This is a genomic window from uncultured Oscillibacter sp., from assembly GCF_910584465.1.
Taxonomy (GTDB): Bacteria; Bacillota; Clostridia; order Oscillospirales; family Oscillospiraceae; genus Oscillibacter.
In genome coordinates this window covers 1-53782 of the sequence record NZ_CAJUBK010000006.1, presented here as the reverse complement: position 1 = coordinate 53782, position 53782 = coordinate 1, and the positions used below count along the sequence as shown (strand labels likewise).

Here is a 53782-nt window from a genome sequence, read left to right as displayed (position 1 = left end):
TCCCAAGTTCTACTACCGGACCCGGCACTTCACCGCCGTCTCCGGCCTGCTGTACCGCATGAAGCAGAACGCCGTGGGCCTTGCCAGCATCTGCATCCTGTCCACCATGGTGCTGGTGACGATCTCCACCACCATCGCCATGAACATCGGCCTGGAGGATTCCCTGAACGAGATGTTCCCCTACGACATCGAGTTCATCCAGGACCTGGAGCGCCAGCCGGGAGACCCCATGGAGCACATGGCGGAGGTCCACGCCGCCGCCGAGGCGTCCGGGGGCTACACCCAGTCCCGGTACTACACCCGCTATTGGTGCTACTGCGGCGTCCGGGGCAGCGAGATCTCCCTGAACCTGGACCAGGACTGTCTGCGCACGGAGGTACAGGTGGTGACGGCGGAGGACTACGGCCGCCTCACCGGGAACGATGTCATCCTGGCCCCGGACGAGGTCCTGGCCTATGCCCGGGGCCTGGGGGAGTTCCCGGCCGACTTCACCATCTCCGCCTTTTTCTCCGATGTGCCCGCAGGCGCCCTGGCGGCAGATGACAACAGAGCTGCGCTGTCCTTCCACGTCCGGGAGGAGATCGCGGAGACCATCCGCCACGCCGTCAACACCCTGCTGGGCAAGGAGGACTCGGAGCTGTTCCTGGTGGTGGCCGACAAGGAGACGGCGGAAACGATCATGGACCTGGATACCTCCCGCAGCGCCCGGCAGTTCCGGGTGCAGATGGACCTGGCCGGGAAGGACTACGGCGAAAAGCTGGCCCAGACGGAGCAGCTGGTCCTGGACCTGAGCCGGCGGGACGACGGCGTGGGCTTCACCAGCAAGCAGGAACAGGCCCAGGAGTATTACGCCATGTACGGCGGCTTCCTCTTCCTGGGGGTCTTCCTGGGGATCTTGTTCCTGCTGGCCACGGTGCTCATCATCTATTATAAGCAGATCTCCGAGGGCTACGAGGACCAGCGGCGCTACCTCATCCTCCGCCAGGTGGGCATGAGCGGCAGGGAGGTCAACGCCTCCATCCACAGCCAGATCCTGCTGGTGTTCTTCCTGCCCCTGGGAGCGGCGGCGGTCCATGTGTTCATGGCCTTCCCCATGCTCTCGAAGATGCTGGAGCTGTTCAACATCTATGACGTCAAGCTCTTCGTCCTCTGCACCTTGGGGACCCTGGCGGTCTTCTGCCTGATCTACGCCCTGGTCTTCCTGATGACGGCCCGGGCCTACAGCCGGATCGTCGGGGGGACGGAGCGGGACTGAGCCCCCCTCTTTTCAGGCCCCGCCGGAAGCCGCGCGCCCCGGCGGGGCCTGTTTCCCTGCCCGTATCCCCGGCCGCTGGCCGCCGTCCGGCCGGCCGTTCCCCGCTTCCTGCGCCGGTCTTTCCTGCGCCGGCATGGCCGCGGGGGATCCCCTGCCGGGGGGAGGCCCCGCCGCCCGGCCTCCGGCGTGGATGCAGATCCTTGGATCCTTACGGACCTGTAAGGTTTTGGACATGGTCTGGACATATCCTTGTGGTACGATCCTTATCACAGGATGGCCCCCGGAAAAATAACGAACGGCAACAAAACTGTATCCCTTTTGTAACGCCCTTTCCCCGGCGAAGGAGTATCCTGACAGGCAAAGGGACGCCCGGCCCGAAAAACTGCGGCCGGGGGCTTGACAAACTGTATCAACTGTATTATTATTGCTAATACGATAGTACAATGACACAGGAGGGAAATTTTTCAGATCCCTGAAGAATCTCCCGCTCCCATCCCGTAATATATGCAGACGAGAGAAACGAGGCCGAGTATGAAGATCTTGATCACATCTGATTGGTATATCCCCGCGGTGAACGGCGTGGTCACCTCCGTGAAGAACCTCCGGCGGGAGCTGGAGGCCCGGGGCCACGAGGTCCGGGTGCTGACCCTGTCCCAGGACCGCCATTCCTATGAGAAGGACGGCGTGACCTGCGTGGGCTCCGTGGCGGCGGGCCTGATCTACCCCGGCGCCCGGCTGCGGACCGCCCTGGCGGGCGGGCTCATCCGGGAGCTGGTGGGATGGGGCCCCGACGTGGTCCATTCCCAGTGCGAGTTCTCCACCTTCTTCCTGGCCCGGCGCATCGCCGAGGAGCTGGAGATCCCCCTGGTCCACACGTACCACACGGTCTATGAGGACTACACCCATTACTTCTCCCCCAGCGTCCACTTCGGCAGGAAGGCCGCCGCCGTCTTCACCCGCTGGGCGGCCTCCCACACGGACTGCCTGATCGCCCCCACGGCCAAGGTGCGGATGCTCCTCCAGGGCTACGGCGTGCAGAAGCCCGTCTTCGTGGTGCCCTCCGGCATCGACCTCAGGCACTTCCGGAGCGAGCCGGATCCCCTGCGGAGCGCGGTGCTCCGGGCCAGCCTGGACATCCCCCAGGACCGGACCGTCCTGGTCTTCGTTGGGCGCCTGGCCGAGGAGAAGCGGGTGGATGAGCTCCTCCGCTTCCGGGCGGACATGGGCCCCGGCGGCGTGACCCTCCTGCTGGTGGGCGACGGGCCGGACCGCGGGCGCCTGGAGGGCGTCGCGGCGGGCCTGGGCCTGGCGGCCCCGGACGTGGTCTTCGCGGGCATGGTCCCGGCGGAGCAGGTGGCGGACTGGTATCAGCTGGGCGATCTGTTCGTCAGCGCCTCCACCAGCGAGACCCAGGGCCTGACCTATGCCGAGGCCCTGGCGGCGGGGGTGCCGGTGCTGTGCCGGGCGGATCCCTGCCTGCTGGGCGTGGTCCGGGACGGCGAGAACGGCTGGCAGTACCGCAGTGAGGCGGACTTCCGGCAGAAGCTGGACACCTTCCTGGCCCAGCCCCATCACCGGGAGGCCATGGCCCGCTCCGCCCGGGAGACCGGGGAGGAATACTCTGCCCAGCGCTTCGCGGAGCGGGTGGAGGCCATCTACTTAGGACAGATCGAACGGAACGCATCGCGGAGGATACCGGCATGAACCAGACCATCGTCCCCATCGAGAAAAAGGCCCTGCAGATCGTGTCCGCCGCGGGCTTCGTGGTGTGCGTCGCGGTGGCGGTCTGGGGCTGGCAGACAGGGGTCCTGACCTCGCAGGAGAAGCTCCAGGAGCTGGTCGGCAAATGGGGCCCCGCCGGGGCCCTGCTCTTCACCGTCTTCCAGGCGGTGCAGGTGGTGGTCCCGGTCCTGCCGGGCGGCCTGGGGTGCCTGGTGGGCGTGATCTTGTTCGGCCCGCTGTGGGGCTTCGCCTACAATTACACCGGCATCTGCGTCGGCTCCCTGCTGGCCTTCGCCGTGTCCCGGAGCTGCGGGAGGCCCCTCCTGCACCTGCTCTTCTCGGAGAAGACCATCCAGAAGTACGACCACTGGACCGCGGAGCGGCACCGCTTTGCCCGGCTCTTCGCCCTGGCGATCTTCCTGCCGGTGGCGCCGGACGATTTCCTCTGCTATCTGGCGGGGACCACGGACATGAGCTGGCGGCAGTACACCACCATCATCCTCCTGGGCAAGCCCTTTGCCATCGCCCTGTACAGCCTGGGCCTGACGGCGGTCTGGCAGACGATCGTCCATTAAAAAATTTACCGTCATAGATCGACGGTCTTCGTGGGACCCTACTTTTGAAAAAGGCGTCAAAAAAAGCGGACGGCAGTCCGCTTGGTCAAGTGCGCCTCAGACCGGGGAAGATCGCTTCAAAAAAGGCGGACAGACCGTCCGCTTCGATTCGTGCGCCCAAAATGAGGGGCCATGGGATCCGGACCGGGACCGCCACGGCGTCCATGCCGCGGCGCCGGGAGAGGAGCCCGGTCCTTCCCCGGGGGCCGGATCGAAAAAACAGGCGGGCCGCAGGCCGGAAAAGCGCGGCGTCACAGCGGGCTGGGACCACTGCGGCAAGGAGGGAGCATGTCCATCTACATTTACGGCGGCGGAGAGAAGATCGTGGGCAAAAGCGGCGTGGGACAGGCCATCCGCCACCAGAGGGAGTGCCTGCGGCGCTCCGGCGTGTCCACCACGGACCACTGGACGAAGGACGCGGCCGCCGTCCATGTGAATACGGTCCTGCCGGACTCCGTGCTCGCCGCCCTGGGGGCCAAGCTCCGGCGGCGGAAGGTGGTCTGGTACGGCCACTCCACCATGGAGGACTTCCGCTCCTCCTTCAAGGGCTCGGACGCCCTGGCCCCGCTGTTCCGGCGGTGGATCACCTTCTGCTACGGCCTGGGGGACGTGGTGCTGACGCCCACGGAGTACTCCCGGAAGCTCATCGAGAGCTATGGATTGAAAAAACCGGTGTACAGCATCTCCAACGGCGTGGACACCGGGTTCTTCCGGCCCGACCCCGCCGCCCGCGCCGCCCTCCGGGCCCGGTACGGACTGGCGGAGGGGGAGAAGGTGGTGGTCTCCGTGGGACACATGATCGCCCGGAAGGGGATCGTGGAGTTCCTGGAGCTGGCCCGGCGGGTCTCGGGGGCGCGGTTCATCTGGTTCGGCTGGACGGACCCGAAGCTCATCCCCCGGGAGATCGCCCAGGCGGTCCGGGACGCGCCCGCCAATGTGATCTTCCCCGGCTACGTGGGCCGGGAGGAGCTGCGGGAGGCGTATCAGGGAGCGGACGTGTTCGCCTTCCTCAGCCGCGAGGAGACGGAGGGCATCGTGGTGCTGGAGGCCCTGGCCTGCGGCGTGCCCACGGTCCTGCGGGACATCCCGGTCTACGACGGCTGGCTGGAGGATGGGGAGAACGTATACAAAACGTCGGATAACGACGGATTTCAACGGATCGTTGAGGGACTGCTGGACGGATCTTTGCCGGACCTCACGGAAGCCGGGCGGGCCGTGGCGGAGTCCCGGAGCCTGGAGCAGGTGGGGAAGCGCCTGAAGGAGATCTATCTGGAGGAGCGGGTCCTCCCGCCCCTGCCGCAGGCCCTGCCCCGGAAGCTGCTGTTCTCGAAGGACGCGAGGCTCTGACCGGGCGCGGGGACCGGACGGCGGCGCAGGAGATCCAACGCCGGGAGGGGGAGGCCCCTCCCGGCGTTCCCTTCGTCTGGCATGGGAGCGGACGGGGATCCCCCTCATACAGCCGGCGCGGAGGCCGGCCGCGGCCCGGCAGGGCCTGCGCGCGGACCATGGGCCCGGACACGAGGCCGGGAAGGGGGCGTTCGCTCCTTTCCGGTCTCGCGGACTACAGCCGTTCGCTCTTGTCCCCGGCGTACCACATGTTGTAGGTCTGCCGGTATACCTTGGCGGTGCCCTCGGTGTGGCAGACCATCCGCACCCGGCGGGGCAGCTCATGCTCCGCCAGGAAGTCCATGATGGCCTTCAGCGCCACGCAGGCCGCCTGGGCCAGGGGGTAGCCGTAGACCCCGGTGGAGATCGAGGGGAAGTCCACGCTCTCGATGCCGTGCGCCTCCGCCAGCGTGAGGCAGGAGCGGTAGCAGGAGGCCAGCAGCGCCGCCTCCCCGTGGCCTCCGCCCCGCCAGATGGGGCCGGGGGTGTGGAGCACGTACTTCGCCGGGAGGCGGAAGCCCTCCGTCAGCTTGGCCTGCCCGGTCTCGCAGCCGTGGAGCGTCCGGCACCGGGCCAAAAGCTCCGGTCCGGCGGCGGCATGGATGGCCCCGTCCACGCCGCTGCCGCCCAGGAGGGTGGTGTTGGCGGCGTTGACGATGGCCTGGGCGTCGGATCGGGTGATGTCTCCGACGATGATGGAAAAGCGGTCCATAGGCGGATCCTCCGTATTCATGATCTCACTTCCTATCGTATCGTGGGATCTTGGCGGACGCAAGGAAAATTTTCCGGCCGATCGAAAATTTCCACTTGACTTTGCCGCAGCGTCAGCCCTTATACTTCCTTTTGTCAGGAGGGATGTCTATGGAATACACCGTGAAAGCCCTGGCGGAGCTGGCCGGGGTCACGCCCCGGACGCTCCGCTGGTACGACCGGCAGGGCCTCCTAAAACCCGGGAGGACCACGGAGGCGGGCTACCGCCTCTACGGGCCCGAAGAAGTGGACCGGCTCCAGACCATCCGGTTCTACCGGGAGCTGGGCCTGGGCCTCGCCTCCATCCGGGAGCTGATGGACGCTCCGGGGTTCGACCGCCTGGCGGCGCTGCAGAGCCACCTGGCGGAGTTGGAGTCCCGACGGGAGCGGCTGGACGCCCTGATCCTGACGGTGCGGAAGACCATCGAAGAGGCAGAAGGAGGGACGCGTATGTCCGATAAAGAGAAGTTCGAGGCGTTCAAGCGCCGGGCCGTAGAGGCCAACGAGGCGAAGTACGGCAGAGAGGTCCGGGAACGGTACGGCAGTCAGGAGGCGGACCGGAGCAATGAGAAGTTCCTCTCCCTGACGGAGGAGGAGCACGCGCGATGGGAGGCCCTGGAGGAGGAGATCCTGACGGCCCTCTCCGCCGCCGTCCGGGCGGGGGAGGCCCCGGCGGGGCCGGAGGGCCGGCGGATCGCGGGACTGCACCGCCGCTGGCTGTCCTATACCTGGGAGACGTATACGCCCCAGGCCCACCGGGGGCTGGGAGAGCTGTACACGGCGGATGAACGGTTCACCGCCTACTATGACCGGGAGGTCCCCGGCTGCGCCGCGTTCCTGCGGGACGCCATCCGGGCCTACACGGACTGAGCCAAAGGGCCCGCCGAAAGGCGGGCCCTCCGCTTGCCGAAAAAAGAGGCGGGCCGATCCGATGGGAAGGAAGGCCATGTGCGGGAGACCCAGGAGGGGCCTCCTGCACCGCTTGGATCATAAGTTTTCAGAACGGTTGCAGCGTTCTGAAAACTTGCTCAGCCTGTCGAAAAAACGTTTTCGACAGGCTGAGCGCCCGCCGAAAGGCGGGCCCTGAAAATTTTCCCCGCCGCTCAAACTTTCCGCCCCGCTCCTCCGTCTATACTACAGACGCTGCCCAGTGCCCAGGCGCCGGACCGGGGCGGCGCGATCCGTGAAAGGAAGGGACATCGATGTGACGAAGGAAGAGACCTTGATCCAATACCTGGTGGAGGACCAGGCCAGGTCCTACCGTCTGGCCTATAGCATCCTGCATGATCGGGAGGAGGCCCTGGACGCAGTGCAGACCGCCGTCTGCCGCGCCCTGGAGCGGCAGGACAGCCTCCGGGACCCGGGGGCCGTGAAGACCTGGTTCGGCCGCATTTTGACCAACGTTTGCAGAGATGCCCTCCGCCGGCGGGGCCGGGTGGTCCCCTTCCCGGAGGACGGGGAGGAGCCGGGCCGGGAGGACCCGGAACCGCCCGACGAGTCCCTGGCCCGGCGGGTGGACGCCCTGCCCCCGGAGGTGGGGACGGTCATCCGGCTGCGGTTTTATGAGGAACTGACCCTGAGGGAGATCGGCGAGGTCACCGGGCAGAATTTGAGCACAGTGAAGAGCCGCCTGTACGCGGGATTGAAAAAGCTCCGCGTCGCCATGGAAGGAGAACGATGATGAACGACTTCAAGCATGCCAAAGAGGCTTATGACGCCACCCCCATCCCCGCCGAACTGTCGGAGCGGGTCCAGGCGGGGATCCGGGAGGGCCGGGCCCGCTATCGGGCCCGCCGGGGCCGGGCGGCCCGCCGGTGGATGACCGCCGCCGCCTGCTTCGTCCTGACGCTGGCGGGACTGAACCTGTCCCCGACGCTGGCGAGAGCCGCCGCCGAGGTCCCCGTCCTCGGCGGGCTGTTCCGGGTGCTGACCTTCGCCGACTACGATAAGAGCGAGGGCGGTATCCACTACGATGTCTCCGTCCCCCAGGTGGAGGCGGAGGGCGGGCTGGCCCAGCGGGTCAACGCCGCCATCCAGGAGAAGGTGGACGCCCACCTGGCCCGCGCCCGGCAGGATTGGGCGGACTATCAGGAGGCGTTCTTCGCCACCGGCGGCACCGAGGAGGAATGGGGCGGCCGGGAGATGGACGTCTTCGTGGACTACGAGATCAAGAGCCAGTCGGAGACCCGAGTGTCCTTCGTCGTGACCCTGGCCGAGGGCTGGGTGACCTCCATGGAGGAGCAGTACTACTACAACCTGGATCTTTCGGAGGACCGGGACCTGACGCTCCGGGACCTCCTGGGAGAGGACTGGGTGGACGTGTGCAACGCCGCTATCCGGGAAAAGATCGGCGAGAGCGTGGACGAGGAGGGCTTCACCTTCTTCTTCGCGCCGGAGGAAGGCGGCTTCACCACCGTGGACGAGACCACGGGCTTCTATGTCCGGGACGACGGGACGGTCGTGGTGTGCTTCCCCAGGTACAGCATCGCCGCCGGAGCGGCGGGGATCCCGGAGTTCCCCATCATCTGACGAAAAGAGGCCGTCCCGATAAGGGACGGCCTTTTGAGATCCCTCCCGGCGGAGGGTATCATCCCCGCCCATCCCGGACAAGCTAAGCAGGAGGTGATGGGATGGACTCTATTTGGACGAAAACAGCGCAGCTGCCGGAGTTCGAGCCCCTGACCGGGGACCTGAGGACCGGCGTCCTCATCGTGGGCGGCGGGATGGCGGGGCTGCTCTGCGCCTATTGGCTGGCCCAGGCGGGAGTGGACTACGCCCTGGTGGAGGCGGACCGGATCTGCAGAGGCACGACGAAAAACACCACGGCCAAGATCACCAGCCAGCACGGCCTGATCTATGCCAGGCTCCTGCGGGAGTTCGGCGCGGAGAAGGCCCGGCTCTACCTGGAGGCGAACCAGGCGGCGCTGGAGCGCTACCGGACCCTGTGCCGGGGCATCGACTGCGATTTCGAGGAGCGGGACGCCTACGTCTATTCGCTGACGGACCGCCGGAAGCTGGACCGGGAGCTGGAGGCGTTGTCCCGCCTGGGCTTCCCGGCGGAGCTGGTACCGGACCCGCCCCTGCCGTTCCCCACGGCGGGCGCGGTGAAGTTCCCGGACCAGGCCCAGTTCCACCCCCTGAAGTTCGCCGCCGCCATCGCCAAGGGCCTCCGCATCTTCGAGCACACCAAGGTCCTGGAGCTGGGCCCCGGCAAGGCCGTCACCAACGGCGGGACGGTCACGGCGGACAAGATCGTCATCGCCACCCATTTCCCCCTGCTGAACAAGCACGGCGGCTATTTCCTCAAGCTCTACCAGAGCCGTTCCTACGTCCTGGCCCTGGAGGGCGCCCCGGCGGCGGGGGGCATGTACGTGGACGAGAGCGGCCGGGGCCTTTCCCTCCGGGACTATGGGGGGTATCTCCTCTTGGGCGGCGGCGGACACCGGACCGGGAAGCCGGGGGGCGGCTGGCTGGAGCTGGAGGGGACCGTCCAGGCCCTTTGGCCCCAGGCCCGGACCGCCGCCCGCTGGGCGGCCCAGGACTGCATGAGCCTGGACGGCGTGCCCTACGTGGGGCGGTACTCCCGGCGCACGCCGGACCTCTATGCCGTCTCGGGGGCCAACAAGTGGGGGATGACCGGCTCCATGGCGGCGGCGTCGCTGCTGACGGACCTGATCTTGGGAAGGGAGGATCCCTATGAGGACTTGTTCTGTCCCTCCCGGACGGTCCTCCGGCCCCAGCTGGCGGTGAACCTGCTGGAGTCCACCCTGGGACTGCTGACGCCCACGGCGCCCCGGTGCCCGCACATGGGCTGCGCGCTGAAGTACGACGCACAGGAGCACAGCTGGGACTGCCCCTGCCACGGCTCCCGCTTCGGGGAGGACGGGAGGCTGATCGAGGGCCCGGCCACGGATGACAAGCGGATGTAGGGACAGGCCCGGGCGGGGCGGACAGGACGCCTTTCGCGTGGGGGGGACCTCCCTCTGTGCGGACGGGGCCGCCTGGGCCCGGCTTTGAGGACTGGGAAGACGCATCCCAAAAACAGTGAGCTCCCCGCCGGGACGGGGAGGGGAAGGACGGCAACTATGACAGTAGATCCCAGGAAAGCGGCCATCATCGGCTGCGGACAGGTAGGCGCGTCGATCGCCTTCCGCTTTTTGCAGCAGGGGCTTTTCTCCCGTCTGGTGCTGCTGGACGCGAAGCGGGAGAAAGCGGAAGGGGAGGCCATGGACCTGCGGGACGGCCTGCCTTACGGCGCGGCGATGGAGATCGCCGCCGGAGGCTACGACGATATCGCGGACAGCGCCTTGGTGGTCATCACCGCCGGGGCGAACCAGAAGCCGGGGGAGACCCGGCTGGACCTGATCGGGAAGAACACGGCGATCTTGCGTTCGGTGATGCGGGAGATCGGGGCGCGGGAATTCGGCGGCGTGCTGCTGGTGGTGTCGAACCCGGTGGACGTGCTGACCTATGCGGCATGGAAGCTGTCGGGGTATCCCCGGGAGCGGGTGATCGGCTCCGGCACGGTGCTGGACACAGGGCGGCTGAAGCAGCTCCTGGGCGCGGAGCTGAAGGTGGACAGCCGGAACGTCCACACGTTCATCATCGGGGAGCACGGGGACAGCGAGCTGGCGGTCTGGAGCGAGGCCAATGTGTCGGGGCTGGACCTGGAGGATTTCAGCTGTGCGCGAGGCCGGTGCCTCGGAGCGGAGGACCGGGAGCGGCTGTACAAGGAGGTCCGGGACAGCGCCTATCAGATCATCCAGCGGAAAGGGGCCACGTACTACGGCATCGCCATGGCGGTGGGCCGGATCGCGGAGGCGATCGTGAAGGACGAGCACGCGGTGCTGCCGGTGTCGGCGGTGCTGGAGGGGGAGTACGGGCTGGAGGGCCTGGCACTGAGCGTGCCGTCCATCGTCAGCCGGGAGGGGCTCCAGGAGATCTTGGAGATGCCCCTGAGCGAGGACGAGCGGAAAGCGCTGGGGGCCTCGGCGGAGCAGATGCGGGAGGCGATCGATACACTGGAGCTGTGAGGGTGTGGGGACGCCGGCCGGGGGACGGCCGGCGTCTTCGCCCCGCTGTCTATTTGGCGGAGGCGTTGGCTTTAGCGGCCGGGCCGTCCTGGAGCCCCTCCCGGAGCTTCTCCAGCGCCCGTTTCTCGATGCGGGACACATAGCTCCGGGAGATGCCGAAGGAGACGGCGATCTCCCGCTGGGTCAGGGGCATAGTGCCGCCCAGGCCGTAGCGGAGGCGGACGATCTCGGCCTCCCGTGAGGTGAGGCGCTCCCGGACCAGCTTGTGGAGCCGCAGGGCATTGTCCCGGTCGTGGAGGTCCTCCAGCATCGTGTCGTCCACCCCGACGATGTCCATGAGCTGGAGGGCGTTGCCGTCCTTGTCGGTGTCGATGGAGTCGGAGAGGGAGACCTCCCCCTGGAGCTTCTTCTGGCCCCGGAAGTACATGAGGATCTCATTTTCGATGCACCGGGCGGCATAAGTGGCAAGGCGGGCGCCCTTCGCGGGGTCGAAGCTGGAGATGCCCTTGATGAGCCCGATGGTGCCGATGGAGATCAGGTCCTCCTGGTCCCCGTTCTGGGTGTAGTATTTCTTGATGATATGCGCCACCAGCCGCAGGTTCCGTTCGATGAGCACCTGCCGGGCCTCCGGGTCCCCTTGGGCGTACTTCTCCAGCCACTCCCGCTCCTCGGCGGCGGTCAGGGGCTTGGGGAAAGACCCGCCCCCGGAGAGGCGCAGGGAGAACAGCAGGGTATTGGCGAACATCAACAGTGCGGCAGACAGCATGAGACCTCCTCGCCGGGGCGCGGGGCCCCGGCCGCCGCTTTCCCGGCTGGCGGCGGACCGGATTCGGAGGCGGGGGAGCCCGGCCTCTCCCTCCAGCCTATGAAGGCCGGGGAAGTCCCTATGCGGCCTTTGCGTTTGCCGGGGAAGTGTGGTATACTGTCCCAAACGACGAGGGGAGGCGGCGGCATGGGCTGGACGGTCTACATCCTCCGCTGCGGGGACGGGAGCCTTTACACCGGCTGCACCAACGACCTGCCCCGGCGGCTGGGCGCGCACCAGAGCGGCCGGGGGGCCAAGTACACCCGGAGCCGCCCTCCGGTGGAGCTGGTCTACCGGGAGGCGGCGGCGGATAAGTCCGCCGCCCTCCGGCGGGAGGCCGCGATCAAGCGCCTGGACCGCCGGAAAAAGCTGGCGCTGATCGAGGGAGGGGTGCCGGATGGAGATCCGGGAGCTCAGGGAGACGGATGACCGCCTGGCCGTCAGCCGCATCTGCGAGGAGAGCTGGAGATATGCTTACAGGGGCATCGTCCCCCGATCTTACCTGGACGGCATCCCCGCCGGACTCTGGGCGGCGGACCTGGACCAGGGAGGACGGCGGAGCCTGGTGCTGGAGGAGGACTGCCGGGCCCGGCGCTCCTATGAAAAAGTCGGGTCCGCCCCCACTGGGGATCTGACGGGCCACGAGATCGGCGGGAAGCCCCTCCGGGGATCGCTGTACTGCCGCCGTGCCGGATAACGAGGACGCCCCGGGGCTGCCTGATCCCCGGGGCGTCCCCCTATCCTAAAGAGGTGTGTCTGGAGAGCGTTTTTATAACGGGAGGGTCATCCCTCCGCGCCTCTGTGCCCGTGACAGCCGCCGCAGGCGGCGCAGTCGCCGTCACAGTGCCCGCCCCGCTTATGGCTCCGCCACAGGGACCGGACGGCCAGCGACACGATGACGGCCAGGGCCAGGATCACAACGGCATTGCCGATCAGCTCGTTCATCGGGGCCTCCTCACGACCGCATGGCGGCCACGGAGGTCAGGCGGCGGTGCTCCGCCTCGCCCTGCTGGCCCTTGCGGGCCAGCAGGTACACCATGCCCGCCAGCAGGGCCAGCGCCGCGGCGGTGCCCAGTCCGAAGCTGGCCTCGCCGGTGACCAGCCCGCCCAGCTGGAACACGATCAGGGACACCGCGTAGGCGAAGCCGCACATGTAACCGATCGCCGCGGCGGTCCATTTGGCGTTGTTCATCTCCCGCTTGATGGCGCCCATGGCGGCGAAGCAGGGGGCGCAGAGGAGGTTGAAGATTATGAAGCTGTACGCGGCCATGGCGCCGAAGTCCGCGCTCACGGCGGCGTAGATGCCGCTGGCGTCCTCCATCAGGTCCGCCTCCCCGGTGTAGTGGTAGGCCACGCCGAAGAAGTTGACCACCTCCTCCTTGGCAATCAGGCCGGTGAAGGTGGCGGTAGCGGCCTTCCAGGCCATATCGCCCACCCAGCCCAGCGGGGCGAAGAGGATGGCGGCGCCGCTGCCGATGGCAGCCAGCAGGGAGTCGTTGTTATCCTCCACGGCCTGGAGCGCCCCGTCCACGACGCCGTAGCCCATGAGGGCCCAGAGGACGATGGAGCTCAGGAGGATGACGGTCCCCGCCCGCTTGATGAAGGACCATCCCCGCTCCCAGGTGGCCCGGAGCACATTGCCCATGGAGGGCGCGTGATAGGCGGGCAGCTCCATGACGAAGGGCGCGGGCTCCCCGGCGAAGGCTTTGAACTTTTTGAGCATGATGCCGGAGATCACGACCGCGGCGACGCCGATGAAGAAGGCGGAGACGGACACCAGCACGGATCCGCCGAACACCGCGCCCGCGAACAGGCCGATGATGGGCATCTTGGCCCCGCAGGGGATGAAGCCGGTGGTCATGATGGTCATCTTCCGGTCCCGGTCCTGCTCGATGGTCCGGGAGGCCAGGATGCCGGGGACGCCGCAGCCGGTGGCCACCAGCATGGGGATGAAGCTCTTGCCGGAGAGGCCGAAGCGGCGGAAGATGCGGTCCATGATGAAGGCGACCCGGGCCATGTAGCCCACGTCCTCCAGGATGGCCAGCAGGAAGAACAGCACCAGCATCTGCGGCACGAACCCCAGCACCGCGCCTACGCCGGCCACGATGCCGTCCTGGATTAGGCCGTACAGCACGCTGCCTTCGGTCACGCTCAGCGCGCCCAGGAGGCGGTCGAACAGGCCGGGGACCCACTCGCCGAAGAGGACGTCGTTGGCCCAGTCGGTCCCGGCGGTGCCGATGGAGATGGGGATCTCCGCCTCTCCGACGGTCAGCGTGAGACCGCCCATGGCGATGGCGTAGATGCAGGACATGACCGCCGCGAAGATCGGCAGGGCCAGGACCCGGTGGGTGACGATCCGGTCGATCTTGTCGGAGGCGGACAGGCTGCCCTTTGCCGCTCCCTTTCTCACGGCCTTGGCCACGACGGAGCTGATGTAGGAGTACCGCTGGTCGGTGATGATGCTTTCCGCGTCGTCGTCCAGCTCCTCCTCACAGCCGGCGATATGCCCCTCCAGATGGGCCTTCAGGCCGGGGTCGAGGTCCAGCTCCTCCAGGACCTTCTCGTCCCGCTCGAAGAGCTTGACCGCGTACCAGCGGAGGTAACGCGCGTCCGCCTTGCCCTGGATGGATCCCTCGATGTGGGCCAGGGCGCGCTCCACGCTGCCGGTGAAGACACGGGGCGGCTCCCCGGCCTCCTTCGCCCGGGCCGCGGCGACGGCCCGCTCCGCGGCCTCCATGCCGCCCTCGCCCTTCAGGGCGCTCATCTCCACCACTTCACAGCCCAGGGCCTTGCCCAGCTTTTCGAGGTCGATCCGGACGCCGCCCTTGCGCACCAGGTCGATCATGTTCACGGCGACGACCACGGGCAGGCCCAGCTCGATCAGCTGTGTGGTCAGGTAGAGGTTCCGCTCGATGTTGGTCCCGTCCACGATGTTGAGGATGGCGTCGGGCTCCTCGTTCACCAGGTAGCCCCGGGCCACCACCTCCTCCAGGGTGTAAGGGGAGAGGGAGTAGATGCCGGGCAGATCCTGGATGACCACGTCCTTATGGCCCTTGAGCCTGCCCTCCTTCTTCTCCACGGTGACGCCGGGCCAGTTGCCCACGTATTGGCTGGAGCCGGTCAGGCTGTTGAACAGGGTGGTCTTGCCGCAGTTCGGGTTGCCCGCCAGCGCGATCTTGATGTCCATAGCTCCTCATGTCCTCCATTCCTTTTTGAGTTGGCCAAGACTAACTCCCGGCCCGAAAAAATAGAGGCGGTTCAGACGACCTCTATCATCTCCGCGTCGGCTTTCCGCACGGACAATTCATAGCCCCGGACGTTCAGCTCCATGGGGTCGCCCAGGGGGGCCAGCTTCCGCACGAAGATCTCCACGCCCTTGGTGATGCCCATGTCCATGATGCGGCGCTTCACCGGGCCCCCTCCATGGAGCCGGACCACCGTGACGGTCTGGCCTGTTTTGGCGTCCTTCAATGTCTTCATCCTGTCTCCTCCTCAGATCATGATGCGGTTGGCCATGCTCCGGTCCAGCGCGACCCGGCTGTCCTTCACCTGGAGGATCAGGTCCCCTCGGATCTCGCTGACGACCGTGATATCGCCGCCTGTCACGAAGCCCAGCTCCGCCAGGTGCTGGCGGACCTCGTCCCTGCCGGTGATCTTGCGGATGGTGACGGTCTCGCCCGTCCTTGCCATGGAAAGCGGCATCATAGTATGACCTCCGATCGGTATGGAATGGGAGTTAGCGTCAGTTAACTCCTTCCTACAGCTCCGGAGTTTACCACGACTAACTCCTGTTGTCAAGAGATTTTTCCCCATCGTCGAAAATTTTTTTCAGGCCCCGCCGGGAGGGCCGCGGCGGGGCAAAAGGAAAAACATGGAACCTTTTGGATGAGATCGTCTGGCATTTTTAAATAAAGTTTGAATTTTTTGCCCGGATGATTGCAATATGGAAATGAGTGTCCTATACTGATCTTTACTAAGATCTATCCAGATCTGGGAGATCCGACCGGCGCGGGACACATGTCCGCCGGGGAAAGGAGTATCACGATGAAGGTCTTGGTCCTTTCAGATTCACATGGGAACATCTCCAACATGCTCCAGGCGGTGGAGCGGGAAACGCCCCGGATGATCCTCCACCTGGGGGACTGCTGGCGGGATGGGGAACGGCTCCACGACCGCTACCCGGACCTGCCCTTCGAGCAGGTCCCCGGCAACTGTGACTTCCGGGCCTTCCAGCCGGCGGAGCAGGTGCTGTCCCTGGGGGACAAACGGGTGCTGATGTGCCACGGACATACCTACGGCGTCAAGCAGTCCCTGACGGCGGCGGGCTCGGCGGCGAAGGAGAAGGATCTGGATCTCTTCCTCTTCGGCCACACCCACAAGCCCCTGGTGGATATGCGGGGGAAGACGCTGTTCCTGAACCCCGGCAGCATCGGGGATTATTCCCGCCCTACTTACGGCATCGTGACCCTGGAAAACGGGAAGCTGGATGTGCGGACGGCGCTGCTTCGGAGCTGAAAGGGGAAAACGGATTTAAAGATACTTTATAAAAGTAAGGACGATAAAAGGAGGCGCGAAGGGGAGGAGTGGTGTGCGGGTGAAGCGCTGTATCGCGGCGGCCGGGATCGTATAAAATAACGTCAAATGACAAAGGAGAAGATCTTATGACGATCCCGGATCCAACAAAGAGCTATCCCAGGGGGAACGACTGCCAGACGATCTATTTGAAGGAGGCCGTCCAAGGCCCGAACGTCGAGGTCGGCGACTTCACGATCTATAATGACTTCGTCCACGACCCCAGGGACTTCCAGAAGAACAACGTCCTCTACCATTACCCCGTCAACGGCGACAAGCTGACCGTCGGGAAGTTCTGCTCCATCGCCTGCGGGGCGAAGTTCCTGATGACCAGTGCCAACCATGCCATGGGCTCTCTGTCCACCTACGTGTTCCCCATCTTTTATGAGGAGTGGGGCCACGGGATGGAGGTGACGGAAGCCTGGGACAAGCGGGGAGACATCGTCATCGGCAACGACGTATGGATCGGCTATGAGGCGGTCATCCTCTCCGGCGTGACCATCGGCGACGGGGCCATCGTCGGCGCCCGGTCCGTGGTGACGAGGGACGTGCCGCCCTATACCATCGTGGGCGGGGTCCCGGCGAGGCCCATCCGGCGGCGGTTCGGCCAGGAGACCATCGACGCGCTTTTGGAGCTGAGATGGTGGGACTGGCCCCTGGAGAAGCTGTCGAAAAACATCCGGGCCATCCAGCACGGGGATCTGGAGGCCCTGCTGAGATAGGTGTGGATCCCCCCTTGGAACGGTGGAACGGGAGCGCTGTGATCACACAGCGCTCCCGTCCTTCGATCCCGTCGGGGCTTTATAAGACCTCATAGTCCACGGCCGTCCGGTCCTCCCGGATGGACTTGCACAGGGCGGAGACCGCCTGGTGCCGGGGATCGTCCTTATAGATCTCCAGGTCCTCGAGGCTCCGGAACTCGCTGACCAGGACGGCGTCATAGTTCCCCGGGGCCACGTTCCGGCCCACCTCGCTCCGCAGGAGCTGGGGGATGACCCCCTGCAGGGCCTGGAGGCCGCGGAGGAACTCCTCCTGCTCCGCCTCGGTGCCGGGGCGGAACTTCCACATGACGATGTGACGGATCATGACGGCCTCCTGTTCACTTGCCGGTCTTCCGCTTGTACGCCTCGATGCCCAGGCCCAGCAGCTCGATGGCCCGGGCCAGCTCGGCGGGAGCGGTGACGTAGGCGATGCGGATCTCGTTCCGGCCCTTGCCGGGGGTGGCGTAGAAGCCCTCGCCGGGGGCGTACATGACGGTCTCGCCGTGGTCCTCGAACTCCTCCAGGAGGAAGTACTGCAGCTTCTCCGCGTCGTCCACCGGCAGGGTCGCCATGATGTAGAACGCGCCCTCCGGGGAGCTGTGGGTGACGCCGGGGAGCTTGGCCAGGGCGGCCACCAGGGCGTCCTTCCGCCGGGCGTACTCGTCCCGGACGGCGGACAGGTAGTCCGGGGTCATGGCCTTATACATGGCGGCGGCGCCCACCTGGTCCAGCGTGGCGGCGCACAGGCGCCCCTGGCAGATCTTCATGGCGAGCTCCATGAACCGCTTGTTCCGGGAGATCAGCGCGCCCACCCGGGCGCCGCAGGAGGAGAACCGCTTGGAGATGGAGTCGGTGACGATGATGTTCTCCGCCGCGTCCTCGAACTCCAGCAGGGAGCTGAGCTTCTTCCCGGAGTAGATGATCTCCCGATAGACCTCGTCGCTGATGAGGAAGAGGCCGTGCTCCTTGCAGATGTCCACCAGGACCCGCTGCTCCTCGTGGGTGAGGACCGCGCCGGTGGGGTTGCCGGGGTTGGTGATCATGATGGCCTTGGTGTGTCCGCCGATCAGGGGCTCGATCTTCTCCCGGCGGGCGTAGCGGTAGCCTTCCTCGGACGAGGTGGGGATGGGGACGATCTTCCCGCCGGTGACGCCGATGAAGGTGTCATAGTTGGGGTAGAAGGGCTCCGGGACCAGGACCTCGTCCCCGTCGTCCAGGATGCAGGCGGCGGCCAGCTGGAGGGCCTCGCTGCCGCCGTAAGTGGCCAGGATGTCCTCCAGCGCCAGGGAGACGCCGAACCCCTGATAATAGTCCCGCACGGCCTCCAGGTACACGTCCACGCCGGCGGCGGGAGCGTAGGCCAGGACGGAGTCGCTGAAGCCCCGCACGGCGTCGAAGAATGCCTTGGGAGTCTCCACGTCAGGCTGTCCGATGTTCAGGTGGAGGACACGCCGGCCCGCTGCCTCCGCCGCCACCACATAGGGGTGGAATTTCCGGATGGGGGAGAGGCTGCAAGCCTCGCATCTGCTGGAAAACTTCATCCTTTTCGCCTCCTTGGGGCTTTCGATCGTTCGTTTTACGCAGGGTGCGTATTGTCTTATTGTAGCATCTCCGCGTCCCATGTCAAACGCTTTTCGGAAAATCGTCGTTTTGCCCTAGACGGCGGGAAGGGCCGGGGCGGGGGCTGGGCAAACTGCGCAAAGGCGGCGGAGCTCCCCGGGGACAGGCGGGACGCTCCGCCGCCGGGGGCCCCGATCCCCCGGGGGAGCGGCCCAAAAAAGTTGGGGGAAATTTTGAAAAGATGGTTGACATTTGGGGACAGGCTACTATAATAAGGGCCAGCATGATAGAGGCGCGGAAGTCAAGAGTACGCCTCCCCAAGGTTCAGGAACCGGGGAGGGGGGAAGGGGCTTCCGCCGAGGTCTCGGTCATCCCGCCTGAGGGATCCGGGGCCGGGCCGCGGTGAGAACATCCCGCGGACTGTCACCTCTTCGGAGGTGGAGCGCTGTCGTGGATCCGTCCGGTCCGTGTGTACGGTATGGAGTCATGACAAGCTGTCATGACTCCATTTTTCATTTTAGGAGAGAGAGCTATGAGAACCCTGAGAAGGCGGTTCCTGCCGCTGATGGCCGTCGTGTTCCTGCTGTGCGCGGTCATGACCGTCCCCGCCCTGGCGGCGGGCGAGGACCCCACGGAGCTGGCGGGCACCAAGTACATCGAGTGCCCCGACTGCGGCGCCTCCGGCGTCGTCCTGTCCGAGGATCTGGAGGCCGTGCCCTGCGAGACCTGCGCGGACAGCGGATATGTGGGCTATGTGGAGTCCCCCAGTCCCTTCTACAACACCTTCTGGTCCCTGATCCCCCCCATCATCGCCATCGCCCTGGCCCTGATCACCAAGGAGGTCTATTCCTCCCTCTTCGTGGGCATCCTGGTGGGCGGCCTGCTGTACTCCAACTTCGCCTTTGAGGGCACCATCCTCCATGTGTTCAACGACGGCATCGTGGCCTCCGTCACCGACAGCTACAACATGGGCATCCTGATCTTCCTGATCATCCTGGGCTCCATGGTGTGCCTGATGAACAAGGCGGGCGGCTCCGCCGCCTTTGGCCGCTGGGCCAAGGACCACATCAAGTCCCGCGTCGGCGCGCAGCTGGCCTCCGTGCTCCTGGGCGTGCTGATCTTCATCGACGATTATTTCAACTGCCTCACCGTGGGCAGCGTCATGCGGCCCATCACCGACAAGCACAACATCTCCCGGGCGAAGCTGGCCTACATCATCGACGCCACCGCCGCCCCGGTGTGCATCATCGCCCCCATCAGCTCCTGGGCCGCCGCCGTGGCGGGCTTCGCCGAGGACGGCCAGGGGTTCAACCTCTTCCTGCGGGCCATCCCGTACAACTACTACGCCCTGCTGACCATCGTCATGATGGTGGGCATGATCGTCATGAAGATCGAGTTCGGCTCCATGGCGAGATACGAGAAGAACGCCCGGGAGAAGGGGGACCTCTTCTCCGGCTCCAACCCCTACGCGGGCGCTGAGGACGACGCCCCCGCGGGCAAGGGCACCGTGCTGGATCTGGTGCTGCCCGTGGTGGTGCTGATCGTCTGCTGCGTCATCGGCATGATCTACTCCGGCGGCTTCTTCGAGGGCGAGGGCTTCATCTCCGCCTTCTCCAACTCCGACGCCTCCGTGGGCCTGATGCTGGGCAGCGCCTTCGCGCTGGTGTTCACCCTGGCGTATTACCTCATCCGCAGATCCATGAGCTTCAAGGAGATGATGGGCTGCATCCCCGAGGGCTTCAAGGCCATGGTCCCCGCCATCATGATCTTGACCTTCGCCTGGAGCCTGAAGAACATGACGGACTCCCTGGGCGCGAAGTTCTTCGTCCGTGACTTCGTCCGGACCTCCGCCGAGGGCCTCCAGATCATCCTGCCCCTGATCGTGTTCGCCATCGGCTGCCTGCTGGCCTTCGCCACCGGCACCTCCTGGGGCACCTTCGGCATCCTGATCCCCATCGTGCAGAACGTGTTCTCCATGGACGACCCCATGGCCATCGTCTGCATCTCCGCCTGCATGGCGGGCGCCGTCTGCGGCGACCACTGCTCCCCCATCTCCGACACCACCATCATGGCCTCCGCGGGCGCCCAGTGCGACCACGTGAACCATGTTTCCACCCAGCTGCCCTATGCCATCACCTGCGCGGTGGTGTCCGGCGTGACCTACCTCATCGCCGGCATCCTGGTCAGCGCGGGCCTGCCCGGTCTGCTGGGCCTGCCCATCGGCATCGTGCTGATGATCGGTGCGCTGTTCGTGATCCGCTCCAAGGGTCCCAGCGTCAGCTGAGCCAGCCCCCGGGAGGAACTCCACCTTCCTTCTGTCCGCGCCCGGTCCTTGACCGGGCGCGGGGCTTTTTTTCGCTTGACTTCTCCGCAAGATCGTATTATTATACTATTGTACCAACTCAATAATACGAATGAAAGGGAGCGCACGCATGGAGGGGTTAAGAACGAGGGGCCTCAGCGCCACGGCACTGAAATGGATCGCCCTGGTCTTGATGGTCCTGGATCACATCCACTATATGTTCGCCTACACGGGCCGGGTGCCGGACTGGTTCAGTATGCTGGGGCGGCTGTCCGCACCGCTGTTCCTGTTCTGCTTGACGGAGGGCTTCGCCCACACCCATGATAGAAGAAAGTACTTTATAAAAGTATATTTCATACATCTGCTGATGTCCGGTCTGCTGTTTTTGATGATAGCCGGCCTCCTGCCGGTCCGGCCCGACGGCTTCTATCCCATGAACGGCATGATGACCTCCTTCGCCATTTTGATGGTGGTCTTCCAGGGCATGGACTGGCTGAGGGAGAAGCGCTGGGGACCGGGGCTGGCGGCGGTGGTCCTGCCCCTGGCGTGGCCGGTCCTGGCAAGTATGCTCATGGGGATGGTCCCCGCTCTCCAGATGCCCCTGTCCGTCCTGGGGTATACGTTCCTGCCCATGTGGAACTCGAATCCGGACGCCACTATCGGCACGATCCTCACGGGGATCTTGCTGTATGGCTTCCGAAAGGACCGGAGGGTCCAGGCCGGCGTCTTCGCGGGCTTCACGGTGCTTTATTACTTCTTTTATCCTCTGCTGGTGTTCTCCCAGTCCCCGGATTTCCATTGGACGATGATGTTCACCACGGCCTATGAGTGGTATGGGGCCCTTGCGGCGGTCCTGATGCTGTGCTACAATGGAGAGCGGGGCCGGGGGCCGAAGACGTTCTTCTACCTGTTCTATCCCGCGCACGTTTATGTCTTATACGCGCTGTCCTGGGCGGCGTGGCCCCTCCTTTCGGGGGGCTGACCGGGCGGCAGGAAGGAAGGGATGATGGACATGAAACGAACGAAGATCCTGGGCGGCGCGGCGCTGCTGCTGGCGCTCCTCGCGGCCTTCGCCCTGCTGAGCGGGAGCGTGGGCTGGTTCCCGGTACTGGGGAACCTGGTCTCTGCCGCACAGCTGCGGACCTATGCCGCCCAGGTCTACCCGGATCTGTCGCCGGAGGGGCCCTGGGCCAAGTACGATCCCGTGTGCAGCGGCTATTTCCTGGACTTCACCTTGAAGGAAGGCGGCCGCCGCTCCCTGGGCTACGACCTGAGATCCGGGCTGGTGGAGGACGAGCGCCGGGAGACGGTCCTGCGGAAGGAGCTGGGCATCGCCGAGAGCCCGGAGGTCAACGGCCACATGGCTTTCTGGTGGGCCAAATGGACGCCCGGGGACCCGGAGGAGCCGGTGGTAGGCATCCGCATAGACTTCAGGGACAAGGACAGCGCCCCAGTGCCAGATGAGGATGCCATGCGGTCGGCCATGGCGGACCGGGCCATGGAGCTCTACGAGGAGCTGTCCCCCAGGACCCCGGTCCATACGGTCTCCGTGCACTATCACCACGAGGCTCAGGAGGACAAGCATGGCGCGCCCTTGTGGCACTCCATCACCGTGGAGCTGCCGGAGGACGTGCCCCTGACCCGGGAGCTGGTGCTTTCCGGGAAGCTGAGCAGGACGTAGCGTTCGGATCTTCGCCTCGATAAGAAAGGAGCGCCGCTATGCGGACGATCTTCGAAAAACTGCTGGCCCTGCTGGAGGACGGGCAGGACGCCGTCCTGGCGACCGTCGTCTCCGCCCAGGGCTCCACGCCCCGAGGGGCCGGGGCCCAGCTGCTGGCGGGGAGGTCCGGCCTGGAGGCCGGGACCATCGGCGGCGGGCCGGGGGAGGCCCAGACGCTGGCTTTCGCGGCGGAGCTGCTTCATGAGAGGCGGTCCGCCCTGCGCCGCCTGGAGCTCCGCCACGGCGGGGAGCTGGACTCCGTCTGCGGCGGGGAGCAGACGGTGCTCCTCCAATCCATCCCCCATGACAGCGGGCCCTGGCGGGCCCTGGCCCGAGAGGCCCTGGAGCGGCTGGCGGTCCATCGGAGCGGCTGGCTGGCCCTGGAGGCGGACAGGCCGCCCGCCCTGCTGGAGGAGGGCCCGGCCGCTCCGGCCTGGGACGGGGAGCGGCTGATCCTGCCCCTGCCGGTGGGGGAGCGGGTGGTGATCTTCGGCGGCGGGCACTGCGCCCTGGCCCTGGTCCCGGTGCTGCGGAGCGTGGGCTTCCGGGTGGCGGTGTTCGACGACCGGCCGGAGTTCGCCGGCCCCGCCCGGTTCCCGGAGGCGGAGACGGTGGTCTGCCACGCATACACGGACATCGCCGGCGGACTGGAGCTGACGGCAGAGGACTGCGCCGTGGTCATGACCAGCGGCCACAGCCACGACTTCGAGGTGGAGGAGCAGCTCCTGCGGAGGCCCCTGGCCTATGTGGGGGTCATGGGTTCCCGGGCGAAGACGGCCTATGTGGACCGGCGCCTCCGGGAGGCGGGGATCTCGGAGGAGGCGATTCGGAGCGTCCACACCCCCATCGGCACGGCCATCAAGGCGGTGACGCCGGAGGAGATCGCCGTCAGCATCACGGGGGAGCTGATCTATGAGCGGGCCCTCCGGCGGGAAGCGGCGGGTGCGGCGTCCCACGGGTGCCCATCACATTTATAAAATATATAGATACGCGCCCTCCCGGGAGACCGGGAGGGCGCTTCAGAGTGTCGAAAAAGTAGAGGAGACTTCCTCGACGGGAAGGAAGAGAGTCACGAGAGGGACCCAGGAAGGGTCCCTTTCGTTTTCAATAAAAAGTTTTCAGAACTTTCAAAAAAGTTCTGAAAACTTGCTCGGCCTGTCGAAAAGACGTTTTCGACAGGCCGAAGCGTCCTCCCGGCCTCCCGGGAGGGCGCTTTCGATCCCGTATAGGCGGCGCTGCCGCCGCTCCGGCCAGGCCGGCGGGCCCGCGGAGGTCCGGCCGTCCACGTTCGTTCGAAAGGGCGCAGAGGGCCTCCATGCGCCGGGGGCGCTGCAGGGCCCCGGTCTTTCAAGGGAGCGCGGCGCAGTCCGCCGGACCGCCCAGGAGCATCTTCAGCCCGTGCTCCAGCGCGGGGAGGACGGCTTCCAGGTTCTCGCGGGCCGCTTTCGGACTGCCGGGCAGGTTGACGATCAGCGTCCCGCCCCGGATGCCCGCCGCGGCGCGGGACAGCATGGCCCGCGGGGTGACGGCCAGGGATGCCGCCCGCATGGCCTCCGGGATGCCGGGGACCATGCGGCCGCAGACGGCGGCGGTGGCCTCCGGGGTCACGTCCCGGGGGGAGAAGCCGGTGCCGCCGGTGGTGACCACCAAGGCGGCGCCTTTTTGGTCGGAGAGCTCCGCCAGGGCGGCTTCGATCTTGGGCCGTTCGTCCGGGACGACGGCCGTCTCGATCACCCGATAGCCCGCTCCCGCCAGCAGGGAGGCCACCAGGGGGCCCGCCTCGTCGGAGCGCCGGCCTTGGGAGCAGCGGTCGCTGACCGTCAGGACTGCGGCTGTATACATGAGGACCCCTCCTATCTTAAAAGCATCAGATCTTCCGGCCGGACCGCCGCCAGGAGGCGGCCCTGGTCCGGGAGGGCCGCCCAGGCGTCCTTGGGGAGCTCCATCCAAAGCACGGGGGATGCGGGCCCCGCTCCCTCCGGGCGGAGGGAGATCCGCATCGAGGATAGGTCCTCCGTCGCCCGGACCACCCGGCAGGGGAAGGCGTTCTCCTCCCCCGGTCCCGCCGGGTGGACGCATCCGGCCCGGACGCCCAGGGTGGCGGCGTCTTCCCGCCAGGGGGCGGCGGAACGGAGCGTCACGCCCCAATCCGGGACCTCCACCAGTCCGGGCCCCGGCCCCGGGCGGACGGGGACGAAGCTCCCGCACCCGGAGAGCCGGGCGGCGCTGACGGTGACGGGGGCCGTCATCAGCTCCTCCATCCCCACCGCCGGGGAGGAACGTCCGCCCTCCAGCACGCAGACCCGGCGGCAGTTCCGGAAGACCTCCCCCCGGTCGTGGCTGACCCACAGCACCGGGCCGGGGAAGCGGTCCAGCACGTCCCGGAGCTCCTCTTCCAGCTGCCATTTCAGATAGCTGTCCAAGGCGGAGAAGGGCTCGTCCAGCAGGAGGGCCCGGGGATCCGACGCCAGGATGCGGGCCAGGGCCGCCCGCTGCCGCTGTCCGCCGGAGAGCTGCCGGGGGTGGAGCCGCTCCAGTCCCTCCAGGCGGAGCATGGAGAGGAGCTCACGGGTCCGCTCGATCCGCTTGGTTTTTTCCAGATGCCGCAGGCAGACGGCGATGTTCCGCTCCACCGTCATGTTGGGGAACAGGGCGTGGTCTTGGAAGAGGAACCCGATCCGCCGCCGCTGGGGCGGCAGGTCGATCCCCGCGTCACGGTCGAAGAGGACCCGTCCGTCCAGCTCGATCCGCCCGCGGTCGGGCCGGTCGATCCCGGCGATGCACTTCAGCGTCACGCTCTTCCCGCAGCCGGAGGCCCCCAGCAGCGCCAGGGCCCCGCCGCTCTCCACGGAGAAGTCCGCGTCCAGCCGGAACCCGCCGTAGCGTTTCTGGATCCGCACCGTCAGGGACATGGCCGTCCCTCCTTCCGCTCCAGCAGGTCCACCGCCAGCAGCACCACAGCGGAGACCGCCAGGTCCACCAGCACCCACCGCAGGGCCAGGGCGTCCTCTCCGGTGCGCCAGAGCTGGTAGACGGTGGTGGAGATGACGGCGGTCCGCCCGGGGGTGTACCCGGCGATCATGGACGTGGCCCCATATTCCCCCAAGGCCCGGGCGAAGGCCAGCACCGTCCCCGCCAGGATGCCCTGGCGGCAGTTCGGCATCCGGACGCGCCAGAAGATGAAGGTCTCGCTCAGCCCCAGGGTCCGCCCCGCCTGGGCCAGGGTCTCGTCGAAGGACTCGAAGGCCCCCCGGGCGGTGCGGTACATCAGGGGGAAGCTCACCGCCACCGCGGCGAAGACCGCGGACCACCAGGTCATGGTCAGCCGCAGGCCGAAGGTCTCCAGGGACCAGGAGCCGACGGCCCGCCTCGGCCCCAGGACCAGCAGGAGCAGATACCCCACCACCGTGGGCGGCAGGACCAAGGGCAGGGTCAGGGCCACATCCAGGACGCCTTTCAGCACACGGGGGGCCTTGGCGGTATGATACGCCGAAAAGATGCCGAGGAAGAAGACGATGACCGTGGAGATGGCGGAGACGCGGATAGAATTGTAAAGGGGAAACCAGTCCATGGCGGTCCTCCCGTTTTACCGGCCGATCCCGGTGAAGCCCGCGCTCTCGAACACGGGTATGCCTCCGCCGGCTGCGCCCAGCCAGGTGAGGAAGTCCAGGGCCTCATCGGGATGGGCGGTATCTTTCATCACGGCGGCGGGGTAGACGACCGGGCCGCACATCTCCTCCGTGGCGGTGTCCACGATCTCCAGCCCGGCGGAAAAAGCGTCGGTGGCGTAGACGATGCCGCAGTCCACCGATCCCTCGGACACCTGGGCGGTGACCTCCTTGGCGTTGGAACCGTAGGTCAGCGTCCCGGCGGCGGCCAGGGACGCCTCGTCCAGGCCGTAGTAGGCGAAGATCGATTGCGTGTACTGGCCCACAGGCACGTCGCGGTTGCCGATGGCCAGGAGGACGGTCCCGGCCTCCAGGGCCCCGCACAGCTCGTCGAAGCTGCGGATCCCGGCGGGACCGCCCTCCGGGACCACGAGGACCACCTGGTTCTCCAGCAGGTCCACCCGGGTGTCCGACAGGATGAGATCCAGACCTCCCTCTCCGGCCTCCTCCGGGGCTTCGGCGTCCACAGCGGGAGCGACGGCGGCGTCCAGCTGATCCATCTGCTTTTGTCCGGCGGAGAGGAAGAGGTCGCAGACCGCGCCCTCCTCGATCTGCGTCTTGAGGGTGCCGGAGGAGTCGAAGCTGAAGACCAGGGCGATACCGGGGTGATCCTCCTGATAGATCTCCCCGGCCTCCGTCAGCGTCTCCTGGAGGGAGGCGGCGGCGAAGACCGTCAGCTCCACGTCCCTGGAGCCGCCGCAGGCGGTGAGGAGCAGGATCGAAAGGATGAGAAGGAGCCTCTTCATGACGGCCTCTCTTTCAAATATACTTTATAAAAGATATCTTCTTACTTCCCGAACCCGCAGTTGGGGTAAGTGCAGACCTCGCAGCCCAGGCACAGCCCGCCCTCGCCCATGGCGGCGATGTCCGCCCTGGTGACGCGCACCCCGGCGGCGGCGCGGGGGAGGATCAGGTCGAAGATCGTGCGCTTGGCGTACATCACGCAGCCGGGGAGGCCCATCACGGGGGTCCCGTCCTCGAAGTACCCCAGCAGGAACATGGCCCCCGGCAGCACCGGCGCGCCATAGGTGACGATGCCCGCCCCGCTCCGCTTCACGGCCCCCGGCGTGTTGTCGTCCGGGTCCACGCTCATGCCGCCGGTGCAGAGGATCAGGTCCGCTCCCGCGGCCCGGACCTCCAGGATGGCGTTGGCCACGGCCTCCATGTCGTCCCCGGGGCGGCGGCGCTCCACCGTCTCGATGCCGAAGGCGGCCAGCTTCCGCTCCACCACCGGGGTGAAGGCGTCCTGGATCAGGCCCTTGGCGACCTCGCTGCCGGTGGCGACGATCCCGGCGGTCTTCAGCTTCCAGGGGAGCAGCTCCAGGAGGGGCGCGTCCCCGGCGGCGGCCTCGGCCTGCCGCAGCTTCTCGTCTTCCACGATCAGGGGGATGACGCGGGTGCCCGCCAGCTTGTCGCCCCGGCGGACCGCCGTGTCCCCGTGGCGGGTGGCGATCATGATGTCCTCCAGGGCGTTGACGGCGTCCAGCCGGGCGCGGTCCACCCGGAAGAGCCCGTCGATGGCGGCGGTGAGCTCGATCTTCCCCTCCTTCACGGCGGAGCGGTCCATGTGCTCGTTCCGGCAGAGGGCGCAGAGGCGCTCGGCGGCGTCGTCCTCGTGGACCATGCCGGGGACCATCTCCCAGACATAGAGGGACTCCTTGCCCATGGAGAGCAGGACGGGGATGTCCTCCTCCCGGACCACATGGCCCTTGCGGAAGCGGGCGTCCTTGTACTTGCCGGGGACGATCTGGGTCATGTCGTGGCAGAGGACGTGGCCCACGGCCTCCTCCGTGCGTATCCGTTTCATGCTTCCGCCTCCTGTACGATCTCGATGGGGTCCCCCCTGCGGACGGCCCCCTCCCGCACCACGACGGCGAAGATCCCCTCGGTGGGCATGACGCACGTCCCGGTGGCCTGCTTGACCGCGCAGTCGCTGTGGCACTCCTTGCCGATCTGCGTCACCTCTACGACCGCCTCTCCCAGCCGGAGCCGGGTCCCGACGGGGAGGCGTTTGAGCTCGATGCCGCGGGTGTCGATGTTCTCGGCGAAGGCCCCCGGCGGCAGCTGGGGCAGGAGGGCGCGCATCTTGTCCACGCTCTCCTCCGCCAGGAGGCTGATCTGCCGGTGCCAGTCCCCGGCGTGGGCGTCGCCCACGATGCCGTGGCGGAGCTTCAATCGGATCTCCGGGACCTCCCGCTTCACGGTGCCCTTCTCCTCGCTGATGTTGACGGATACGACCTGCGCCACGGCGGCCCCCTCCTTACATAAATTCATTTATAAAGTCTCCGCTTTTCCCGCCGGTCTTTCGCAGGAGACGGATATCGCCGATCTCCATGTCCTTCTGGACGGCCTTGCACATGTCGTAGATGGTCAGCGCCGCGGCGGACGCCGCCGTCAGGGCCTCCATCTCCACGCCGGTCTCGCCTTTGCATCTCGCCTGGGCCCGGATATGGACGGCGGACTCCTCCAGGGTGAAGCGGATGTCCACCCCCGTCAGGGCCAGCGGATGGCACATGGGGATCAGCTCATGGGTCCGCTTGGCGGCCATGATCCCCGCCACCTGGGCCACGGCCAGCACGTCCCCCTTGGGCCCTCCGCCGGTGCGGATCAGCGCTACGGTGGAAGGGGCCATGTAGATCCGCCCCTCGGCCAGGGCCGTGCGGGAGGAGGCGGCTTTCTCCGTCACGTCCACCATCCGGGCCCGGCCCTGCTCGTCGATGTGGGTCAGTTCCATAGGTTCAGCCTCCGATCTGGTTCATGTCCCGGCCCGCGGCGCTGCGGCCGGTCTCGGTCATGTGGTGATGCTCCGGCTTGGCGGCGATGCCGTCCTCGATGGCCCGCCGGAGGGCTTCCCCGTGGAGGCCCCGGAGGGGGATCTCCTGGCCGGAGTGGAGGCAGGGCTTCAGCTTCCCGTCCGCCGTCACCCGGATGCGGTCGCACTGGGCACAGAAGCGGCGGCTCATAGGCTCGATGAGCCCCACCAGCCCCTGCCCGCCGGGCGGGCGGTAGCGCCGGGCCACGCCGCGGTCCCAGGCAGGGCGGAGGTCCGGACAGGCATCCAGCACCGCCTGGGCGGGGAGAGGGCGGGCGTTCCTGCCCTCGCCGATGGGCATCAGCTCGATGAAGCGGACCTCGATGGGATACCGCCGGGCCAGGTCCACGAAGGCGGGGATCTCATCGTCGTTGAAGCCCTCCATCAGGACCACGTTCAGCTTCGTCCCGGTGAAGCCCGCCTCCCCGGCGGCCTCCAGGCCCCGGAGGGCGTCCTCCAGGCGGCCGGTCCGGGTCATGTAGGCGTAGCGGTCCGGCCGGAGGGTGTCCAGGCTGATGTTCAGGCGGGCGACGCCCGCGGCCTTGAGGGCCTCCGCCGATCCGGGGAGGGCCAGGCCGTTGGTGGTGAGGCACAGCTCCTCCACCCCGGGCAGGGCGGCGATTCCCCGGCAGATGTCCAGGATGTCCCGGCGGACCAAAGGCTCCCCGCCGGTGAGGCGGATCTTGCGGATCCCGCAGTCCACCGCGGCGGCGGCGATCCCCACCAGCTCCTCCACAGAGCAGATGCCGGCGCGGTCCCGTTTGGCGGTGCCCGATGCGGGCATGCAGTACCGGCACCGGAGGGAGCAGCGGTCCGTGACGGAGAGGCGGAGATAGGTGATGTGTCTGCCGTGGCTGTCCCGCATAGCGGTCCCTCCCTTCCCTGGCGGTGTCCTTCCTGTACCCGATTATAACGGGCCCCTGCCGGAAAAGATGTTGTCTTGACAACTTTTTTGTGTTATAATTTCCAAAAACGCCGGAAAGGGGAGAGCATCTTGGATACGCCGCTGTCGATCTTGAAGACCTGCCGCCTGTTCCGGGATCTGCCGCCGGAGACGCTGGAGCGGGACATCGTGCCCCGGGGGAAGCTCCGGGAGTTCGAGAAGCAGGCGGTCCTCATCGCGCCGGGGGACCGGGTGGAGTGGTTTGCCGTGGTCCTCCGGGGGAGGGTGCAGATCTGCCAGATCTTCGCCGACGGGACCAGGAGCCTGATGGAGGCCCTGGGGCCGGGATCCCTGGCGGCGGCGGATCTGATCGCCACCCGCAGCCGCCGTTCGCCCTACTATGCCGTGGCGGGGAGCGCGGTCCGGATCTTCCAGTTCCCGGGGGACCTCCTGCTGGAGCCGGGGGCCCTGGCGGAGGAGGAGCGGATGGTCCTTTGCCGATCCCTGCTGCGGGTGCTGTCCGACGACGACCTGCGCAAGCATTACCGGCTGGCGATCCTCTCCCAGAGGGGCCTGCGGGACCGGGTGCTGATCTACCTCACCATGCAGGCGGAGCGCCGGGGGACCAGCGCCTTTCGGATCCCCTTCTCCCGGGAGGAGATGGCGGCGTTCCTCTGCGTGGACCGTAGCGCCCTGTCCCATGAGCTGAGCCTGATGCAGGGAGAGGGGCTGATCCGCTTCCGGAAGGACGAGTTCGTCCTGCTCCCGGCGGGGGAGAAGCGGAGCATCTGGAGCGGACTGGAGGGGAAAGGAGACCCGCCGGAGCCGGGGCCCTGGCGGGTAAAATAACTTTTATAAAGTATCTATACAGTCTCGCACTTCCAGTATGCCACGCTGTAAGGCGGCAGCTCGCTGCCCCCGCCGAAGTCGTGGAGCTCCCCCGTGATGAGGTCCACGGCCTGGCCGCAGCCCGCGTCGAAGTGGGCCGTGTAGGGGGCGCCGGCGGCGTTGACGGCGACCAGCACCCGCTCTTTGTCGGTCCGGCGCTGGAAGATGGCCTGATGGTTGGTGAGGACGAGGTCCTTGAAGTCGCCATAGCACAGGGCGTCGCTCTCCTTGTGGGCCTTCGCCATGGCGGCGATCTGGTCCGTCAGCTCCGTCCACTCCGGATGCTCGAAGGCGGGACGGAGGGCGTCGTCGTTCCCCGGGGACTTCTCTCCCGGCGCGCCCCACTCGCTGCCGTAGTACAGGCAGGGGATGCCGGGCATGCCGAACAGCAGGCCGTAGAGCAGGGGGAGGTGACGGGGCTCGGTCAGGATGCTGGCGGCGCGGGTCACGTCGTGGTTGTCCGCGAAGCAGAGGAGGTGCTTGCCTTTGTAGAGGGTCCACGGCTCCGGACCGAACTGGCGCTTGAGGCTGTGGATGATCTCGAAGAGGTTCATGGAGTTCAGGCTGGACCAGAGGCCCTTATAGCACTCGTAGTTGGTGCAGGAATGGAGGAGGCCGTCGCCGGTCCAGCGGTTGTAGTCCCCGTGGAGGGTCTCGCCCACCAGGAAGAACTCGGGCTTCAGGGCGTCGCAGGACCGGCGCAGGCGGCGGAGGAAGTCCGGGTCCAAGCAGTAGGCCACGTCCAGCCGGAGGCCGTCGATGTCGAACCGGTCCACCCAGGACTTGACGCAGTCCAGGAGGTGGTCCACCACGGCGGGGTTTTGCAGGTTCAGCTTCACGAGCTCGAAGTGCCCCTCCCAGCCCTCGTACCAGAAACCGTCGTGGTAGTTGGAATCGCCGTCGAAGCGGATGTGGAACCAGTCCTTGTAGGGGGAGTCCCACTTTTTCTCCCGCACGTCCCGGAAGGCCCAGAAGCCCCGGCCCACGTGATGGAACACGCCGTCCAGGACGACCTTGATGCCGTGGGCGTGGAGGGCCTCCACGACGGCGGCGAAGTCCCGGCCGGTGCCGAGGCGGCAGTCGATCTTGCGGTAGTCGCGGGTGTCGTAGCCGTGGGTGTCGCTTTCGAAGATGGGAGAGAGGTAGAGGGCGTCGGCCCCCAGCTTTTGGATATGGGGGGCCCAGTCGGCGATCTTCGCGATGCGGCTCACGCAGACGCCGTCGTTCTCCTTCGGCGCGCCGCAGAAGCCCAGGGGATAGATCTGGTAGAATACGCTTTTTTCAGCCCACATGATGAGATACTTCCTTTCTGGAGATGGGTACAGTATACCACAGGACCCTGCCGCCGTCGAGGGGAGGATGGCCCTGGAGGTGTCCCATTTACAAATCTTATTGCAGGGGAGGCTGTCGGCCGCCTGTCCATCAAGGGCGGCAGCGCAGCGAAACACTTCCTGGATTGCCAAACTTATCTCACCATTTTGGGGGAATGCTTTTAGAGTACGCGAGGACGCTCCTCAGTGGGAGATCCGCCTTGCAGGAGGGCAAGGAGCGTGTTATAATAGGAAAAATCACTGTGGGCCTACTTCCTTCTTCCATATACATGAAGAGGGAGTCCCTTGGTTTCCGGTGAGATGAAAGAAGGAGACGATAGATATGAGGAAAAGATCTTGGCTGTGGCCTCTGGTGCTGGGACTGGTCCTAACGGCCCTGACGGGCACGGCCCTGGCTGCCCAGTATACAGATGGGGAGAGGACCGAATGCGGCGAGGACGGGGCCATCTGCCATAAGACGGTCTCCACCGCCCCGGCGTCTTCGGCCCGGACGGAGGATCCGGACGGGCTTATCCCTCTGGGAGATCCCTCGGACCTGCGATGGGATCCGGACGACCCGGGAGCGGCCCTGTGGGAGACCACGGGCGCTTTCCAGCAGAAAGTTCAGATCGATTATTATCAGGTAGGCCAGCCGGACGCTTTATATCGTATCGAAAGATCTTATAAAGCCGAAAGCATCCTCACAAGCTTCTCTGAAAAGAGTTTTCGCTATGAGCTGTACGACCCATACACGGGGGAATGCTTGATGAACCTCCCCAGTGGGGACTATTATTTCACCGTCCAAAATAAGGGGGACGGAATAAGATACGGGGACAGTGATTTGGTCTCCTCCAAAGATATGCCCGGCGGTATCTTCCATTATACTGCGCCTGGAGTTCAGTTGGCTCCTCCGAGCCAAGTGCGCTGGAGCTGGCCGGCTGTCCTCTGGGATGACCTGCGCAGCAAAGACGAGAGGATCTATGGCTACTATATCGACTACGGTTACTCACCTGAGCATACCCAGAATGGCGAGGATATCGAAGTCATTGGCGGCGAGGTCGGAGGACGCGGCGTAGAAAGCGGTCATTCCGATCCTTCTTATATCGATATGCTGAGCGACGAACACGGCGTGGGATGGTATTATTTCCGGGTCCGTGCATTAAGCGAAAACATCAGTCAGCAGCGCAACAGCGAGTGGTCAGCGTGGTCTGAGGGATATCACCTTTCGGACGCGTCCCGGAAGGTCCTTGACAGCTTGGATGATATTCGCAGGACCGCGCAGCCGGAAGAGATCCGCCAGAGGGTCCAGGCGCTGGACAGGATGGAACTGGAGAGTGCTCTGGAGGCGGAAAATAGAGCGGAAGAAGTCCTTTTATCGCTGGAGGAGGCTCTGGGCGGTCCGGCCCTGCCCAAGGTGACGGACCCGGGATTGGAGAAAATATTTGATACGAAAAAAGTCTCCGTTTCCGGCGCGTCCCTGAATAATATCACGGGGACGGAACCCCCGGTCTTGAACATTGGCAGAGTCAGGGAGCCTCACGATATCCGTGAAGAAATGTACAGCAGCATCCTGACGGTAGACTTCTCCATGGAGCTCTCCGGTGTGGAGGGTACGCATGACCTGGCGGTCCCGGTAAAAGTAAGGCTGCCCATCCCGGAGACGATCGACCCCTATTTCCTGGCGATCCTGCATTACAAAGCAGATGGCAGCTTCGAGGAAATAACACAGTGCAATATCTACCGGCAAGATGGTCAGTGGTATGTTTCTTTCGTCCTCACCAGCTTCAGCGATTTCGCGCTGACAGAGCGTCTGGACGAGGGGGATGGGCCCGTCATCCTGCTTGGCCAGGACGGGCGATACCAAGTAGTCCGGGCTCCGGAGGGTGCCCGGCTGTACTTAGCCCGATACGAGGGGGATCGGTTTCGGTCCCTGGGGGAGCTGGATGCCCTGTCCGGGACCCTTGAGGGCTCCGGGAAGCTGTTCCTTTTGGATGGCGAAAGCCGTCCCCTCTGCGCCGCTAAGGATCTGAGGGGTTGACGGAGGAGCGTCCCCTGATTCGATCATAGAGGCGGCTATCAGCTGTCCCAGGCCGTTGAAAACGCAAAAATCACACGGGCGGGAGATCCAGGAAGGATCCCCCGCCCCTTGACAGGGGCGGGAAAGTAGCATAATATAGGTGTATACGGAAAAACTTCATAGGGTCCGGTAGGTAAGGCTGCCACAAGGATATGGGTCGCTGCCGCGAAATGATGGAGACATCATCAGCTGGTTTGAACAGGCGATATCGAACACCAAGGTATCATCTAACGCGATTTCACCGCCTTGTGAGGCTAAAGCTTGAACGGTAGGGGCAGGGCGCGCGGCGTCCGCCTGTCAGAGAGGGGTTGACCTCCAGTCGTACCGGCGCGGGACGATTGGAGGATCTTTGCATTTCGATGAGGAGAGGAGGTCCCGGCATGTTCGATTTACAAAACGGACGGACGGAGCTGCTGGAGAAGATCGAGGAACGGATCGAACGAAAACGCTACGCCGACCTGAGGGACCTCCTGCTGCCCATGGAGGCGGCGGACATCGCCTCCCTCTGTACGGACCTGGACACGAAGGTCCCCCTGGTCTTCCGCCTGCTGCCCAAGGAGCTGGCGGCGGAGGTCTTCGTGGAGCTGGACAGCGACGAGCAGGAGCTGCTCATCGACAGCTTTTCCAATACGGAGCTCAAAGAGGTCCTGGATGAGCTCTACCTGGACGACACCGTGGACATCGTGGAGGAGATGCCGGCCAACGTGGTCAAGCGCATCCTCCGCCACTGCGACCCGGAGATGCGCAAGAGCATCAACGAGGTCCTGAAGTACCCGGAGGATTCCGCCGGGAGCATCATGACCACGGAGTTCGTGGACCTGAAGGCCAACATGACGGTGGAGGCCGCCCTGAAGCGCATCCGCCGCACCGGCCCGGACAAGGAGACCATCAACATCTGCTACGTCATCGACGAGGGGCGGCACCTGCTGGGCCTCCTGACCATCCGCACCATCCTCCTGGCGGAGGAGGACGACATCATCGGCGACATCATGGAACGAAACCTCATCGCCGTCCAGACCCTGGACGACCAGGAGTTCGTGGCCCGGGCCCTGGGGAAGTACGACTTCCTGGCCCTGCCTGTGGTGGACAAGGAGGACCGCCTGGTGGGCATCGTCACCGTCGACGATGCCATCGACGTCCTCCAGGAAGAGGTCACGGAGGACATCGAGAAGATGGCCGCCATGCTGCCGGGCGACAAGCCCTATCTGAAGACCGGCGTCTTCGAGACCTGGAAGGCCCGGACCCCTTGGCTGATGCTGCTGATGCTCTCCGCCACGTTCACCGGGATCATCCTGACGCACTTCGAGGAGTCCCTGATGGCCTGCGCGATCTTGACCTCGTTCATCCCCATGCTCTCCGGCACCGGCGGCAACAGCGGCACCCAGGCGTCCACCGCCGTGATCCGGGCCCTGTCCCTGGGCGAGGTGCGCTTTTCCGACCTGTTCCAGGTGCTGTGGAAGGAGTTCTGGGTCTCGGTCTGCTGCGGCCTGTGCCTTGCCGCCGCCAACTTCGTGAAGATGATGCTGGTGGACCGCTGGCTGCTGCGGAACCCCACGGTGACGCCCCAGGTGGCGCTGGTGGTCTGCGCCACGCTGGTGGGGACGGTGCTCTGCGCCAAGCTGGTGGGGTGCTCCCTGCCCCTGCTGGCAAAAAAGGTGGGCTTCGATCCGGCGGTGATGGCCTCGCCGTTCATCACCACGATCGTGGACGCGCTGTCCCTGCTGATCTACTTCCGTTTCGCCTCGGCGATCCTGGGGCTGTGAGGCTCAAAACCAGGCGGCGGGGCCTTCCCGGAACTTCGGTTCCGGGCCGTCCCGGTAGGGATCGTACCGGTCCACGTTGCAGCCGAATTCCTGGAGACAGGCGATGCGGCCCTGGGTGTCCCACCGGACCAGGGACATGCCGTCGAAGGCTTCCGTCCGGCCGTCGTCCATCCGGTCCTGGAACCGCCACGCCGCGGCCGTCCGGTCGTCCCGGTGGAAGAACTGCCCGATGTCCCACCGGAGGACGGTCCCCCGGGCGTTCCACTCGCAGAACCAGTGCCGGATCTTCCCGACGCCGTGGTATTCCGGGCCCCAGCTCTCGATGTAGACGGCGTCGGGAGCGAAGATGTCCGAGATGCCCAGGTCCGCCTTTTTCAGCCACATCCCAAACCACAGGCGGAGGATGGCTTCCCGCTGCTCCATAAGATCGTCTCCCCTTTCCGAGATCCATATAGATGATATCGATAGAGAACGGCGGGCGGTCCGCACGATGGGGGACCGCCCGCCGTTCACCGTCCGGCGATGGCCCGGATCTCCAGCAGGTCCCGGACCACATAGTCCGCCGACCCGGCCCCGGAGGGGGAGTAGAGGATGCCGCGGACCCCGGCATTCTTGGCGCAGTCCATGTCCAAGGTCCGGTCCCCCACGTAGAAGACCCGGTCCCGGTCCAGGCGGTATCCCTCCATCAGGTAGAGCAGGGCGTCGGGGGCGGGCTTGCGGGGGAAGCCGTCCAGGCTGGTGACGACCTCCCGGAAATAAGGCCGGAGGCCCAGGTTTTCCAGGACGGCGGCGGTCGTCCTGCCCCGGTGGGTGTAGACGAAGTGGGCGGCCCCCAGGGCGGCGGTCTCCCGCAGGACCTCCTCCGCGTGGGGCATAGCGGGGATCTCCCCGATCCGCCCGCCGCTGATGGCCGAGTAGCGGTCCTTGAGCTGCCGGTAGGGCAGGCCGGCCCGCTCCGCCGTCTGGCGGAGGAAGGCGCTGACGGAGCCGTCTTTGACCTGGCGGAGGATCTCCTCGGGGCCTTCGCCGAGGGAGAGCTCCGCCAAGGTCTGGCGGAGGCTGGAGACGATGACCCCGTAGGAGTCCAGCAGGGTGCCGTCCAGGTCCCAGATGAACGTTGTCCCAGTCATAAGTATCCCTCCAAAGTTCGATCCGATCTCCGGGCCATTATACCAGCATCCGCATCCGCTGTCCAGGGCTTTCGGGGGAGGGCGGCGCGGCTCTCCGGGGGACGGGGCGGCTTGCTGAGGGCGGCGGCCCATATGGCGGGGGAGCGCATGTGCGGGAGGCCCCGGAGGGCCTCCCGCACCATTTGGATCGACGCGTTTTCGAAGCGACCCGGACGCCCTGGAGGTTTGCGCCGAATGGGGACATCCCCCCCGGCCGGTGGGCGCCTGCGCCGGCTCACGCTCCCTTGGTGTCCTTCCGGGGCCAGATCAGGCTGGCCCCCGACAAGAGCAGATAGGCCCCGAAGGGCTTGCGGAGGACCTCCACATCCACCGCGTTGGACACCCAGGCCCCGATCAGCGCGGCGGCGACGGCGGCGGGCACGGCGGCTTTCAGCGTGGGCTTGTCCAGATACCCGGCCTTGGCGTGGCAGACCAGGGCGCTGGCGGCGGTGGGGAGGAAGAACAGCAGGTTCACGCCCTGGGCCGTCCGCTGGTCCACGCCCAGGAACAGCGTCATCACCAGCAGAAGCAGCGTCCCGCCGCCCACGCCCCAGGCGGAGATCACGCTGGCCCCCAGGCCGCACAAAAATGGGATCAGCCAGTCCGTCACAGCAGATATCTCACCCCCGCGTAGAAGAGGAAGGCGGCGAAGAGCCACTTCAAGGACTTCGTGGAGATCTTGCCGTACAGCTTCCCGCCGAGCCACCCGCCGATGAGCCCCCCGGCCAGGTAGGGCAGGGCCGTCATGAGGGACACGCCGCCCCGCCAGACATACACCGCCGCCGACACCAGGCACACCGGGAAGATGACCCCCACGCAGGTGGCGTATAGTTTGCGCTGGTCCAGGTCCCCCCACCGGGACTGTATGGGCAGGAACACCATGCCCCCGCCGCCGCCGAACAGGCCGTTGGCCAGGCCCGCCGCGCCTCCGGCGATCCGGGCCGTCCACGCTCCTTCCACTGCGCCGCCTCCTCTCGTTATGTATGCCCCGGCGGGGCCGGGGCAGGAGCCGTCCGCTTATTTCAGCTTGAAGCTCTGGCAGTCCACGCACTCCACCATAGTGGGGTTGCTCTCGTGGGTGCCCACCTGGATGGTGTTCAGGCCGCAGTACTCGTTGTCCTGGCAGTGGTTGGCACAGTTGTTGACGGTACACTTGATGCTCTGGTTGGGCTTGCAGGCGCAGCCGCCGTTGGTGCAATCTCTGGTCATGACGAGACCTCCCGCGTGAAGATTTTTCCGGCGCCGAGGCGCGTCCAGCGCTTCCCCAGTGTGAAGAGGACGCCCCGGCGCCGTTCTCCACGTCCTGATGAGAGCCGTCCGCTCCATCAGCGCCCTCCTAGTTTGCTCCGGGAGGGAGAGAGTATGCGCGGTCCGGTGCGGCTGAAAATTTTGGCATGGAAAAAGGGACCGCCATGCGGCGGTCCCCGAAGTGCCGAAAAAGCAGTGGAGATCTCATCGGCGGGGAGGAGGAGCGTCACGGGAGGGACCCGGGAGGGGTCCCTTCGGTGCGCATCGGTCCTCCGCGAGTCCCCCGGCCCCCGCGGGGGATGGAGGGACGAGATCCCTTAGGCGGCGTGGTAGATGGCTTCGCAGAAGCCGTCCGAATGGTGGTCGCCGCAGCAGCGCTTCCCGCCGTGGGTGTGGGGCCCGGTGAGCGTACAGCCCTCCACGGTGCACAGGGGGCGGCAGCTCCCGTCGCAGAACCCGTCCACGTGATGATAGCCGCAGCAGGCATTGCCGCCGTGGTCATGCTGTCCGGGGATGGCGCAGTTATCGGCGGTGCAGAGGGGGCGGCAGTTCCCGTCGCAGAAGCCCTCCAGATGGGGATAGTTGCAGTAGGTGACGCCGCCGTGGACATGCCGTCCCTCGGCCTCACAGGTGACGATGGTGCACAGGGCCCGGCAGCTGCCGTCGCAGAAGCCGTCCGCGTGGGCATAGCCGCAGTAGGTGACGCCGCTGTGCGTGTGCCGTCCCAGGGCCTCGCAGCCCTCCACGGCGCACAGGGCCCGGCAGTTGTTGTCGCAGAAGCCGCTCCGGTGGGGATAGCCGCAGTAGGTGACGCCCCCGTGGGTGTGCCGCCCGGCGGTGGTGCAGCCCTCCACCGTGCAGACGGCGATGGGCTTGGGCACGGAGGGCTGGGGGGTGGTGGGCCGCCCATGGCAGCCGCCGTGGTGCCCGTGCCCATGGGCGGAGACCGGCAGGGCCAGGAGTATGGCCAGGGCCAGGAGACAGAAAAGGTTCCTCTTGATCGACATGGTGAGAGACCTCCTACATCCATAGTGTTGTGATCATCATAGCACAAAGGGCCCGGGGAAGCAAGACCCTCATCGTTCAAAGATCCTTCAAACTTCTTTCAGCGATTTTTAAGTTCTCCCGTCTATACTATGACGATAGAGCCGGGGCGATGCGGAATTTAAAGATCGGACGATCCCAGTTCATACATTCGACACAGATCCCTGTTATCTTAGCTTCTAAGAAAAGGAAGAACGGGATACATAATAAGGAGGAAGTCATTATGTATAACGACGAGAGGAACCTGTACCACTACACCTACCGCAAGGACGGCGCGGAGCCCACGTTCGGCGAGACGCTCCACCCCTCCGGCGGACCGCAGTCCGGCCCCCAGGGGCCTGTCCAGGAGATGAAGAGAGTGAAGAAAGACCGCCTCGGCCTGAAGTTCGCCGCCCTGGCCCTGAGCTGCGCGCTGCTTGGCGGCGCGGCGGGGGGAGGGGCCGTGTGGGCCGCCTCCCGTTACGGCGGGGGGAACGAGAGCCAGATCGATGTCTCCAGCCGCCCCGTCACCCAGGTGGCCCTCCACAGCGTGGACGGCCAGACGGTCATGAGCGACGCCGAGGTCTACGCCGCCAACGTCAACAGCGTGGTGTCCATCCGCACGTCGGCCACCGCCGGATACAACTTCTTCGGCCAGCCGGTGCAGTCGGCCTCTGCGGGATCCGGCTTCGTGCTGAGCAAGGATGGGTATATCCTCACCAACTACCATGTGGTGAAGGGCGCGGAGACCGTGACGGTCACCATGTACAACGGGGACGAGTACAACGCGACCTACATCGGCGGGGAGGAGGACTATGACATCGCCGTCATCAAGGTGGAGGCCGCGGACCTCCAGTCCGTCACCCTGGGCGACAGCACGACCCTGAACGTGGGCGACCACGTCCTGGCCATCGGCAACCCCCTGGGCGAGCTGACCTTCTCCATGACCGGCGGCATGGTCTCCTGCGTGGACCGGCCCATCAATGTGGACGGCACGCCCTTCAACATGATCCAGACGGATACCTCCATCAATCCCGGCAACTCCGGCGGCCCCCTCTTCAACCAGTTCGGCGAGGTGGTGGGCATCGTCTCCGCCAAGTACTCGCAGTCCTCCAACGGCACCGCGGTGGAGGGCCTGGGCTTCGCCATCCCCATGAACGACGTGTTCTCCATGGTGAAGGACATCATGACCAACGGCTATGTGACCGACCGGGCCTGGCTGGGCATCACCCCCCAGACCCTGACGGAGAACGGCGCGGCCATGTACCGCTATGACGTCAAGGCCGGCGTGTTCGTCTGCTCCGTGGAGCCCGGCAGCGCCGCCGAGGAGGCGGGGCTGAAGATGGGCGATGTCATCACCAAGGTGGACGACGCGCAGATCCGGACCGTGGAGGATCTGAACCTGGCGAAAAAGAAGTACTCCGCCGGGGACGCCGCCAAGCTGGAGGTCTACCGTCCCGACGGCACCGTCACCCTGGATCTGACCTGGGGCGCGGCGCCCAAGGAGGAGCAGGGCCAGCAGCAGGTCCAGCAGGGCCAGGGGGATCAGAACAACGGGAACTATTACAGCGGCGGCGGGAACGGCGGCTACGATCCGTTCGATATGTTCCGGTACTTCTTCGGCTGAGATTCTGTATCCACGGCCGGGGGATGCCGGATGGACGGGGGATCCCCCGCCGGACGGCGCCCGGCGTCCGCGGATACCGATCTTGAGTGGCACGCCCTCTCGTTTCCCGGCGGCGGTCTCGCGGCGAACGCTGCGGCAGGGCAAAAAACCGCCGATGCGGCGGGCGGCGAGAGGTGTATATAGATGGAACAGGGCGGGGAGACCCGCCGGAATGGCAAAATGCCATGATAGACGCAAACTGCGGGAGGGCCAGTGTCCTGGCCCTCCCGCGTCGTGTCCGCTCACCCCTCCACCTCGATCCCCAAGATCCGGGCCACCACCGCCGCCTGGGAGGCGTGGATCTTCGCGCCCTTGAGCTCCTGGCAGGAGGCGGAGAGGGAGATCCCGTCCAGGGTGCAGCCGGAGAGGTCCGCCCCCTTGAGCACGGCCCGGAAGAGGTCCGCGCCGGTGAAGTCGGTCTTATGCAGGGTGGTCTTCACCACCTTCAGCTCCTGGCAGGCGCTCTCCGCCAGGTCGCAGTCCGACAGGGCGCAGCGCTCCCAGAGCGCGCCGTTGAGGTTGGCGTACCGCAGGCGGAGGCGGTCCAGCCTGCAGTCCTTGAAGCGGCCCTTCCGGAGATCGGCGCCCTCGGCCTTGCAGCCCGTGAGGGCGGAGCCCTTCCAGAAGCTCCGGGCCAGGCGGCAGGAGAGGAAGGCGCAGTCCTGGAAGACGCAGTCGTAAAAGGCGGCGGCGCGGAAGTCGCACGTCAGGAACCGGCAGCCCAGGAACCGCACCTGCCGGAAGGTGAGGTCCGAGGCGTCCATCCCCTCCGCCGTCTCCCGGCGGAAGCTTTGCCGGGAAAGCGTGCCGTCCTCCCCGCGGGCGGTCATGACGGCGGCGGTCAAAGGGCCCGCGCCCATCCTCTCCTCCATCCCCGGTCCTCCCCTCCGCCGCCCCGGCCCGCCGGAGCGCGGGCGGGCGCGCTCCGCCTACTTCCCTTTCGAGAGGAGCAGCTCCTCGAAGCTCTTGATATATACGTCGCAGTAGTCCCGCATCTCGGCCTCGTCGTGGGCGAACAGCGCGTCATAGACGCCCACCACCCGCATCCTCGCGGCCCTGGCCCCCTGGCAGGCGGCGAGGCTGTCGTCGAAGACGGTGCAGTCCTCGGGCCGTACCCCGGCGGCCTTGGCGGCGGCCAGCCAGACGTCCGGCCTGCGCTTCTCCAGCCCCAGCTCCTGGGCGAAGGTGATCCGCTCGAAATACTTCTCCAGGTCCAGCGCCTCCAGGGCCATGTGGCAGTGCTCCGGCACGCTGGAGGTCACCACGGCCATCCGCCGCCCCTCGGACCGGCACTGCCGCAGATAGGCCCGGACGCCGGGCTTCACCGGCACGTGGGCATAGGCCCCCTGGGCCAGCTCCATCCACTCGGCGACGATGGACTCGCAGGACTCGGTGAGCTGGCAGAACGCTTTGGTGAACACCGCCGCCTGGGGCAGGGGGACGTGGGCCACGCCCTCATAATAGGCGTGGGTATAGCGCAGGCCCCGGCGGGTCAGGAACTCCCGGTCCACCTTCTTCCAAACGCCGTTGGAATCGGTGAGCACGCCGTCCATATCGAACAGGAACATCGTTCACTCCTCCTTCACCAGGCGGAAGCGCCAGGGGAAGTCCCTGGCCTCCTCCGCGTAGTCCACGCCGATCCGGGGACCGGCGGCGATCCTCTCTCCCGCCGGGACGGGGGAGGGCGGGAGCCCCGCGTCCTCCAGCGAGCCGCAGATGAACAGGGTGTCCCCGGTCAGGTCCAGCCCGTCCTGCTCCCGGGTCAGGGCCAGGGCCCGGCAGACCTTGCCGGGGCCGTTGAGGAAGTTTTTCCGCCGGTAGGGCGTCATGGGCTCGTCCCCGTAGCGGAGGCGGGCCATGGTCTCTATGCCCGCCGCGGGCTCCAGCCCCCGGAGGAGCACGGCGGCGGGCTCGCCCTCCGGTTCCGTGACGAAGTTCAGGCAGTGGTACATGCCGTAGATGAGGTAGATATAGGCCGTGCCCGGCGGGGCGAAGAGGGTCCGCGTCCGGGCAGTGCGGCGGTAGCCGTAGGCGTGACAGGCCTTGTCACAGCGGCCGATGTAGCCCTCGGTCTCCACGATGCGCCCCGCCAGCGTCTCGCCGTCCAGGCGGCGGATCAGATACTTGCCCAGCAGGGCCCGGGCGGCGTCCAGCGTGTCCTGGGCATAGAAATCCCGGGAAAGCCTTGCCATTTCCTCACCTCGGTGTTAAAATACGGATTTGTGCGGCCTGGGATGCCAGGCCGGTGTCCAGTATATCACGAATGGGAACATGGAGCAAGAGGAATGAAAACGAACAAGATCCGTCAAAACGTCCTGCCGCTGATCACGGCCATGATCTGGGGCACCGCCTTCGTCGCCCAGAGCGTGGGGGCGGAGTATATGGGCCCCTTCACCTTCAACGCCGCCCGGGCGGCCATCGCCTTCGTCTTTTTGCTGGGCCTGTGCGGAGCGCGCCGGGCCTGCCGGAGGCGGAGCGGGGAGGCGGCGGCCCCCGCCGCCTCCCGGCGGGATCTGGCAGTGGGGGGCCTGGCCTGCGGCACGGCGCTGGCGGTGGCCAGCTGCTTCCAGCAAAAGGGCCTGGAGACCACCACCTCCGGCAAGGCCGGGTTCATCACGGCGCTGTACATCGTCCTGGTGCCCCTGGCCGGGCTGCTGCTGGGGAAGAAGGCCCCCCGGGCCGTGTGGCTGGGCGTCGTCCTGGCGGTGGCGGGGCTGTACTGCCTGTGCGTCAACGAGGAGTTCTCCGTCACCGGCGGGGACCTGTATGTCCTGGCCTGCGCCTTCTGCTTCGCCGTGCAGATCATGGCGGTGGACCATTTCACCGACCGGGTGGACGGCGTGGCCCTGTCCTGCGCCCAGTTCCTGGTCATGACGGCCATCTGCACCCTGGGGGCGCTGACGGAGACGCCGCCGAGCCTGGCCCTGCTGGGCCGGTGGCTGGGGCCGGTGCTGTATGTGGGCGTGTTCTCCAGCGGTGTTGCCTACACCCTCCAGATCCTGGCCCAGAAGGGGTCGGATCCCACGGTGGTGTCCCTGCTGATGAGCATGGAGTCCGTCTTCGCCACCATCGCCGGGGCGCTGATCCTGGGGGACCGGATGACGGGGCGGGAGTACCTGGGCTGCGCGCTGATGCTGGCGGCGGTGATCCTGGCCCAGCTGCCCATCCCGCTGCGCCGGGAGGCCGGGGCGGCCCGGCCCTGAGACGGGGATTTTTGATGGACAAGCATGGTATCCTATGCTATAATGACCGTAAAATGGCAGGGATATGCTCAGGGCCCGCATCCGCGGGCCCTGGGAGCAGGCCCCTGCCTGTGGATCTGTTGGAAATGAGGTGGCCGCGTGCGTGTGGATGTGCTGGGCGTCGGCTTTGACGATTTGACGATGGAAGAGGCCGTGGAGCGGGGCATGGAGCTCCTCCACAGCCCCGGCGCCCACTATGTGGTGACGCCGAACCCGGAGATCGTGGAGGTCTGCCGGGAGGATCTGGCGGCCCGGCAGGCGGTGAACGCCGCGGACCTGGTGCTGGCCGACGGCATCGGCGTGGTGAAGGGCGCCCAGATGATGGGCACGCCGCTGAAGGGCCGGGTGCCCGGCATCGAGTTCGCCGCCGGGCTGATGGAGCGGATGGCGGCGGAGGGCCTGTCCCTCTACCTCCTGGGGGCCAAGCCCGGCGTGGCGGAGGCCGCGGGGGTGGCCCTGGCGGAGAGATACCCCGGGCTGAGGATCGCGGGGACCCGCGACGGCTATTTCCGGGAGGACGCCCCGGTCGTCGAGGCGATCCGGGACAGCGGCGCGGACTGCGTCTTCGTCTGCCTGGGGGCCCCGAAGCAGGAGCGCTGGATGGCGAAGCACGGCGCGCGGACCGGAGCGCACCTCCTCTGCGGCCTGGGCGGGAGCCTGGACGTGTTCGCCGGCGTGGTGGAGCGCGCCCCGAAGTTTTGGTGCGACCATGATCTGGAGTGGTTCTACCGGCTGTGCAGGGATCCCCGCCGGCTGGGACGGATGATGAAGCTCCCGCTGTTCCTGGTCCACGTGCGGAAGGAGAAGAGACGAAGATGAGAGGCAGGCTGATCGTGCTGGAGGGCACCGACGGCTCCGGCAAGGCCACCCAGGCCAAGCTGCTGCTGCGGAGCCTGGAGGATCGGGGCGTCCCCTGCCGGGAGATCGACTTCCCCCGGTACGGCAGTCCCTTCGCCGAGCCGGCGGCCCGGTATCTCCGGGGGGCCCTGGGGGACCAGCCGGGCGACGTGAACGCCTACGCCGCGTCCACCATGTTCGCCGTGGACCGCTATGCCTCCTATAAAGAGGACTGGGGCGGGTTTTACGAGTCCGGCGGCGTGGTGGTGGCGGACCGCTATACGACGTCCAACGCCGTCCATCAGGCGTCGAAGCTCCCCGAGGGGGAGCGGCGGGCCTATCTGGACTGGCTCTTCGATCTGGAGTACGGGCGCCTGGGCCTGCCGGAGCCGGATCTGGTGCTCTATCTGGATATGCCCTCCGAGGCGGCGGGCCGGCTGATGCGCCAGCGGGAGCAGGAGACCGATACCCGGGCCGACATCCATGAGCGGGACGGGGCGTATCTCCGCCGCTGCCGGGAGAGCGCCCGGCAGATCGCGGAGGACCTGGGCTGGGTCATCGTGGACTGCGCCGCGGCGGACGGCTCTCCCCGTCCGCCGGAGGACATCCACCGGGAGGCCGCCGCCGCCGTGCGGGAGTGCCTGTCCCGCTGAACGGCGGCAGAGACGGGACGCGGAGCGTCCTGCCCCAGGCTGTCAAAAAGTCTTTTTGACAGCCTGGGGGAGGTCTCAGGACCCTTCGAAGTCCCGAGACCTCCCCGATCCGAATGGCGCGGGAGACCCTTCCTGGGTCTCCCGCACACACCCGTCCTTCCCGTTGGAGAAGATCCCCTGTTTCCCGACAGGCAGAGACGGGACGCGGAGCGTCCCGTCCTATGGAGTCCTGCGGAGCTCTCAGCAGCAGGCGTCGCTGCAGCCGCAGTTGTTGTTGCACCCGCAGCTGCACCCGCAGTTGCAGCCGCAGCCGCAGTTGTTCCCACAGCCGCAGCCGCAGCCACAGCCGCAGTTGTTCCCGCAGCCCCAGTTGCCGCCGCCCCAGCTGCTGCCGCCGCAGCCGCAGCAGCAGAACAGGATGATGATGAGGACGATCCACAGGCAGCCATTGTCATTTCCGTTGTTGAAGCACATATTCAGTCACCTTTCTTTGGACCTTGGTCCGCCGGGGACGGCGTCAGGTCCTTGGATTTGAGATATCCTATGCTCCCGGCCGCCGCCGGGAGCCTGACCCCTTGAAAAACGCCCCGTCCTTTTTTCGGGGGCCCTTTCCATGGGGAGCGCCGACGCGCGAGGAGGTTTTCGACATGGCCGATTTCAACAAGAGCGACACCGCCAGCTGGGACGCCGGGCAGGTCCGCCGGGAGCAGCCCTCCCGTCCCCCCCAGCGCAGACGCCGCCGGAGGCGGCGGCGGATGAACCCCTTCCTGTTCATCCTGCTGCACCTGATCTTCGTGGCGCTGGCCTCGGCGCTGCTGGGCTGTGCGGGGTGGCTGCTGTTCAGCGACTTCTGCTCCTTCAACCGCTCCAGCTCTCCCACGGTGGAGACGATCGTGGAGGTGTCGGCGGAGGACACCGTGGATACCGTCGCCGACAAGCTGAAGCAGGCGGGGCTCATCGAGTACACCTGGTTCTTCAAGCTCTACGCCAACGTCACCGGCGCGGAGGAGAAGATCGGCATGGGCTCCCACGCCCTGAACACCGACATGGATTACCATGCCCTGGTGCTGGGGATGCGGAGCGCCGCCGGGAGCATGACCGAGGACACCGTCCGGGTCACCATCCCGGAGGGTTACACCGTGGCCCAGACCATCGCCCTGCTGGCCAAGAACGGCGTCAACACCGAGGCGGCGCTGACCGCGGCCGCGCAGACCGCCGATTTCGACTACAGCTTCATCGACAACGAGTCCGAGGACATCAGCCGCCTGGAGGGCTACCTCTTCCCGGACACCTATGACTTCTATGTGGGCGAGAAGCCCGAGAACGCCCTGGGCCGGCTCCTCCGGAACTTCAACAGCAAGATCGACGACGAGCTGCTGGAGGCCCAGGAGGCCAAGGGCCACGACCTGCGGGCGGTGATCACCGTGGCCTCCCTGATCGAGCGGGAGACCGACGGCAGCGACCACAGCCGGATCGCCTCCGTCATCTACAACCGCCTGGACGGCCCCGGCGACAAGGCGGGCACCAACGGCCTGCTCCAGGTGGACGCCTCCCTGCTCTACGGCCTGCCGGGCCATGAGGGGGCCATCACCCAGGAGGACCTCCAGACGGATACGCCGTATAACCTCTACCTCCACGCCGGACTGCCCCCCACGCCCATCGCCAACCCCGGCCTGGACGCCATCGAGGCGGCCCTGGAGCCGGAGGAGACGAACTACTATTATTACGCCCTGGGCACGGACGGGAGCCACCACTTCTTCGAGACCTATCAGGAGCACGCGGCCTTCGTGGCCGGGAGCGGATATGGCGGGTGAGCGGCCGGAGCTGCTGGCCCCGGCGGGGGATCCGGAGCGCCTGCGCATGGCGGTGCTCTACGGGGCGGACGCCGTGTACCTGGCGGGGACGGACTTCGGGATGCGGGCCTTCGCGGGGAATTTCTCCCCCGAGGGCCTGCGCCAGGCCGTGGAGTTCGCCCACAGCCATGGCGTCCGGGTCCACTGCACCGTCAACACCATGCCCCGCAACGACGAGATGGACCGCCTCCCCGCCCATCTGGAGCTGCTGGAGGACGCCGGGGTGGACGCGGCAATCCTGGCGGACCTGGGGGCCTTCCGCCTGGCGGAGCGGTACGCCCCCCACGTCCGGCGCCACGTCTCCACCCAGGCCGGGGTCACGAACTACGAGACCGCCCGGGCCTGGCACGAGGCGGGGGCCGGCCGGGTCATCCTGGCCCGGGAGCTGAGCCTGGAGGAGATCCGGACCATCCGGGACAAGACGCCGCCGTCTTTGGAGCTGGAGGCGTTCGTCCACGGGGCCATGTGCGTCAGCTACTCGGGGCGGTGCCTGCTGAGCAATTACATGACGGGCCGGGACTCCAGCCGGGGGGCCTGCGCCCAGCCCTGCCGCTACCGCTACGCCCTGATGGAGGAGAAGCGCCCCGGCGAGTTCTTCCCCATCGAGGAGGACGGCCGGGGGGCCTACATCCTGAACTCCAGGGACATGTGCATGATCGACCATCTGGAGGACCTGCTCTTCCTGGACAGCCTGAAGATCGAGGGGCGGGCCAAGTCGGCCTATTACGCCGCCGTCGTCACCGCCGCCTACCGCCACGGACTGGACGCCGCGGCGGCGGGGGAGGCCCTGGACCCCGTCTGGCGGGACGAGGTGGAGCGCGTCAGCCACCGGCCCTATTCCACCGGGTTCTTCTACGGCCAGCCGGGCCAGTATCACGACGACGCCCGCTATGTCCGGGAGTGGCAGGTGGCCGCCGTGGTGACGGACTGCGGCGGCGATGGGGACGCGGTGCTGTCCCTGCGGAACAAGTTTTGCACCGGGGACGAGGTGGAGCTGGTGGGGCCGGGGGTCCGGCCCTTCGCCATGACGGTCCCCGAGATGACGGACGCGGACGGCCTGCCGCTGTTCGAGCCGAGGACGCCGCAGAGCGTCTTCCATATGAGACTGCCCCGGCAGGTGCCGCCCTGGACCATCGTCCGCCGGGCGGTGAGCCTGTCCGGGAGATGAGCCCCCGGCGTGGGGGACGACGAAAAGGAGGAGCCGTTATGAACGCGGACGTCGTGATCGTGGGCGCGGGCCCCGCCGGGATCTTCACCGCCCTGGAGCTGCTGAGACGGGGCAGCCGGCAGAAGATCGTCATGGTGGAGAAGGGCCGGAGCATCGAGGAGCGCCGCTGCCCCAAGAGCCGGACGAACAAGTGCGTGAGCTGCAAGCCCTATTGCCACATCACCACCGGCTTCTCCGGCGCGGGGGCCTTCTCCGACGGGAAGCTGTCTTTGAGCTGTGAGGTGGGGGGCGACCTGCCCACCCTGATCGGCCCGGACCTGGCCCAGGAGACGATCCGCTACGCCGACCGGATCTACCTGGATTTCGGCGCGGACACCCACATCGAGGGCCTGGAGCACGAGGAGGAGCGCAAGGAGATCCGCAAGCGGGCCATCCAGGCGGGGCTGAAGCTGGTGGACTGCCCCATCCGCCACATGGGCACGGAGAAGGCCCATGACATCTACCTGGGCATCGAGCGCCACCTCCAGGAAAACGGCGTGGAGATCCTCTTCGGCCACGAGTGCCGGAACCTGATCTTGGAGAGCGACGTGTGCAGGGGCGTGACCGTCTCCGACGGGCGGCAGGACTTCGAGATCTCCGCCAGGCACACGGTGGTCGCCACGGGCCGCCGGGGGGCGGACTGGCTGGAGAAGCTCTGCGCGGAGCACAGCATCGCCCACGCGCCCGGCACCGTGGACATCGGCGTCCGGGTGGAGGTGCGCAACGAGGTCATGGAGATGGTGAACCGGGTGCTCTACGAGTCCAAGCTGGTGGGCTGGCCCCGGCCCTTCAAGAACAAGGTGCGGACCTTCTGCCAGAACCCCGGCGGCTTCGTCAGCCAGGAGAACTATGACAACGACCTGGCCGTGGTCAACGGGCATTCCTATAAAGAGCACAAGAGCGACAATACGAACCTCTCCATCCTCTGCTCCCACAATTTCAGCGTCCCCTTCAACCAGCCCATCGCCTACGCCCAGAAGGTGGGCGAGCTGACGAACATGCTGGCCAACGGCCAGATCCTGGTCCAGCGGTTCGGCGACATCTTAGACGGCAAGCGGACGTGGCAGAAGGAGCTGGCCCAGTCCAACCTCCGGCCCACCCTGCCGGACGCGGTGGCGGGGGACATCACCGCCGCCATGCCCTACCGGGCCATGGTGAACATCATCAACTTCATCCAGGCCATGGACCACGTGGTCCCCGGCTTCGCCTCCTATGAGACGCTGCTGTACTCCCCGGAGCTGAAGTTCTACTCCAACCGGGTGAAGATGGACACGGACTTCAACACCAGCCTGCAGGGGCTGCACTGCCTGGGGGACTCCTCCGGGTGGACGAGAGGGCTGATGATGTCCTCGGCCATGGGCGTGCTCATGGGGCGGAAGCTGGCGGAGGAGGGCTGAGGGCCCCGGATATCGAAAGGAGGAGGGCTGAGGGCCCCGGATATCGAAAGGAGGAGGGCGAAAGCCCTCCTCCTGTTCCATATTTTGGGGGTCACACGTCCTCGGCCTCAGGATAAGGGCCGTCCGTGCCTTCGCCAAGTGCGGGATCTGTCCGGTCCTCTTTCAAACAGCTCTCGATCATGGAGACGACCACGTTATTGAAGCTGGTCTTGTTCTCCGTGGCGATCTTCTCCAATCGCTCGGCGACCGCACATTTCAAGTATAAGGTCTTATAAACGGTCGGCTCCTTATTTTTAGTGGATTTGAGTCCAAAGTCCATATGTCCACCCCGGTCTTCATTATGTTCCTAATTCACCATATCCTAATTTACCATATCATTTATGAGAATGATAAATGAGAAAAACAAATGAGAAAATTCTGGTATCTGTTATATCCTCAAGATGTATGGTACAGTCAAGGACAGGAGGTGCATAGTATGAGGATCACCCAGGAGGAACTCGAAAAGATGATGCGGGACGAATACCTGGACGCCAAGGAACGTCTGCTCATCTGGACCGAGGCGGTGAAAGAAGAGCTCCAGGACGAGAGGGAGACCCGCGAGGGGATCTATGCCATGATGTTCTGGTCGCAGACGGAGCTCCACCGCCGCCGGGCCTATCTGGACATGGCGGTGCCGGACGCCGAGATCGAAGGCGCCCGTGTGCTGCGGGACCTGACGGACCGGAGAGGAGAAGAGGAGGAGCGGAGGAAGGAAGCGAAGCGGGAAAAAGAAGCGGAGCTGAAACGGTGGGCGGCACGGAAGATAAAGGAGCGGAGGCACGATTGAGCCGGCGCTCCTCAAGAGTGCCGAAAAAGGAGTGGAGGCTCCATCGGCGGGAAGGAGGAACGCAGCGGGAGGGACCCGGGAGGGTCCCTCCCGGAGTGTCGAAAAAGTAGGGAAGACTTCCTCGACGGGAAGGAGGAGAGTTACGAGAGGGACCCAGGAGGGGTCCCTTTCGTTTTTGATAAATAAGTTTTCAGGACTTTCAAGAAAGTCCTGAAAACTTGCCCAGCCTGTCGAAAAAGACTTTTTCGACAGGCTGGGAGGGCCTCTCCCGCCGTCTCTTTTTTTATCCGCCGGCCGTCTTTCCCGATTGCGCTCCCGGCAAAAAAATGCTATGATCGAAGGGAGATCGACATGCGGGAGGTACTACCTATGAAACTTGCGACGTCCGCCCAGATGCGGGAGCTGGACCGGAAAGCCATCGAGGAGCGTCATGTCCCCTCCATCGACCTGATGGAGCGGGCGGCGGCGGAGACCGCCCAGGCGGCGCTGGATCTCCTGCCGGACAAGCCGGGCAGATGCCGGGCGGCGGTCTTCTGCGGCGCGGGGAACAACGGCGGGGACGGCATCGGCGCGGCGCGCCTGCTGTTCCTGATGGGGGTGAAGGTCCGGGCCTTCCTGGTGGGGGAGTACGACCGCCTCACCCCCGACGCCATGGAGGAGACGGGCCGCCTCAGCGAGTGCGGCGTGGAGCTAGAGGCGTTCGACCCCGGGGACAAGGCCCAGGCCGCCTGGGCCAGGGGCAGTCACGTCATCATCGACGCCCTCTTCGGCGTGGGCCTCTCCCGGGAGATCGACCCGGCGTCCAAATTCGCCGCGGCCATCGATCTGATGAACGGGTGCAGGGGAGCGGTCGTCGCCGCGGATATCGCCAGCGGCGTGGAGGCGGACACGGGCCGGGTGCTGGGCCGGGCGGTGCGGGCGGACCGGACCGTCACCTTCACCCTGAAAAAGATCGGCCAGGCCGTGGGAGAGGGGGCCCTGCTCTCCGGGGACGTGGCCGTCCGGGACATCGGCGTCCCCGGCGGGCTGGTCCGGGAGACGGTCTGCCCCGTCCAGACGGTGGAGGCGGACTTCGCCGCCGCGGCCCTGCCGCCCCGGGAGCCCGGCGGGCACAAGGGGGACTTCGGCAGGGTGCTGGTGGTCGGCGGGGCCGTGGGCTATACCGGCGCGCCGTACCTGACGGCCTCGGCGGCGGTGCGGTCCGGCTGCGGGCTGGTGTACCTGGGCGTCCCGGACAGCATCTGGGAGATCGAGACGGTCCGCTGCGTCAGCGCCATGCCCTTCCCCCTGGCCGGCGAGTGGAGCGGGAAGCTGGGGCGGAAGGCCCTCACAGCGCTGCTGGGGAAGCTGGAGGGCTGTGACGTCCTGGCCATCGGCCCCGGCCTGGGCCGGGACGAGGACACGGCGAAGCTGGTGCGGGAGGTCCTGGCGAAGACGGAGAAGCCCGTGGTGCTGGACGCGGACGGCATAAACGCGCTGGAGGGACATATAGATATCTTGGACCAGCGCCGGGGACGGACCACCATCCTCACGCCCCACGACGGGGAGTTCGCCCGGCTGGGGGATCTGACGGGGGACCGGGTGGGCACGGCCCGGGCCTTCGCCCAGGCCCATGGCTGCATCCTGGTGCTGAAGGGCCACCGGACCGTCACCGCCGGGCCGGCGGGCAACGTGCTGGTGAACACCACCGGGAACTCCGGCCTTGCCAAGGGCGGCAGCGGCGATGTGCTGACGGGGCTCACCGCCTCCCTGCTGGCCCAGGGGGCCGCGCCCATGCTGGCGGCGGCGGGGGCCGTGTGGATCCATGGCCGGGCCGGGGATCTGGCGGCGGAGGCACTGACGGAGTACTGCGTCACGCCGGAGGACGTCGTCGGGGCCTTCCCCAGGGTGTTCGCGGAGCTTTTGAAGCGGAAGGAGAATTGAAATAGAGGAGGTTTTCCGGTGCGCCATTGGAAGTGCGTACCAATGATGACCCTGCTGCTGTTGCTGCTGGCGGCCTGCGGCGGCGGGGGAGAGGAGGAGGCGGGGACCGCGGACCTGCGGGACCGCTACCACGACATGACGGGCTGCGTCATGGAGGCCGGCGTCTCCTGCGGCCAGGAGGGCCTGGCCTGGGAGGCGGAGCTCCGGTGCGAGTATGTCCCCGGCGGGGAGAGCGTCGTGGAGGTGCTGTCCCCGGAGATGATAGCGGGGGTCCGGGCCGTGCTCAGCGAGCCGGAGTGGCGGCTGGAGTACCAGGGGGACAGCCTGAACGCCGGGACCCTCAGCGACGAGGAGATCAGCCCCGCCGCCTGCCTGCCCCGGCTCATGAGCGCCCTGCGGGACGGCTGGCTCCTGGAAGAGGGGGAGGAGACGTGGGACGAGGTCCCCTGCCTGCGCATCACGGTGGACCAGACCGGGGTGAAGGACGGGAAGATCCTCTCCACCATCTGGCTCCGCCGGGACGACGGGACCCCGCTCCGGGGGGAGATCGCCGTGGACGGGGAGACCATTTTGACAGCGGACTTTACGAGCTTCGAGTTTTATGATACAATGTCCGAGGACGGCGCTTGACGCTTGACACGGCCCCGCCGGGCCCCGCATAAGATGACGTGGGGCGAGGACGCCGGGATCTGACCCTCTCCGCGGATGAAGATCGTTTGCGGGAAGAGGCGTATAAATTCCGAAACTGCGTGGGAGAATGAAAGTGGCCTCACCGAGAAGGGACAGATCCCCTTCCCGATGGCGGGTACTTCTTTCGGCGGAGTGTGAACTTTGTGGATACGAGTGTCAAGCGTGGC

Annotated in this window: 58 protein-coding genes and 2 riboswitches (1 of these 60 cut by a window edge); of the genes, 30 read left to right on the top strand and 28 right to left on the bottom strand. The window is 66.4% G+C overall.

The window, feature by feature from the left end; genetic code table 11:
- The 4 genes from QZ332_RS03250 to QZ332_RS03235 all read left to right on the top strand — a co-directional run.
- Positions 1-1255, top strand: partial view of an FtsX-like permease family protein gene (locus tag QZ332_RS03250; RefSeq protein ID WP_295762264.1) — the 3' portion only. 782 nt of this gene lie to the left of the window's left edge; 1255 of the gene's 2037 nt are visible here — the last part of the coding sequence; the start codon falls outside the window, past its left edge; the stop codon is at positions 1253-1255.
- A gap of 531 nt (positions 1256-1786) precedes the next feature.
- A complete protein-coding gene (locus QZ332_RS03245; protein ID WP_295762262.1) occupies positions 1787-2959 on the top strand; it encodes a glycosyltransferase family 4 protein in 1173 nt (390 codons plus the stop codon).
- Complete coding sequence (locus QZ332_RS03240) at positions 2956-3552, top strand: TVP38/TMEM64 family protein (protein ID WP_295762260.1); 597 nt, start codon at positions 2956-2958, stop codon at positions 3550-3552. The genes QZ332_RS03245 and QZ332_RS03240 overlap by 4 nt, the downstream gene beginning before the upstream one ends.
- A gap of 327 nt (positions 3553-3879) precedes the next feature.
- On the top strand, positions 3880-4938 hold the full coding sequence (locus QZ332_RS03235; RefSeq protein WP_295762258.1) for a glycosyltransferase family 4 protein: 1059 nt from the start codon (positions 3880-3882) through the stop codon (positions 4936-4938).
- 214 nt (positions 4939-5152) lie between these two features.
- Here the strand turns inward: QZ332_RS03235 and QZ332_RS03230 are convergent, their stop codons facing one another.
- Positions 5153-5689 carry an O-acetyl-ADP-ribose deacetylase gene (locus QZ332_RS03230; RefSeq protein ID WP_295762292.1) on the bottom strand — a complete coding sequence of 179 codons (537 nt, stop codon included), beginning with the start codon at positions 5687-5689 and terminating at the stop codon, positions 5153-5155.
- A 149-nt stretch (positions 5690-5838) separates the two neighbouring features.
- On the opposite strand from QZ332_RS03230, the gene QZ332_RS03225 reads away from it, so the two are divergent.
- From QZ332_RS03225 to QZ332_RS03205, 5 genes are all read left to right on the top strand, one after another.
- Positions 5839-6597, top strand: a complete 759-nt coding sequence (locus tag QZ332_RS03225; RefSeq protein ID WP_295762256.1) for a MerR family transcriptional regulator — start codon at positions 5839-5841, stop codon at positions 6595-6597.
- A gap of 334 nt (positions 6598-6931) precedes the next feature.
- The gene (locus QZ332_RS03220) at positions 6932-7408 is read left to right on the top strand and encodes an RNA polymerase sigma factor (RefSeq protein WP_295762254.1); all 477 of its coding nucleotides are present in this window, start codon (positions 6932-6934) and stop codon (positions 7406-7408) included.
- Complete coding sequence (locus tag QZ332_RS03215; protein WP_295762252.1) at positions 7408-8256, top strand: RsiV family protein; 849 nt, start codon at positions 7408-7410, stop codon at positions 8254-8256. Before QZ332_RS03220 ends, QZ332_RS03215 begins: the two co-directional genes overlap by 1 nt.
- Positions 8257-8357: 101 nt before the next feature.
- Positions 8358-9656: an FAD-dependent oxidoreductase gene (locus QZ332_RS03210; RefSeq protein ID WP_295762250.1), complete on the top strand. Its 1299-nt coding sequence runs from the start codon at positions 8358-8360 to the stop codon at positions 9654-9656.
- Positions 9657-9812: 156 nt separating this feature from the next.
- Positions 9813-10760, top strand: a complete 948-nt coding sequence (locus tag QZ332_RS03205; protein WP_295762248.1) for an L-lactate dehydrogenase — start codon at positions 9813-9815, stop codon at positions 10758-10760.
- 49 nt (positions 10761-10809) lie between these two features.
- Here QZ332_RS03205 and sigK read toward each other — a convergent pair whose 3' ends face one another.
- Positions 10810-11526 carry an RNA polymerase sporulation sigma factor SigK gene (gene sigK, locus QZ332_RS03200; RefSeq protein ID WP_295762246.1) on the bottom strand — a complete coding sequence of 239 codons (717 nt, stop codon included), beginning with the start codon at positions 11524-11526 and terminating at the stop codon, positions 10810-10812.
- 186 nt (positions 11527-11712) lie between these two features.
- Here sigK and QZ332_RS03195 point away from each other — a divergent pair, with 186 nt between their 5' ends.
- Entirely contained in the window at positions 11713-11994 is a 282-nt protein-coding gene (locus QZ332_RS03195) for a GIY-YIG nuclease family protein (protein ID WP_295762244.1), read from the top strand.
- The gene (locus QZ332_RS03190) at positions 11963-12262 is read left to right on the top strand and encodes a hypothetical protein (protein ID WP_295762242.1); all 300 of its coding nucleotides are present in this window, start codon (positions 11963-11965) and stop codon (positions 12260-12262) included. Before QZ332_RS03195 ends, QZ332_RS03190 begins: the two co-directional genes overlap by 32 nt.
- 86 nt (positions 12263-12348) lie before the next feature.
- Here the strand turns inward: QZ332_RS03190 and QZ332_RS03185 are convergent, their stop codons facing one another.
- The 4 genes from QZ332_RS03185 to QZ332_RS03170 all read right to left on the bottom strand — a co-directional run bounded on the left by QZ332_RS03185 (position 12349) and on the right by QZ332_RS03170 (position 15270).
- Positions 12349-12510: a FeoB-associated Cys-rich membrane protein gene (locus QZ332_RS03185; RefSeq protein ID WP_295762241.1), complete on the bottom strand. Its 162-nt coding sequence runs from the start codon at positions 12508-12510 to the stop codon at positions 12349-12351.
- Positions 12511-12520: 10 nt separating this feature from the next.
- Positions 12521-14752: a ferrous iron transport protein B gene (feoB, locus tag QZ332_RS03180; RefSeq protein ID WP_295762239.1), complete on the bottom strand. Its 2232-nt coding sequence runs from the start codon at positions 14750-14752 to the stop codon at positions 12521-12523.
- Positions 14753-14823: 71 nt separating this feature from the next.
- The gene (locus tag QZ332_RS03175; RefSeq protein WP_295762238.1) at positions 14824-15045 is read right to left on the bottom strand and encodes a ferrous iron transport protein A; all 222 of its coding nucleotides are present in this window, start codon (positions 15043-15045) and stop codon (positions 14824-14826) included.
- Positions 15046-15057: 12 nt separating this feature from the next.
- Positions 15058-15270 carry a FeoA family protein gene (locus QZ332_RS03170; RefSeq protein WP_295762236.1) on the bottom strand — a complete coding sequence of 71 codons (213 nt, stop codon included), beginning with the start codon at positions 15268-15270 and terminating at the stop codon, positions 15058-15060.
- Between the two features lie 339 nt (positions 15271-15609).
- Between QZ332_RS03170 and QZ332_RS03165 the strand changes: the two genes are divergently transcribed.
- Positions 15610-16080: a metallophosphoesterase gene (locus QZ332_RS03165; protein ID WP_295762235.1), complete on the top strand. Its 471-nt coding sequence runs from the start codon at positions 15610-15612 to the stop codon at positions 16078-16080.
- Positions 16081-16226: 146 nt separating this feature from the next.
- Positions 16227-16859 carry a CatB-related O-acetyltransferase gene (locus QZ332_RS03160; RefSeq protein WP_295762233.1) on the top strand — a complete coding sequence of 211 codons (633 nt, stop codon included), beginning with the start codon at positions 16227-16229 and terminating at the stop codon, positions 16857-16859.
- 79 nt (positions 16860-16938) lie between these two features.
- Here QZ332_RS03160 and QZ332_RS03155 read toward each other — a convergent pair whose 3' ends face one another.
- Both QZ332_RS03155 and QZ332_RS03150 read right to left on the bottom strand, forming a co-directional pair.
- Positions 16939-17223 (bottom strand): Dabb family protein, encoded by a 285-nt coding sequence (locus tag QZ332_RS03155; RefSeq protein WP_295762231.1) that lies wholly within the window; start codon positions 17221-17223, stop codon positions 16939-16941.
- Positions 17224-17236: 13 nt separating this feature from the next.
- Positions 17237-18439 (bottom strand): pyridoxal phosphate-dependent aminotransferase, encoded by a 1203-nt coding sequence (locus QZ332_RS03150; protein WP_295762229.1) that lies wholly within the window; start codon positions 18437-18439, stop codon positions 17237-17239.
- Between the two features lie 298 nt (positions 18440-18737).
- A riboswitch (Lysine riboswitch) is annotated at positions 18738-18914 on the top strand.
- 76 nt (positions 18915-18990) lie between these two features.
- On the opposite strand from QZ332_RS03150, the gene QZ332_RS03145 reads away from it, so the two are divergent.
- The 4 genes from QZ332_RS03145 to QZ332_RS03130 all read left to right on the top strand — a co-directional run bounded on the left by QZ332_RS03145 (position 18991) and on the right by QZ332_RS03130 (position 23457).
- Positions 18991-20742 carry a Na+/H+ antiporter NhaC family protein gene (locus QZ332_RS03145; RefSeq protein WP_295762227.1) on the top strand — a complete coding sequence of 584 codons (1752 nt, stop codon included), beginning with the start codon at positions 18991-18993 and terminating at the stop codon, positions 20740-20742.
- A gap of 148 nt (positions 20743-20890) precedes the next feature.
- Entirely contained in the window at positions 20891-21742 is an 852-nt protein-coding gene (locus QZ332_RS03140; protein WP_295762225.1) for a TraX family protein, read from the top strand.
- 30 nt (positions 21743-21772) lie between these two features.
- Positions 21773-22441: a hypothetical protein gene (locus tag QZ332_RS03135; protein ID WP_295762223.1), complete on the top strand. Its 669-nt coding sequence runs from the start codon at positions 21773-21775 to the stop codon at positions 22439-22441.
- 38 nt (positions 22442-22479) lie between these two features.
- Entirely contained in the window at positions 22480-23457 is a 978-nt protein-coding gene (locus QZ332_RS03130; RefSeq protein WP_295762221.1) for an XdhC family protein, read from the top strand.
- Positions 23458-23827: 370 nt separating this feature from the next.
- Here QZ332_RS03130 and QZ332_RS03125 read toward each other — a convergent pair whose 3' ends face one another.
- Genes QZ332_RS03125 through moaA form a run of 8 tightly spaced genes read right to left on the bottom strand, consistent with a single transcriptional unit; the run spans position 23828 to position 29825 of the window.
- Positions 23828-24322, bottom strand: a complete 495-nt coding sequence (locus QZ332_RS03125) for a molybdenum cofactor biosynthesis protein B (protein WP_295762219.1) — start codon at positions 24320-24322, stop codon at positions 23828-23830.
- Positions 24323-24333: 11 nt separating this feature from the next.
- Positions 24334-25392, bottom strand: a complete 1059-nt coding sequence (locus QZ332_RS03120; RefSeq protein WP_295762217.1) for a sulfate/molybdate ABC transporter ATP-binding protein — start codon at positions 25390-25392, stop codon at positions 24334-24336.
- A complete protein-coding gene (gene modB, locus QZ332_RS03115; RefSeq protein ID WP_295762214.1) occupies positions 25383-26051 on the bottom strand; it encodes a molybdate ABC transporter permease subunit in 669 nt (222 codons plus the stop codon). The genes QZ332_RS03120 and modB overlap by 10 nt, the downstream gene beginning before the upstream one ends.
- 15 nt (positions 26052-26066) lie before the next feature.
- Entirely contained in the window at positions 26067-26894 is an 828-nt protein-coding gene (modA, locus tag QZ332_RS03110) for a molybdate ABC transporter substrate-binding protein (RefSeq protein ID WP_295762212.1), read from the bottom strand.
- A gap of 41 nt (positions 26895-26935) precedes the next feature.
- Positions 26936-27955 (bottom strand): molybdopterin-binding protein, encoded by a 1020-nt coding sequence (locus QZ332_RS03105; protein WP_295762209.1) that lies wholly within the window; start codon positions 27953-27955, stop codon positions 26936-26938.
- Positions 27952-28395 carry an MOSC domain-containing protein gene (locus QZ332_RS03100; RefSeq protein WP_295762290.1) on the bottom strand — a complete coding sequence of 148 codons (444 nt, stop codon included), beginning with the start codon at positions 28393-28395 and terminating at the stop codon, positions 27952-27954. Before QZ332_RS03100 ends, QZ332_RS03105 begins: the two co-directional genes overlap by 4 nt.
- 13 nt (positions 28396-28408) lie before the next feature.
- Positions 28409-28882 carry a cyclic pyranopterin monophosphate synthase MoaC gene (gene moaC, locus QZ332_RS03095; protein ID WP_295762206.1) on the bottom strand — a complete coding sequence of 158 codons (474 nt, stop codon included), beginning with the start codon at positions 28880-28882 and terminating at the stop codon, positions 28409-28411.
- A gap of 4 nt (positions 28883-28886) precedes the next feature.
- The gene (moaA, locus tag QZ332_RS03090; RefSeq protein ID WP_295762203.1) at positions 28887-29825 is read right to left on the bottom strand and encodes a GTP 3',8-cyclase MoaA; all 939 of its coding nucleotides are present in this window, start codon (positions 29823-29825) and stop codon (positions 28887-28889) included.
- Between the two features lie 129 nt (positions 29826-29954).
- Here moaA and QZ332_RS03085 point away from each other — a divergent pair, with 129 nt between their 5' ends.
- The gene (locus QZ332_RS03085) at positions 29955-30692 is read left to right on the top strand and encodes a Crp/Fnr family transcriptional regulator (protein WP_295762200.1); all 738 of its coding nucleotides are present in this window, start codon (positions 29955-29957) and stop codon (positions 30690-30692) included.
- A gap of 14 nt (positions 30693-30706) precedes the next feature.
- Here QZ332_RS03085 and QZ332_RS03080 read toward each other — a convergent pair whose 3' ends face one another.
- Entirely contained in the window at positions 30707-32023 is a 1317-nt protein-coding gene (locus tag QZ332_RS03080; RefSeq protein ID WP_295762199.1) for an alpha-amylase family glycosyl hydrolase, read from the bottom strand.
- A gap of 361 nt (positions 32024-32384) precedes the next feature.
- Between QZ332_RS03080 and QZ332_RS03075 the strand changes: the two genes are divergently transcribed.
- Both QZ332_RS03075 and mgtE read left to right on the top strand, forming a co-directional pair.
- Complete coding sequence (locus QZ332_RS03075) at positions 32385-34079, top strand: hypothetical protein (RefSeq protein ID WP_295762196.1); 1695 nt, start codon at positions 32385-32387, stop codon at positions 34077-34079.
- Between the two features lie 157 nt (positions 34080-34236).
- A riboswitch (M-box (ykoK) riboswitch) is annotated at positions 34237-34399 on the top strand.
- 99 nt (positions 34400-34498) lie between these two features.
- Positions 34499-35881 (top strand): magnesium transporter, encoded by a 1383-nt coding sequence (gene mgtE / locus QZ332_RS03070; RefSeq protein ID WP_295762192.1) that lies wholly within the window; start codon positions 34499-34501, stop codon positions 35879-35881.
- Between the two features lie 3 nt (positions 35882-35884).
- Here the strand turns inward: mgtE and QZ332_RS03065 are convergent, their stop codons facing one another.
- From QZ332_RS03065 to QZ332_RS03040, 6 genes are all read right to left on the bottom strand, one after another.
- Positions 35885-36304 (bottom strand): nuclear transport factor 2 family protein, encoded by a 420-nt coding sequence (locus QZ332_RS03065; RefSeq protein WP_295762188.1) that lies wholly within the window; start codon positions 36302-36304, stop codon positions 35885-35887.
- Positions 36305-36390: 86 nt separating this feature from the next.
- Entirely contained in the window at positions 36391-37011 is a 621-nt protein-coding gene (locus tag QZ332_RS03060) for an HAD-IA family hydrolase (protein ID WP_295762184.1), read from the bottom strand.
- Between the two features lie 274 nt (positions 37012-37285).
- Positions 37286-37660 (bottom strand): sulfite exporter TauE/SafE family protein, encoded by a 375-nt coding sequence (locus QZ332_RS03055; protein ID WP_295762181.1) that lies wholly within the window; start codon positions 37658-37660, stop codon positions 37286-37288.
- Entirely contained in the window at positions 37657-38010 is a 354-nt protein-coding gene (locus QZ332_RS03050) for a TSUP family transporter (protein WP_295762178.1), read from the bottom strand. The genes QZ332_RS03055 and QZ332_RS03050 overlap by 4 nt, the downstream gene beginning before the upstream one ends.
- Before the next feature lie 57 nt (positions 38011-38067).
- Entirely contained in the window at positions 38068-38259 is a 192-nt protein-coding gene (locus QZ332_RS03045; RefSeq protein WP_295762176.1) for a DUF1540 domain-containing protein, read from the bottom strand.
- A gap of 356 nt (positions 38260-38615) precedes the next feature.
- A complete protein-coding gene (locus tag QZ332_RS03040) occupies positions 38616-39305 on the bottom strand; it encodes a hypothetical protein (RefSeq protein WP_295762173.1) in 690 nt (229 codons plus the stop codon).
- 260 nt (positions 39306-39565) lie between these two features.
- On the opposite strand from QZ332_RS03040, the gene QZ332_RS03035 reads away from it, so the two are divergent.
- Positions 39566-40948 (top strand): S1C family serine protease, encoded by a 1383-nt coding sequence (locus tag QZ332_RS03035; RefSeq protein ID WP_295762170.1) that lies wholly within the window; start codon positions 39566-39568, stop codon positions 40946-40948.
- Between the two features lie 281 nt (positions 40949-41229).
- Here QZ332_RS03035 and QZ332_RS03030 read toward each other — a convergent pair whose 3' ends face one another.
- Genes QZ332_RS03030 through QZ332_RS03020 form a run of 3 tightly spaced genes read right to left on the bottom strand, consistent with a single transcriptional unit; the run spans position 41230 to position 43179 of the window.
- A complete protein-coding gene (locus QZ332_RS03030; protein WP_295762167.1) occupies positions 41230-41859 on the bottom strand; it encodes a pentapeptide repeat-containing protein in 630 nt (209 codons plus the stop codon).
- A 57-nt stretch (positions 41860-41916) separates the two neighbouring features.
- Positions 41917-42555: an HAD family phosphatase gene (locus tag QZ332_RS03025; protein ID WP_295762164.1), complete on the bottom strand. Its 639-nt coding sequence runs from the start codon at positions 42553-42555 to the stop codon at positions 41917-41919.
- A gap of 3 nt (positions 42556-42558) precedes the next feature.
- Entirely contained in the window at positions 42559-43179 is a 621-nt protein-coding gene (locus tag QZ332_RS03020) for a DNA-3-methyladenine glycosylase (protein WP_295762161.1), read from the bottom strand.
- A gap of 93 nt (positions 43180-43272) precedes the next feature.
- Between QZ332_RS03020 and QZ332_RS03015 the strand changes: the two genes are divergently transcribed.
- The 3 genes from QZ332_RS03015 (at position 43273) to QZ332_RS03005 (ending at position 45719) form a co-directional block, all read left to right on the top strand.
- Positions 43273-44190 carry a DMT family transporter gene (locus QZ332_RS03015; protein ID WP_295762158.1) on the top strand — a complete coding sequence of 306 codons (918 nt, stop codon included), beginning with the start codon at positions 43273-43275 and terminating at the stop codon, positions 44188-44190.
- A gap of 138 nt (positions 44191-44328) precedes the next feature.
- Positions 44329-45048, top strand: coding sequence for a WecB/TagA/CpsF family glycosyltransferase (locus QZ332_RS03010; RefSeq protein WP_295762155.1), 720 nt, complete (start codon positions 44329-44331; stop codon positions 45046-45048).
- Complete coding sequence (locus QZ332_RS03005) at positions 45045-45719, top strand: thymidylate kinase (protein WP_295762152.1); 675 nt, start codon at positions 45045-45047, stop codon at positions 45717-45719. Before QZ332_RS03010 ends, QZ332_RS03005 begins: the two co-directional genes overlap by 4 nt.
- Before the next feature lie 240 nt (positions 45720-45959).
- On the opposite strand, the gene QZ332_RS03000 is transcribed toward QZ332_RS03005, so the two are convergent.
- On the bottom strand, positions 45960-46193 hold the full coding sequence (locus QZ332_RS03000) for a hypothetical protein (RefSeq protein ID WP_295762150.1): 234 nt from the start codon (positions 46191-46193) through the stop codon (positions 45960-45962).
- Between the two features lie 173 nt (positions 46194-46366).
- Here QZ332_RS03000 and mltG point away from each other — a divergent pair, with 173 nt between their 5' ends.
- From mltG to QZ332_RS02985, 3 genes are read left to right on the top strand one after another with little or no spacing between them, the layout of a single operon-like run.
- Entirely contained in the window at positions 46367-47533 is a 1167-nt protein-coding gene (gene mltG / locus QZ332_RS02995; RefSeq protein WP_295762147.1) for an endolytic transglycosylase MltG, read from the top strand.
- The gene (locus QZ332_RS02990) at positions 47523-48740 is read left to right on the top strand and encodes a U32 family peptidase (RefSeq protein WP_295762144.1); all 1218 of its coding nucleotides are present in this window, start codon (positions 47523-47525) and stop codon (positions 48738-48740) included. Before mltG ends, QZ332_RS02990 begins: the two co-directional genes overlap by 11 nt.
- A 38-nt stretch (positions 48741-48778) precedes the next feature.
- Complete coding sequence (locus QZ332_RS02985; RefSeq protein WP_295762141.1) at positions 48779-50176, top strand: NAD(P)/FAD-dependent oxidoreductase; 1398 nt, start codon at positions 48779-48781, stop codon at positions 50174-50176.
- Between the two features lie 91 nt (positions 50177-50267).
- Here the strand turns inward: QZ332_RS02985 and QZ332_RS02980 are convergent, their stop codons facing one another.
- Entirely contained in the window at positions 50268-50435 is a 168-nt protein-coding gene (locus QZ332_RS02980) for a hypothetical protein (protein WP_295762138.1), read from the bottom strand.
- A gap of 216 nt (positions 50436-50651) precedes the next feature.
- Between QZ332_RS02980 and QZ332_RS02975 the strand changes: the two genes are divergently transcribed.
- The 3 genes from QZ332_RS02975 (at position 50652) to QZ332_RS02965 (ending at position 53555) form a co-directional block, all read left to right on the top strand.
- Positions 50652-51002: a hypothetical protein gene (locus QZ332_RS02975; protein WP_295762135.1), complete on the top strand. Its 351-nt coding sequence runs from the start codon at positions 50652-50654 to the stop codon at positions 51000-51002.
- Positions 51003-51371: 369 nt separating this feature from the next.
- Positions 51372-52925 carry an NAD(P)H-hydrate dehydratase gene (locus QZ332_RS02970; protein ID WP_295762133.1) on the top strand — a complete coding sequence of 518 codons (1554 nt, stop codon included), beginning with the start codon at positions 51372-51374 and terminating at the stop codon, positions 52923-52925.
- Positions 52926-52943: 18 nt separating this feature from the next.
- Entirely contained in the window at positions 52944-53555 is a 612-nt protein-coding gene (locus QZ332_RS02965; protein WP_295762130.1) for a hypothetical protein, read from the top strand.
- Positions 53556-53782: the final 227 nt, after the last annotated feature.

Coding starts and splice junctions, on each gene's coding strand:
- QZ332_RS03230 (WP_295762292.1), bottom strand. CDS start 5,689: ATGGACCGCTTTTCCATCATCGTCGGAGACATCACCCGATCCGACGCC.
- QZ332_RS02975 (WP_295762135.1), top strand. CDS start 50,652: ATGAGGATCACCCAGGAGGAACTCGAAAAGATGATGCGGGACGAATAC.
- QZ332_RS03185 (WP_295762241.1), bottom strand. CDS start 12,510: ATGAACGAGCTGATCGGCAATGCCGTTGTGATCCTGGCCCTGGCCGTC.
- QZ332_RS03245 (WP_295762262.1), top strand. CDS start 1,787: ATGAAGATCTTGATCACATCTGATTGGTATATCCCCGCGGTGAACGGC.
- QZ332_RS03035 (WP_295762170.1), top strand. CDS start 39,566: ATGTATAACGACGAGAGGAACCTGTACCACTACACCTACCGCAAGGAC.
- sigK (WP_295762246.1), bottom strand. CDS start 11,526: ATGCTGTCTGCCGCACTGTTGATGTTCGCCAATACCCTGCTGTTCTCC.
- mltG (WP_295762147.1), top strand. CDS start 46,367: ATGGCCGATTTCAACAAGAGCGACACCGCCAGCTGGGACGCCGGGCAG.
- QZ332_RS03165 (WP_295762235.1), top strand. CDS start 15,610: ATGAAGGTCTTGGTCCTTTCAGATTCACATGGGAACATCTCCAACATG.
- QZ332_RS03150 (WP_295762229.1), bottom strand. CDS start 18,439: ATGAAGTTTTCCAGCAGATGCGAGGCTTGCAGCCTCTCCCCCATCCGG.
- QZ332_RS03120 (WP_295762217.1), bottom strand. CDS start 25,392: ATGTCCCTGACGGTGCGGATCCAGAAACGCTACGGCGGGTTCCGGCTG.
- QZ332_RS03170 (WP_295762236.1), bottom strand. CDS start 15,270: ATGATGCCGCTTTCCATGGCAAGGACGGGCGAGACCGTCACCATCCGC.
- QZ332_RS03025 (WP_295762164.1), bottom strand. CDS start 42,555: ATGTTCCTGTTCGATATGGACGGCGTGCTCACCGATTCCAACGGCGTT.
- QZ332_RS03065 (WP_295762188.1), bottom strand. CDS start 36,304: ATGGAGCAGCGGGAAGCCATCCTCCGCCTGTGGTTTGGGATGTGGCTG.
- modA (WP_295762212.1), bottom strand. CDS start 26,894: ATGAAGAGGCTCCTTCTCATCCTTTCGATCCTGCTCCTCACCGCCTGC.
- QZ332_RS03040 (WP_295762173.1), bottom strand. CDS start 39,305: ATGTCGATCAAGAGGAACCTTTTCTGTCTCCTGGCCCTGGCCATACTC.
- QZ332_RS03075 (WP_295762196.1), top strand. CDS start 32,385: ATGAGGAAAAGATCTTGGCTGTGGCCTCTGGTGCTGGGACTGGTCCTA.
- QZ332_RS03135 (WP_295762223.1), top strand. CDS start 21,773: ATGAAACGAACGAAGATCCTGGGCGGCGCGGCGCTGCTGCTGGCGCTC.
- QZ332_RS03225 (WP_295762256.1), top strand. CDS start 5,839: ATGGAATACACCGTGAAAGCCCTGGCGGAGCTGGCCGGGGTCACGCCC.
- modB (WP_295762214.1), bottom strand. CDS start 26,051: ATGGACTGGTTTCCCCTTTACAATTCTATCCGCGTCTCCGCCATCTCC.
- QZ332_RS03125 (WP_295762219.1), bottom strand. CDS start 24,322: ATGTATACAGCCGCAGTCCTGACGGTCAGCGACCGCTGCTCCCAAGGC.
- QZ332_RS03195 (WP_295762244.1), top strand. CDS start 11,713: ATGGGCTGGACGGTCTACATCCTCCGCTGCGGGGACGGGAGCCTTTAC.
- QZ332_RS03145 (WP_295762227.1), top strand. CDS start 18,991: ATGAGAACCCTGAGAAGGCGGTTCCTGCCGCTGATGGCCGTCGTGTTC.
- feoB (WP_295762239.1), bottom strand. CDS start 14,752: ATGGACATCAAGATCGCGCTGGCGGGCAACCCGAACTGCGGCAAGACC.
- QZ332_RS03080 (WP_295762199.1), bottom strand. CDS start 32,023: ATGTGGGCTGAAAAAAGCGTATTCTACCAGATCTATCCCCTGGGCTTC.
- QZ332_RS03215 (WP_295762252.1), top strand. CDS start 7,408: ATGAACGACTTCAAGCATGCCAAAGAGGCTTATGACGCCACCCCCATC.
- QZ332_RS03045 (WP_295762176.1), bottom strand. CDS start 38,259: ATGACCAGAGATTGCACCAACGGCGGCTGCGCCTGCAAGCCCAACCAG.
- QZ332_RS03155 (WP_295762231.1), bottom strand. CDS start 17,223: ATGATCCGTCACATCGTCATGTGGAAGTTCCGCCCCGGCACCGAGGCG.
- QZ332_RS03005 (WP_295762152.1), top strand. CDS start 45,045: ATGAGAGGCAGGCTGATCGTGCTGGAGGGCACCGACGGCTCCGGCAAG.
- QZ332_RS02990 (WP_295762144.1), top strand. CDS start 47,523: ATGGCGGGTGAGCGGCCGGAGCTGCTGGCCCCGGCGGGGGATCCGGAG.
- QZ332_RS03060 (WP_295762184.1), bottom strand. CDS start 37,011: ATGACTGGGACAACGTTCATCTGGGACCTGGACGGCACCCTGCTGGAC.
- QZ332_RS02985 (WP_295762141.1), top strand. CDS start 48,779: ATGAACGCGGACGTCGTGATCGTGGGCGCGGGCCCCGCCGGGATCTTC.
- mgtE (WP_295762192.1), top strand. CDS start 34,499: ATGTTCGATTTACAAAACGGACGGACGGAGCTGCTGGAGAAGATCGAG.
- QZ332_RS03210 (WP_295762250.1), top strand. CDS start 8,358: ATGGACTCTATTTGGACGAAAACAGCGCAGCTGCCGGAGTTCGAGCCC.
- QZ332_RS03190 (WP_295762242.1), top strand. CDS start 11,963: ATGGAGATCCGGGAGCTCAGGGAGACGGATGACCGCCTGGCCGTCAGC.
- QZ332_RS03105 (WP_295762209.1), bottom strand. CDS start 27,955: ATGAAACGGATACGCACGGAGGAGGCCGTGGGCCACGTCCTCTGCCAC.
- moaA (WP_295762203.1), bottom strand. CDS start 29,825: ATGCGGGACAGCCACGGCAGACACATCACCTATCTCCGCCTCTCCGTC.
- QZ332_RS03140 (WP_295762225.1), top strand. CDS start 20,891: ATGGAGGGGTTAAGAACGAGGGGCCTCAGCGCCACGGCACTGAAATGG.
- QZ332_RS03130 (WP_295762221.1), top strand. CDS start 22,480: ATGCGGACGATCTTCGAAAAACTGCTGGCCCTGCTGGAGGACGGGCAG.
- QZ332_RS03160 (WP_295762233.1), top strand. CDS start 16,227: ATGACGATCCCGGATCCAACAAAGAGCTATCCCAGGGGGAACGACTGC.
- QZ332_RS03235 (WP_295762258.1), top strand. CDS start 3,880: ATGTCCATCTACATTTACGGCGGCGGAGAGAAGATCGTGGGCAAAAGC.
- QZ332_RS03000 (WP_295762150.1), bottom strand. CDS start 46,193: ATGTGCTTCAACAACGGAAATGACAATGGCTGCCTGTGGATCGTCCTC.
- moaC (WP_295762206.1), bottom strand. CDS start 28,882: ATGGAACTGACCCACATCGACGAGCAGGGCCGGGCCCGGATGGTGGAC.
- QZ332_RS03205 (WP_295762248.1), top strand. CDS start 9,813: ATGACAGTAGATCCCAGGAAAGCGGCCATCATCGGCTGCGGACAGGTA.
- QZ332_RS03175 (WP_295762238.1), bottom strand. CDS start 15,045: ATGAAGACATTGAAGGACGCCAAAACAGGCCAGACCGTCACGGTGGTC.
- QZ332_RS03015 (WP_295762158.1), top strand. CDS start 43,273: ATGAAAACGAACAAGATCCGTCAAAACGTCCTGCCGCTGATCACGGCC.
- QZ332_RS02970 (WP_295762133.1), top strand. CDS start 51,372: ATGAAACTTGCGACGTCCGCCCAGATGCGGGAGCTGGACCGGAAAGCC.
- QZ332_RS03240 (WP_295762260.1), top strand. CDS start 2,956: ATGAACCAGACCATCGTCCCCATCGAGAAAAAGGCCCTGCAGATCGTG.
- QZ332_RS03030 (WP_295762167.1), bottom strand. CDS start 41,859: ATGGAGGAGAGGATGGGCGCGGGCCCTTTGACCGCCGCCGTCATGACC.
- QZ332_RS03020 (WP_295762161.1), bottom strand. CDS start 43,179: ATGGCAAGGCTTTCCCGGGATTTCTATGCCCAGGACACGCTGGACGCC.